The following is a 55,872-nucleotide window of genomic DNA, read 5'->3' on the forward strand; positions in this document are numbered from 1 at the left end:
GAGACCCCGCCCGCCCCCTCCGACGACGAGATCGTCGCCGCCGTCGGGCCACGGCTCCGGCGCCTGCGCACCCGCCGCGACCGCACGCTCGCGTCCCTCGCGGCCGAGACCGGCATCTCGGCGAGCACTCTCTCGCGCCTCGAGAGCGGCGGCCGCCGCGCAACGCTGGAGCTGCTCCTCCCGATCGCCCGCGCCCTCGGGGCGCCGCTCGACGAGCTCGTCGGCGCCGCGCCGGAGGATCCCCGCGTGCACGGGCGGCCGGTGCGCCGGAACGGCATGCTCATCCAGCCGCTCAGCCGCGACGCGGGCGCGCTCCAGGCGTTCAAGCACACGCTCCCGGCCGGGCCGGTGACGGAGCCGGCGGAGCAGCGCGCGCACGAGGGCTTCGAGTGGCTCTACGTGCTGAGCGGGCGGCTCCGCCTGCGGCTCGGCGAGCACGATCTGGTGCTGCCGGCCGGCGAGGCCGCCGAGTTCGACACCCGGGTGCCGCACTGGTTCGGCCGCGCCGACGAGCAGCAGGTCGAGTTCCTCAGCCTCTTCGGCCGCCAGGGCGAGCGGATGCACGTGCGAGCGTCCACGCGCCGCTGAGCGCGGTCACGCCTCGCCGAGCACCTCACGCGCGAAGCCCTCGGTGCGCGCCCGCAGAGTCGCGACCCGCTGCGCCCGCGCCGCCTCGAGGTCGAACCCGATGTAGGCCACCGACGGGCGCCGCCGCACGTTCACCGAGCACTCGAAGCGGGAGCAGACGAGCGTGCCGAGCGAGTCCCCCGCCCGCCCGGCCGCTCCGGCCTTCCGCGCCCCGAAGAAGACGACGTCGTTCGGGAGCTGCACGTCGCGGCACCACGAGCACTGCGCCCGCGAGCGCGGTAGGGCGTCGGCCTGGGTGAGCAGGACCCCGACGAGGCGCTCCTCCAGCGGCACGACGACGTAGGCGCGGCGGCCCATCCTCCGGTCGCGCCAGCCGAGGTGGTCGATGACCGACCAGTCCAGCGCGTCGAAGTCCTTCGGCAGCGCGAGATCGGCGACCTCCTTGCGGGAGGCGTTGACGAAGGACTCGCGGATCTCGGTCTCGGTCAGTGGCTGCATGGCGCTTCCGAGCCTAGGCCGGGATCAGCCCAGGTGGGCGACGGCCTCCTTCGGAGCCTGGGCGAGGAACTCCTCCTTCTTCACCCGGATCATCGCGACGGCGACGACGGAGGCGACGACCAGCCCGATCGCGGCCGCGACGAAGACCGCGGAGTAGCCGTCGACGAAGGCGACCGGCGACTGCTGCTCGCCCGCGACTCCCGCGTAGAGGGTCGTGAAGATCGACAGCCCGATCGAGCCGCCGATCTGCATGGCGGCGTTCGCGGTCGCTCCGGCGGCACCGGCGTCGTGGGCCGCGACTCCGGTGAGCGCGAGGTTCTGCAGCGGCACGAAGACCATCGCCATGCCGACGCCCAGGAGGATCAGCGCGGGCAGCACCTCGAGGGGGTAGCCGCCGTCGGGGGTGATGCGGCTCAGGTAGAGGAGCCCGGTTGCCGCGATCAGCGGGCCGACGATCATCAGCACGCGCGGGCCGGTGCGCGGCAGCAGCTTGGCGGCGACTCCGGCGACGATCATGATCGTCACCGTCATCGGCAGATTGGCCAGGCCCGCCTCGAGCGGCGGCAGGCCCAGGACCAGCTGCAGGTGCAGGGTCAGGTAGAGGGTGGAGCCGATCATCACGCTGCCGACGATCGCCTGGACCAGGAAGGCTCCGCCGCGGACGCGGTCGGCGACGATGCGCAGCGGCAGCGACGGGTGGTCCGAGCGGGCCTGGATCCGCACGAAGAGGGCCAGCAGCAGCACGCCGACGAGGAGGAAGCCGAGGGTGTCGACGCGGAGCCAGCCCTGCTCGGCGAGGGTGAAGCCGTAGACGACGCTCGCGAGCCCGAGCGCGACGGTGATCGTCCCGGCGACGTCGAAGCGGTTGCGCCCCTCCGCGCGGCTCTCGGTGACGAGCAGCTGGCCGGCGATCGCACCGACCACGACGACGGGGACGTTGACGAGGAGGCACCAGCGCCAGTCGGCGAACTCGGTGAGCAGCCCGCCCAGCACGAGGCCGACGGCGGCGCCCGCTCCGGCGACCGCTCCGAAGACGGCGAAGGCCGTGCCCCGCTCGCGGCCGGAGGGGAAGGAGACGGTGAGGAGGGCCAGAGCGGCCGGAGCGAGCAGCGCGGCGAAGGCGCCCTGCAGCCCGCGGGCGGCGATCAGCTCGGTGCCCGAGGTGGCGAGGCCGCCCCAGGCGGAGGCGGCGCCGAAGCCGATCATGCCGATCAGGTAGGTGCGCTTGCGGCCGGTGTAGTCGGCGATGCGGCCGCCCAGGAGCAGGAGCGCGCCGAACGCGAGGGCGTAGGCGGTGACGACCCACTGGCGCTCGACGTCGGTGAGGCCGAGGTCGGCCTGCGCGGCGGGGAGGGCGATCGTGACGATGGTGCCGTCGAGCACGACGACGAGCTGCGTGAGCGCGAGGATCACGAGCACCCACCAGCGGCGGGCGGAGGAGGGAGCGGACGGGGAGGGCATGGCGGCCTTTCACACGGAGCGGAGCGGGACCGGCGGGTCCGGATCCGAGCCGCGTCATCGGGGCCGAACTACCCCAACCAGTTGGTTGGGCGAAGAAGAGTGTATCGTTCGAGCGCCCGGAGGTGAACCATGGAGCCGACATCCGATGCGGCGCTGCCCGCGCGCGAGCGGATCCTCCGCGCGGCCTCCGTCGAGTTCGCCGCCCACGGCTTCGCGGGCGCCCGGGTCGACCGTGTGGCCGCGGCCGCGGGTCTGAACAAGGAGCGGCTCTACGCCTACTACGGCGGCAAGCGCGGCCTGTTCGTCGCGACCGTCGTCGAGGCGCTCGGCGCTCTCGACGAGACGCTCCTCGCCGAGGCGGCGGACCTCCCCGACCTCGCGGGCCGCATGTTCGACCATGTGTGGGAGCACCCGGAGTTCCTGCGCCTGCTCACGTGGGCGCGCCTGGAGGGAGCCGGCGTCTGGGAGGAGGCCGGCGAGCAGCTCGGCGGGGTCCCCGCCCCCGAGGCCCGGGTCCTCGAGTGGCAGCGCACCGGCGTCGTCAACGCGAGCTGGTCCGCCGACGACCTCTTCATCGCCCTCCTCGGCCTCTGCGAGATCTGGCACCTCACCCCCTTCGCCTCCCGGGGCGGGGAGGAGACGCGCGACCGCCGCCGCGCCTTCGTCGTGCACGTCGCGCAGCTGGTGGGCGCACCGCGCTGAGGCCGACCCCTCCCCCGGCAACGGAAGCGACGTCGGCATCTCCGATCCGGACGCGGTGGACGGGGCGGCTCATCCCTCCGAGCCGGAACCCGACGGATCGGAGGGGAGTGGGAGGTCCCACGGATCCGGCTTCGGGACGACCCCTTCATCACCCGGAAGGACCGCGCCCGCCGCGCGCTGAGCCTCGTCCTCGAGGAGGAGTGATTCGAAATCGCCGGGCGCGCACGGCATCTCCGCCCCGATCATGTACATCTCCTCGACGGCGCCGGTGACGAAGCTCGCCCGGAGCACCGGTCCGCCCTGCCCGTAGACCGTCGGGCGCGGAGTCGAATCGGTCACTCTCACCGTCATCCCCAGCGACTCCCAGTAGTCCGCGACCTTCCGCGCATCCCCCTCGACATCGGTGCCCGCCGGGGCCCACCAGTCGTAGCTGTAGCTCGCACCGCTCACCCGGTCGCCGGGGCCGCACACATCGGGCCTGGCCGCGCCACTCCGCGGCCACCACCCCTCCACATCGAGCCGCCCCGCGGAGTCCCGCACGAACCCCACCACCCGGTCCCGACCCTCCCGAGGACTCATCGTGCTCACCGGTCTCGCCTCCTTCTCCGTTGCACATGCGGTCATCGACATCACCAGCAGAGCCGCGACCGTCAGCGTGACGCCCGTCCGCTGAGGAGAGCCTCTACCCGCCATGGGAGGCTCCCACGACCGCCTTCTGGAAGGCGGTCGGTCCGAGCGGCCGGTTCTCGGTCAGCCGGTCGAGTCGCCGGGAGACGGCCCACGCCGCGTTCTGCAAGGACTCGGTGTTCTTGTCGAGATACCCCGCGAGATCGCCGTCGTCGCTCTTCAGTGAAGCGTGATCCGTCACGATCCTCCCGGCGTCGCCTCCGGTCTCCACACCGAAGACGCGCGCGCCGAAGTCCTCGTCAGCGGGATCCGTGTGGTGGTTCCAGCTGAAGGCGCGGCCCATCCACGCGGCCTCGTCGCCGCTCTCGGTCTCGCCGAGGTACTTGTCCCGCGCCTGCCCCGCGAAGACGGATTCCGCGTGCAGGTCGCTCGCCTCGTCGACGCTGTCCGGGAGGCCGGCCGAGCCCAGCGTCACGACGACCCCGAGCTCGACGTCCGAGCGCGAGGCGGCGACGGCCATGACGGTGCTGCCGTAGGAGTGGGCGACGACGTTCGGCTTCGGCAGGTCGTCGCCCCGGACCGCGGAGAGCCCCTGGACAGCCGAGGCGAGTGCGGCGCCGCCGGCGACCGCCTGGTTCGAGGTGAGGACGTCCATGCCGTTCCCGCCGAGCCGCGCCATCGGCGGGGTCTCGTAGCCGATCCAGGAGATGACGGCGCTGCCGGGCGGGAGGAGCGACTGCAGATTCTGCGACGCCTTCGTCCATCGGGTCATGCTCTCCGTCGTCTGTCCCATCCCGGGGACGGCGTAGGTGACGTTCGTGGCGGTGTCGGGATCGCCGATCGAGACGGCGGCGAGCGGAGGCTCGTCGGCGGTCAGGGAGATGAGGAAGCGCGGGTCCTGACCGAGACCGCGCCGGAGCGATGCCCGCACGTCCCTCAGCGCCACCAGCTGCGACTCCACCGCCGCGAGTCGCTCCCTGTCGCCCGCCTTCCCGCGCAGGCCCGCCGCCTCGCTCCTCAGCGCCGCGATCCGCGCCCTCAGCGCCCTCTCGTTCGCCCTCACCCGGGCGCGGTAGGGAACACCCTCCAGATTCCCGATCACCCCGGGCAGACCGGCGACCAGCGCCTCCTGCTGCGGCGAGAAGCGCGCGCCGTCCGTGGAGTCGAGGCTCCGCCACCAGTCGTTCACGAGGGTCGGAGCCAGTCGCCCGAGGCGGGCCGCGAGATCGGGCGACGCGGCGAGGAGTGTCGCGAGATCGTCGGACGAGAGCGCCGCGAGGGAGTCGAGCAGGCTCCGGCCGCCCCGGGGCCGCGCCAGGGTGCCGACGGCGTCGAGGACGGGAACGGAGAGCGCCGCTCCCCCGGCGGCGGTGAAGGCCAGGGAGATCTGCTCGACCCAGGTCGCGTCGGCCGCACCGATCGACAGCAGCTCGCGGAAGCCCCGGAGCACCGAGAAGGACTCGACCGGCGCCCACGAGCAGCGGTTGCCGAAGGCTCCCCAGGCGGCCATCAGATCCTGGAGCCGGGAGCGCATAGCCTCGTCCGCCTGCCGGGTCTGTGAGACGAAGACGTCGAGACGCTCGGGGTCGGCGGAGGTCGTGCCTCCCGCGGCGGAGCCGCCCGGGGACGTGCGGGGCACCGACCGGGGGGAGAACAGCGCACGGATCGGCGGAGGCACGACCGGCCGATCGGACGGCGGCCGGTCGACGACCTCGTCGACGCCCGCCGCGAGGGCCGCGACCGGATCGAGGCGGCGCTGCTGCTCGCGCTCGTCCGCCCGCCGCTCCCAGGCCGCGTACTCCTCCCGGCGCCGACGCTCCTCCTCGGCCTTCCGTGCCACGAGCCGAACCGTGTCGGCGAGCTCGTGCAGCTCGGCGCTCAGCCGACCGCGATTCTCCCTGTCGCAGACGCAGACCCGGCGGAACAGCTCGGCGTACGCGCCGCGGAACTCGCCCAGCGCGTACTCGGCAGCGACGGACCTCAGCAGCCCCTGGGAGGCGAGCGCCTCCGCCGCCTCGTCCGAGGCGCGGACCAGCTCCGCCGCTGCTGCATGGTTGAAAGAGAACAGGGTCATCGCCTCCTGAGTGAGAACATCTCAGGAAATGTAGAACGACCACGACGGCGTCGGCACCGGGTGGCGCGAGACGGCACGCGGTCAGCGCGCCCGCGCCGCGTCCGGCGGCACGCAGAAGTGGCGCGGACCCCGTCGGTCCGCGCCACTCGTTCAGATCACGCGGCTCACTCCGCCGCGGTCAGCCGCTCCAGATATCCCGCGAACGCGCGCAGGTCCTCCTCGGGCCAGGCGCTCAGCGCCTCCTGCATCCGCTGCCGCTGACGGCCGCCGAGGTCGCGCATCCGCTCGCATCCGGCCGAGCTGAGCGAGAGGAACCGCGCTCGGCCGTCGGCGGGATCGGAGGTCATCTCGACCAGGCCCAGCTCGGCGAGCTGGCGGGCCTGGCGGCTGATCGCGCTGCGGTCGACCCCGAGCCGCTCCGCCGCGGCTCCGGAGTGGACCGGACCGCAGCGCTCGAGGATCCGCAGCAGCCGCAGTCCGAAGGGCGGCAGCGCCGGGTCGATCGACGCCGCCGCGTCCCGGACGGCGAGGCGCACCTGGACGGCGAGCACGGTGATCTGCTCCTCGACCTCGTGCAGCGCCTCGGCCGAGGGCGCGGCGGCGGGCATCAGGAGCGCTCGATCACGTCGACCGAGCCGGTGGGAGCGGCGTGCCGGGCGTGCCCGACCGGCTCCTCCTGCCGCTCCTCGTCGGCGTGGCGGCCGTGTCCGGCGGGAGTGGCCTCGCGACCCTCCCGGGCGTGCGTCGCGTCGTCCGTCCGCCGGGCCTGGCCGACGGGGCGGAGCGCCGCCTGGCCGTCCGAGGCGGCGATGAGGGCGTCCTCCGCGGCCTGCAGCGGAGTGGTCGGCTCCGCCTTGAGCTGCACCGCGTTCTTCGAGCCGAGACTCACGTTGGGCAGGAGGACGACGGCGATCAGCGTGACCACGGCGAGCGGGATGCTGTAGAGGAACACGTCGCCCACGCCGATCCCGTAGGCGCTCTCGACCACGACGCGCACGGCGTCGGGCAGGGTCGCCGGCTGCGGGATCGTGCCGCTGCCCAGCGCCTGCGCGGCGAGAGCCTGGTCGGCGGGAGCGAGACCCGCGATGCCGGTCTTGATGCGGTCGGCGATCACGGTGCCGAGCATCGAGCCCAGGACCGAGACTCCGACGGTGCCGCCGAGGCTGCGGAAGAACGTGACCGCGCTGGTCGCGACGCCGAGGTTCTTCACCTCGATCGAGTTCTGCACCACCAGGACGAGGTTCTGCATCAGCATGCCCAGGCCGGCGCCGAGGACGGCCATGTAGATCCCGACGAGGACCAGGTCCGTGTCGTAGCGGAGGGTGCTGAGGAGGGAGGTTCCGATCACGGCGAGCACGCCGCCGCTGATCATGATCGCCTTCCACTTGCCGGTGCGGGAGATGATCCCGCCGAAGATCGTCGACGCGATCAGCAGGCCGGCCATCATCGGGATGGTGAGCAGGCCCGACTGGGTCGGCGTGGCTCCGCGGGCCAGCTGCATGTACTGCGCGAGGAAGACGGCGACGCCGAACATCGAGACGCCGACCGAGATGCTCGCCACGACGGCGAGGCTGAAGGTGCGGTTCTTGAACATCCCCATCGGGATGATCGGCTCAGCCACGGTGAGCTCGGTGATCACGGCGGCGATCAGCAGCACGACGGCACCGCCGACCATGACCGCGGTCTCCCACGAGGCCCAGTCGAAGTCCTTGCCGGCGAGGGAGACCCAGATCAGCAGGAGCGAGACTCCGCCCGCGATGAGCACGGCGCCGAGGTAGTCGATCCGCACCTTGCGCTTCGGGTGCGCGGGGAGGCGGAGGGTCATCTGGAGGAGGACGATCGCGACGATCGCGACGGGCATCGCGATGAAGAAGTTCCAGCGCCAGCCGAACGCGTCGGTCACGACGCCGCCCAGGAGCGGGCCGCCGACGGTGCCGATCGCCATCACGCCGCCGAAGAGGCCGGCGTACTTGCCGCGCTCACGGGGGCTGATGATGTCGGCCATGATGATCTGGCTCAGCGCGGCGAGTCCGCCGGCGCCCAGGCCCTGGAACACGCGGAAGACGATCAGCATGTTCGTGTCCTGCGAGAAGCCGGCCAGAGCGGAGCCGATGACGAACAGGCCGAGGGCGAGCTGGATCAGCAGCTTGCGGTTGAACAGGTCGGCGAACTTGCCCCAGAGCGGAGTGGAGACCGTGGTCGCGAGCAGGGTCGCGGTGACGACCCAGGTGTAGGCGTTCTGGTCGCCCTTGAGGTCGGAGATGATCCGGGGCAGCGAGGTCGACACGACCGTGCCCGCGAGGATCGAGACGAACATGCCCAGCAGCAGGCCGCTGAGCGATTCGAGCACCTGGCGGTGCGACATGGCGCCGTCCGGCCCGGCGGGGGCGTGCGGCGCGGTGGTTCCGCGCGATGCGGCGCGGTGTTCGGGGTGTGACATGGGCTCCTCTTCAGCACGGCGGCGGTTCTAGTTGACTGCGATCAACTATTGACCGAGAGCAACTATATAGCCGGGCGTCACGAATCTCCAGTGGCACTCTGCTGCCGTCCAGGCGCCGCTCCGGCCGCGCCTATCCTCGGAGCATGGACAACATCGATCGGAAGATCCTCGATCTGCTGCGCCAGAACTCCCGCGCGGGCTACGGCGACATCGGCGGCGTGGTCGGGCTCTCCGCCTCCGCGGTGAAGCGCCGCGTCGACCGCCTCGTGGCCGACGGCGTGATCCGCGGCTTCACGATCAAGGTCGACCCCGCGGTCGACGGCATGGCCACCGAGGCCTACGTCGAGCTCTTCTGCCGCGGCACCGTCGCTCCGGACGAGCTCCGCCGCATCCTCTCCGCGGTCCCCGAGGTCGTCGACGCGGGCACGGTCACCGGCTCCGCCGACGCGATCGTCCACATCCGCTCGCGCGACATCCCCAGCCTCGAGCTCGCCCTCGAGAAGGTCCGCATCGCGCCCAACGTCGACCACACGCGCTCCGCGATCGTCCTCTCCCGCCTCATCCAGCGCAGCGAGGCCTGACGGATCGCGCCACCTCCTCGACGAGCGTCGCGACCGCCTGGTACTTCATACCTGTATGGTGAATCCAGGAGGGCGAGCATGAGCGACAGGGAACAGGCCGGTACGGCGGCACGACGGAGACGGCGCATCTGGCTGATGCTGCCGGCTCTGTTCGTCGGCGTCCTGGCCGGGCACCTCGTCGCGACCGCGGTGGGCGCCGAGGATCCGTGGGACGTCGTGGTCACCGCCGCCGTCGCGGCAGCGGTGGCGTCCGTCGTCCTCGCCCTCGTCGACCGGCGGCGCTGAGCCCTCCCTCCTGGATCGGAATCCGAGGGAGGGAACGACGATGGAACGACAGAGGACGAGCACGGCACTGGTCGCGGCGGCGGCCGCTCTGCTGGCGGTGCCGCTGTTCACAGCGCAGGCCGCGCACGCCGAGCCGGCGAGGCAGGAGACGAGCAGCCGGGTGCACCTCGAGGCGCGGGGCGGATCGGCGTCGACGGTGACCTTCGACGTCACCGACGGCACGCGGATCGTCGAGCTGGCGGGCGGCGGGGTCGGCTTCACGGACGGCGCCGAGACGTCCGACGCACTCCCGGAGAGGATCGACGTCGGACGCGGCCGCACCGTGTCGGGCCACTGGTCGATCGACGACTCCGACACGCTCACCTTCCACTTCGCCCCGGACTCGGCGTCCCGCTCGGCGGCGGGCGGCCTGCACCTGAACAGCGACTGGAGCTCGCCCGAGTGGGGCCACTGCGTCGCCGGGAGCGGCGTCAGCGGTGCCGCGACCGGCGGGGTGATCGGCGCGATCTCCGGTCCCGGCGCGATCGCCTCCGCGACCGGCGGGCTGCTCGCGGGGATCATCGGCGGAGCGATCACCTGCTGAGCGCCGCCTCCTGAACGACCCGGATCAGGTGGGCGCGTCCGCTGCGGCGTGGACGCGCTCGCCGCCGATCCAGGTGCCCAGCACCCGGGTGTCCCCGATCGCGCCGGGGTCGCCGGCGAAGGGATCCCGGTCCAGCAGGGCGAAGTCCGCCGCGAGTCCCACGGCGATCGAGCCCGACTCGCCCTCCAGGCCGTTCACCCACGCCGAGCCGGCCGTGGAGGCGGAGAGGGCGGTGGCGAGGTCGAGGCGCTGCTCCGGGAGGAACACCTCCTCGCTCCACCCCGGCTCGCGCTCGCACGGCGCCGAGAGCCGGTTCACCGCGACGTGGATCGCGGCGAGCGGGTCGGGCGTCGACACCGGCCAGTCGCTCCCCGCGGCGAGCACCGCGCCCGAGCGGAGCAGGTCGCCGAACGGGTACTGCCACGAGCCGCGCCGCTCACCGAGGAACGGCAGCGTCAACTCCACCATCTGCGGCTCCAGCGAGGCCCACAGCATCTGCAGGTTGGCCGCGACGTCGAGCGCACGGAAGCGCGGCAGGTCGTCCGGATGCACGACCTGCAGGTGGGCGAGGTGGTGGCGGTTGCCGCGGCGCCCGTTCGCCTGGATCGCCCGCTCGACCGCGTCCAGGCACTCGCGTACGGCACGATCGCCGATCGCGTGGAAGTGCACCTGGAACCCGGCCGCGTCCAGGAGCGGCACGGCCTCGTTCAGGAGGCGCGGGTCGACCATCGAGAGGCCGTCGCCGTGACCGTGGCCGCCGTGCCCGTCGAGGTAGGGCTCGAGCATCGCCGCCGTGAAGTTCTCGGCGACCCCGTCCTGCATGATCTTGACGGTCGTCGGCGCGAAGCGGTCGGCGGCGAGCGCCGCGCGCCGCTCGACGAGCTCCGGGATCTGCTCGACGCCGCGGCCTCGGTCCCACCACAGCGCACCGCGGACGCGCCCGGTCAGCTCGCCGCTCAGCGCCGCGCGGCGGTACACCGGACCGGGGTCGCCCACATCGCCGTAGGAGCCGATGATCGCGTCCTGCCACGCCGTCACTCCGAACGAGTGCAGGGTCTCCTGCCCGAGGAGCAGCGCCCGGTGGAGCTCGTCCGCGCTCGCGGGCGGGAGGTGGCGGCGGACCGCGTCCATCGCCCCCTCGTGCAGGGTGCCGGAGGGGGTCCCGTCGGCCAGGCGCTCGATGCGGCCGTCGGCGGGGTCCGGCGTCGTGCGGTCGATCCCCGCGAGGCGCAGTGCGGCGGAGTTGACCCAGGCACCGTGCCCGTCGGCGTTGGTGAGGAAGGCGGGCCGGTCAGGGACGACCGTGTCGAGCTCGCGGGCGGTCGGGGTGCCTCCGGGGAAGTCGGGCAGGTTCCACCCGCCGCCGAGGATCCACTCCGCTCCGCTCTCCCGAGCCGCGTACTCGGCGACCGTCGCCAGGTGCTCGGCGGGCGACCCTCCCGCTCCGAGCCAGCAGCGCAGCAGCGCGGCGCCGCCCCAGACCGGGTGCACGTGGGCGTCCTGGAAGCCGGGGACGAGCATCCGGCCCTCGAGGTCGACCACCTCGGTGCGCGGCCCGATCAGGTCGGAGGCGTCGGCGCCGACCGCGACGATCCGCCCTCCGACGACAGCGACGCCGTGCGCTCGGGAGCGCACGGCGTCGGCGGTGAAGACGGCGCCGCCGGTCAGGACGAGATCGGCTGCGCGCACGGGTTCAGAAGCCCGCGGGAGCGAAGGCCTGCGTCATCAGGGAGAAGAGCGACACCGTCCAGCCGATCGCGATGAGGAACGACACGACCACGACGCCGAGGAAGACCCAGAGCGGGAGGAGTCCGCCGCCGGTCACGCGCTTCACGACCACGCTGCGGCCGATCACGTAGACGTAGGGAGCGGCGAGGAAGGCCCACGCCCAGTGGAACGGACGCTGCAGGCCGGCTCGCTTCAGCTGGCGCCAGTCGAGGAAGGCGAAGACGACCTCCGCCGCGTAGATCAGGAAGCCGACGACCTGGAGCACGCCGAGGCCGACGAGGTAGGCGGTCGACATCCCCATCGAGGAGCTCGGCCCGTAGGTCGAGGCCATCGACGAGTCGACGATCGCGCTCGGCGGGAGGAGGAAGATCGACAGCGCCGAGAGCAGCGGCAGGAGGACCACCACCCAGATCCACGGGGTGGACGTGACGATGCTCGTGTCGCGCTGCTGCACGGGTGCTCCGGGAGCCGCGGCGTAGGCCGGGTACTGCGGCTGCTGCTGGCCGTAAGGCTGTTGCTGCTGCTGGCCGTAGGGCTGCTGGCCGTACACCTGCTGGCCGTACTGCTGGGGAGCCTGCTGGCCGTAGCCCTGCTGCGGCTGCTGCTGGCCGGAGGGCTGCTGCGGCTGCGGCTGCTGACCGGCGCCCTGCTGGCCGTAGCCCTGCCCGTAGCTCTGCTGCGGGTCGGCGGACGACGGCTGCTGCGGATACCGACCCGAGGCCGACTGCCCGTAGCTCGTCGCCGCTCCGCTCGACGTCTCCCCGTAGGCGGGACGCTCGGCGGGCGGCGCGGGCGGAGTCGGTGCGGTCGGCGGAACGGGAGTCGCGACGGCCTGCGCCGACCCGCTCCCGGCCGGGGCGGTGGGAGTGGCCGCCGGCGCGTCGCGGAGCGACTCCGTCCAGCCGGTCCCGTCCCACCAGCGCTGACGGGACGAGCCCGCCGGGTCCGGGTACCACCCGGCGCGGGGTCCGGAGGCCTCGCCGCCCGTGCTCGCGCCCTGGTCCGTGCCGGTTCCGTTGTCGTCCGTCATGGCGTCCTCCACTCCCCTCCGGGCGTCTGCCCGCGATCTCGGACCACCGTAGCGCCGCGACACGATGCATGGCCTGAGGGCGGGCTGATCGCGCGCTGTCCGAGCGCTGTCCGCACCGGCAGGCGCCGGAGGCCGCCGACCGCCAGGATGGACGCATGCCCCACCTCCTCCGAGCCCGCGCCGCCCTCTTCGATATGGACGGGACGCTCGTCGACTCGACGGCCGTCGTGGAGACCATCTGGGGCGCCTTCGCCGAGCGCTTCGCTCTCGACCACGACGCGGTGCTCGGCGCCGTTCACGGTGTCCGCGCCGCCGACAGCGTCCGCCGCTTCGCTCCGGCCGGCAGCGACGTCGACGCGATCGTCGCGGAGCTCGACGCATACGAGCTCGAGCACACCGAGGGCACCGTCGAGATCCCCGGCGCGACGGCGTTCCTCGCCTCACTCCCCCGCGAGCGCGTCGCCCTGGTCACGTCCGCGAGCCCGGCACTGGCGGCCGCCCGTCTGGCCGCGGCGGGCGTCCCCTCCCCCGACACCGTCGTCACCGCCCACGACGTCGCGAACGGCAAGCCTGCTCCCGACGGCTACCTCGCCGCCGCGGCCCTGCTCGGCGTCTCCCCCGAGGACGCGCTGGTGTTCGAGGACGCCGAGGCCGGCATCCGGGCGGGTCTGGACGCCGGCATGCGCGTGATCGTCGTCGGGAGCCACGAGAGTGCGAGCACCCGGGGGCTGCCCCGGATCGCGCACTACTCCGACGCGCACGCCGCGCTCGAGGGCGACGAGCTCGTCGTCACCCTCGGCGGGCCTCAGTAGCGGATCGCGTCGATCACCTTCACCCGCACGGCGACGATCGCCGGCACCAGGCCCGCGAGCGCGCCGACGAGGGTCGCCGCCCCGAGCCCGAGCAGCGCCGCCTCGGCCGGGAAAGGCGGGATGTCGGCGATCCCGTTGTCCTGCACGAAGGCCACAGTCCAGGGGTTCGTGACGAGGATGACCGCGATCGTCACGCCGACCACTCCCGCGACGACGGTCGCCACGACGCTCTCCATCATGATCGAGAAGAAGATGCGGCCGGAGGAGGCGCCGAAGCTGCGCCGGATGCCGATCTCGCGGATCCGCTGCCGGACGGTGACCAGGGCGATGTTGAGCAGTCCGAGCGCGCCGAGCGCCAGCACCAGGCCCGCCACGCCGCCGATCACCCAGGTCAGCACGCCGAAGGGGTCGGAGTCGTAGACCAGGTAGTCCTGCCGGTCGACCGACACCTCGAAGTCGGATCCCAGGGCGCCGGCCACGTCGCGCTCCACCGCTGCGGCGAGGGGCTCGGCCAGGTCGAGCGGCACCCACATCTCGTAGTTCGGCACGCCCTGCCCGCCGAACTGCGGGTCGGCGTCGCGGGCGACCGCCGGGTAGGCGTCCGCGAGCATCATCATCGACGGATCCGTCTCGAACTGCGAGGAGGGAGTCACGCCGACCACCACGCCCGTGACGTCGCGCTCGGAGCCGAGCAGGGTGACCACCGGGTGGGTGCGCAGATCCGGGCTCCCGATCCGCTCCCAGAAGCGCTCGTTGACGACGAGTGCGGGAGCGAGGCGCTGGGAGTCGCGGGCGGTGAACCAGGAGCCGTCCACGATCTTCAGCCGGTGCATCTCGGCGAAGGGCTGGTCGACCGCCTGCACCGCGACGTCGACGGCGCCGTCGGCGAACTGGACGCGCGCGCTGCCGTAGGTCGAGCGGCTCGCGTAGGTGATGGAGTACCGCTCCAGCGCACCGGTCCACGCGGCCTGGAGTGCGTCGGCATCCACCTCGGCGGTGCCGGTGCCGGAGGTGTAGGCGGAGAGGAAGAGGCTCGCCGGGCGCCCGCTGGAGCGCTCGGCCTGCTCGATGCTGGCCTGGCGGGCGATGCCGCCGGCGGCGACGACCGCGGTCAGGGCGGCGACGGCCACCGCGACTCCGATCAGCGAGAGCAGCACGCGGCCGCGGTGGATCCGCAGCTCGGTCCACGCCTCGACGATCGCGCCGGCGATCCCGACGAGCACGCGCATCAGACGACCACCGCCTCGGCGACGGGGCCCGCATCCGCGGTCGAGCCCAGTCGGCCGTGGTCGAGCCGGTAGTGGCGCTCGGCCCGCGCCGCGATGGCCGGGTCGTGGGTGATGGTGACCAGCGCGGAGCCGGACTCGCGGGCGATCTCGTCGAGCAGGCCCATCACGCTCTCGCCGGTGTCGGTGTCGAGGGCTCCCGTCGGCTCGTCGGCGAGGATCAGCCGCGGTCGGCGCACCAGGGCGCGGGCGATCGCGATCCGCTGCTGCTCGCCGCCCGACATGCGCCCGGGCATCGAGTCCACGCGGTGCCCGAGGCCGACCCGCTCCAGCATCTCGGCCGCGAGGTCGCGGCGGCGCCAGAACTCCGATCCGGTCGCGTAGAGCAGCGGCGTCATCACGTTCTCGCGGGCGGTCCGCCCCTCCAGCAGGTTGAACTGCTGGAAGATGAAGCCGATGCTGCCGCCGCGGATGCGCGCGCGGGCCCGCGAGGACAGGGTCTCGGTGGGAGCACCCTCGAGCAGCATCCGCCCCTCGGTCGGCTCGTCGATGAGTCCGAGGATGTTGAGCAGCGTCGACTTGCCGGAGCCGCTGCGCCCCACGACCGAGACGTGGTCGCCCTCGCCCACCTCGAGATCGACGCCGTCGAGGATCGTCAGCGGCGGCGCATCGGGCAGCGGGACGACCTTGCGGATCCCCTCGAGCCGGAGGATCGTCACGAGCAGAAGACCGAGCCGTCGGGCTGCGCGATGCAGTCGCCGCCCAGCTGGACGTCGGGAGCAGCCTCCTCCGCGCCCGGCACGAACTGCAGGAGCTCGGCGCCCTCCTCCACTCCGCCGGTGATCTCGACGGAGCTGCCGTCGGTGAGTCCCAGCGTCACCGGGACCTCCTCGGTGCTGCCGTCGTCCGCCCGGCGGAACACGACGCCGGACTGGGCGGTGCCCTCGACCGCGGTGGTCGGCACGACGAGGACGTCCTCCGCCTTGCCTCCCGCGAGCGTCACCGAGGCGGCGAGCCCGGGGAACACGGTGACCTCCGTCGGCACCTGGCAGGTGAAGCTCGTGCCGGAGGCGCCGGTAGAGGTTCCACCGCCGCCGCCGTCCGTCGCTCCGCCGGTCGTGCCGCCCTCGCCGGCTCCGGCGAGAGGGGTGCTGATGGTGAGGTCGGTGCAGGTGAAGCCCGCGGGCCCGCCGGTGATCGCGACCTGCGCCTCCGTCGGCCGGTTCTGGATGCGGTAGAGCTGCTGCGCGTCGATCGTGCCGGTGACGGCGTAGCTCGGCGGCGCGACCTGTCCGGTCACCTCGCCGACCGTGACGGCCTGGTCGTGGATGACGCCGAGCGCGCTGAGGGTGCCGCCGGTCGCGGCGTAGACCCGCTCGAAGCGCACGGAGGGCTCCTGCTGGGTGAGGGTGACGGCGCCGTCCGGGCCGGTCGTCTCGACCGGGTCGCGCGGAGTCTCGACGCGGATATCGTAGATGAGATCGCCCGACGCGACGGCCGCGCCCTGCTGCACGTAGACGTCGTCGACCGTTCCGGCCGCCGTCGCCTTCAGCGGCACGGCGGGGTCGGCGGCGACGGTGCCCTGGAGGGTGAGGTCGTTGGTGACCGTGCCGCGGGCGACCGTGACGGTCGGCTCGGTGATCTCACCGGTCGGCTGCGTCGGATCGGCCTCGGCCGCGCCGTCCGGGAAGAACGCGATCTTCACCAGGGCGATGCTCGCCGCTCCGATGATGACCATCCACACGATCGGGAACACCCAACGCCGAACCGCACCCATCAAGTCCCCCGACTCCGCTTCCAGGGCGCTCCGCCGTGGGGCGCCGGAGGCAGCCTATCCGGCGGGGAGGTCGCGTCACGGACCGTGGCGCGCCCGTCAGCCGGCGAGCGCCGCGACGATCGAGGCGACGCGGCGCGCCCTCGTCTCGGCGGCCTTCGCGCCCTCGACCGACGTGACGTGGGCCTTCCGCGCGCTGGGCGAGAGCGCGGCGAAGCGCTCCGCAGCGCCCGCCGAGGCCAGCGCGGACGCCAGGTCCTCCGGCACGACGACCTCGCGCGGCGCGGTGTCGAGCTCGATCACGACGTCGATCGCGTCACCGCCGGCGAGCTGCGTCTCGCGGCGCTTCTCGGCCGAGAACGGGATGAGCGCGCGTCCGCCCATTGCTCCGACCGTGCTGGTGAAGCGGTAGCCGTTCACCGTCACCGCGACGGCGGGACGCTTGCCGCCGCCGAGTGCCTCGAGGACCTCGGGCGGCACCTCGATGCCGGTGTTGTTGCCGATCCGGAAGAGCGTCGTGGTGAACTGCACGAGGCGATGATGGCACGGACTCCCGCGTGTCGCGCGGCCGATCGCTGTACTGACGCGGAGGGCCGTCGACTCGATCCTCGTCGACGTCCCGTTCACGGATCCGGAGCGCTCGAGGGCGTTCTCCCCGGCGCTCGGCCGGACCCTGGATCCTCTGTTCAGCCCTGAGTCCGCTGTTCAGCGACGACGCCGCCAGCTCCGTCGCCTCCGAGCACGTGTCCGCGATGCTCCTCCCGCACCCCTCCTTCTCGACCTCCAGGTCGAAGGAGATCGTCGACGCGCGCTCCCGGGTGCAGGGCCTCTTCGCGGTGAGCGTCGGCAGCCGGGAGGAGGTGGGCGAGGTGCTCGGGAACGGGCCGGCCTCCGGCGGCGCCGAGCCGGTCGCGGTGCAGGACCTCGGCTCCCTGTGGGCGCGCGGCTTCGAGGACCCTGACGGGCCTGTCCGGGAGTTCCTGTGCACGGATCCGGCCGCGGCCGAGGCCGGTCCGCCCCGGGAGCGAGGGGTCGGTGCGCTCAGCAGGAGCGGGTGTCGGGGTCTCCGAGCGAGGAGCGCACGGCGTCGACCGTCATCCTGCCCTCGGGGTCGAGCCGGGCGAGCATGCGCGACATGATGTCGGCCAGCTGCGGGATCTGCTCGGCGTCGAGCGGATCGATGACGTCGGCCAGCACGGTCGCGACGTGACCGGGCGCCGTGTCGACGATCTTCTGGAGGCCGGCGTCGGTGAGTACCGCGTTCGTGGCGCGGCCGTCGGAGGCGCAGGGGCGGCGCTCGAGGTAGCCGCGGGCGACGAGGCGGGTCACCACGTGCGAGAGCCGGGGCAGGGTCGCGTTGGTGCGGGCGGCGAGCGTGGTCATCCGGAGGGCGCGGTCGGGCGCCTCGGACAGCATCGCCAGCGTCAGGTACTCGAAGTGCGTGAGCCCCGCGTCGCGCTGCAGCTGCGTGTCGAGGGCGCCCGGCAGCAGTTCCACGACCGCGATGAAGCGCAGCCAGGCGTCGAGCTGATCGGGCGTCAGCCAGCGTGTCTCGGGCGCACTCATCCCCCCACCCTACCCACTACTTGCCGCGACAAGTAAGTCCCCCGCGCCTCGTCGAGCCGCGTCCCGGGGCTCCGTCGGGAGGCCGACCCGCGCCAGCCTGATCCCACCATCGTCGCGAGCACCGCCCCCGAGGCGAACCAGCGATCCGCATGCGAGCGGATCGCTGCAGCCGTACGCACCCGCTCCTCAGACCGCACCCCGTCGCGAAGCCGACCGCGCCACACTCGATCCACACCATCCCCGCAAGCACCGCCCCCGAGGCGAACCAGCGATCCGCGTACCAGCGGATCGCTGTAGCCGAACGCCCCCCGCTCCTCAGAACGCCCCCCGTCGAGAAGCCGACCGCGCCACGCCCGTCAGGGACGGGCGTGGAATCGACTACAGCACGTCGTCGCTCAGATCGATCGGGTTGCCGAAGCGGTGGTTCGTGATCGAGATCGCCTGCTCGCGGAGGAAGGGCAGCAGTTCGACGCGGCCGGCGGGGGTGACCGGGTCGGCGTAGACGGCGGTGTCGAGGGCGCCGCCGAGGGCTTCGGCGAGGGCGGTCGCGAGGGGGACGCGGGATCCGTCGGCGCGGGTGAGCGGGACCGGCTTGCCTGTGCTGCCGCGGGTCATGCCGGCGACGACGTCGGTGAAGGAGCCGGTCGAGTCGGACGATCGGCGGACCACGGCCTGCTGTCCGTGCGTCGGGCTGCCGGGGGCCTGCGGGCCCGCGTAACCGTCGACGCGGTCGGAGACGATGTCGCCGATGATGCGGATGCGCGGGGCCGTGATGCGGCCGGCCGCGGCGCGCTCGAGCCACTGGGCGTCGGTCTCGACGACGATGCGTGGGACGAGGCCCGCCATCTCGGCGAGCTCGTCGCCGCCGAGCATCTCCTGAACCCGCGGCGGGAGCGGGAGGGACGTGGAGATGTCCATCCGGGAGCGGGTCAGCAGGCCGGCGGCGATGACGCGGAGGAGCTCTCCGAGGTCGCCGCCGTCGGCCAGGCGCAGCGCGATCGGCACGCGGAGGTAGCGGAACAGGTTGCGCTCGACGCCGACCTTCGAGATGTCGGTGACGACTCCGAACTCGGTCGCCCAGGCGAGCTGGTCGGAGAGTGCGGAGCGGCGGAGCAGGTCGAACTGCTCGAACCGGAGCGAGGACTGGGCCGCCTCGATGAACTGGCGCGCGCGGTCGTCGAGGCCGCGCAGGTGCAGCGTCGAGGAGGAGCGCGCGGGCGAGGGCTTCCAGGAGCCGAGGCCGATGAGGTGGTTGGGTCCGCCCGCCTTCGCGCCGCCGCCGACGGACGAGCGCTTCCATCCGCCGAAGGGCTGGCGCCGGACGATCGCTCCGGTGATGCCCCGGTTGACGTAGAGGTTGCCCGCCTCGACCGAGTCGATCCAGAGGGCGAGCTCGTCGGCGTGGAGGGAGTGGAGCCCGGCCGTGAGCCCGTACTCGGTGCCGTTCTGCATCCGGACGGCGTCCTCGAGGGTCGCCGCGTGCATGATCCCGAGCACCGGGCCGAAGAACTCGGTGAGGTGGACGTAGCTGTCCTCGGTGACGCCCTCGCGGATCCCGGGCGACCAGAGCGTGCCGCTCTCGTCGAGGCGCTGCGGCTCGACGAGCCACGACTCGCCTCCGCCCAGCGTGGTGAGCGCGTGCAGGAGCTTGCCGGTGGGCTCCTCGATGAGCGGCCCCATCACCGCCGACGGGTCGTCGGGCCGGCCGACGCGGAGCGACGTGACGGCGTCGACCAGCTGGGCGCGGAAGCGCTTGGAGCGGGCGACCGAGCCGACCAGGATCACCAGGGAGGCGGCGGAGCACTTCTGGCCGGCGTGCCCGAAGGCGCTGCGGACGATGTCGGCGACGGCGAGGTCGTAGTCGGCGTGGGGAGTGACGATGATCGCGTTCTTGCCGCTGGTCTCGGCCTGCAGTGCGAGGCCGGGCCGCCAGGAGCGGAAGAGGCGGGCGGTCTCGTAGGAGCCGGTGAGCAGCACGCGGTCCACGAGGGGGTCGGTGATCAGCGCCCGTCCCAGCTCCTCCTCGTCGAGGTCGACCAGGGCGAGGAGCTCCTGCGGGATGCCCGCGTCCCAGAGCGCCTCGACGAGCACAGCCGCCGAGCGGCGGGCCTGGGGCGCCGGCTTCACCACGACTCCGGAGCCGGCGGCGAGCGCCGCGAGGATCGATCCGGCCGGGATGGCGACCGGGAAGTTCCACGGCGGAGCGACGACGGTGACCCGCGCGGGGACGAAGGTGGCCCCGGTGACGGCGTCGAGCTCGCGGGCGCGGGTGGCGTAGTAGTGGGCGAAGTCGATGGCCTCGGAGACCTCGGGGTCGGCCTCGGCGATCGTCTTGCCGGTCTCGGAGGCCATCACCTCGATCAGGCGGTCGCGGTTCGCGGCGAGGACGAGGCCGGCGCGGTCGAGCACGGCCGCTCGGTCGTAGCCCAGGCGCTCGCCCCAGCGCTCCGCGCGGCGGGACACCGTGCGCAGCACCTCCTGGAGCTCCGCCTCGGTGCTCACGCGTGCGGCGTCGGCCGTGCCCGCTCCGATGGTCGACCCGGCGATGCGCTCGGTGATCAGGCGCGCCCAGCGTCGGTTGCCGGGGAGGGCGGGGTCGGTGTCGGGCTCGTTGTGGAAGCCCGCGGTCGCGGCGGCGGCACCGGAGCCGCGGCTGAGGCCGAGGACGGCCTGCGTCAGGCCCGCGGCGGCCGGGTCCTGCGCCCGCTCGCCGGCGCGGGCGTGCTCCTGCACGAGGCGGCGGCCGGAGCCGGAGGACCACTCCCGCAGGCGGTCCTGCGTGCGGTTCGGCGGCGGGACGGAGTCGTCGAGGGCCTCGAGCGAGGCGCGGAAGCGGCCGAGCTCCCGCTGCAGCACCTCCTCGTCGTCGAGGCGGAACGCGGCCGACAGGAAGTTCTCGGGGCTGCTGTTCTCCTCGAGCCGGCGGATGAGGTACGAGATGGCCACGTCGAACTCGTGCGGGTGCACGACGGGCGTGTAGAGGAGGAGGCGTCCCACGTCCTCGCGGACGGCGCGCGCCTGCCCGGTCGCCATCCCGAGCAGCATCTCGATCTCGACCGCGCCGGTCACCCCGCGCTCGGTCGCCGTGAGCCACGCCCAGGCGAGGTCGAAGAGGTTGTGCCCGGCGACGCCCACGCGCACCGCGTCGACGCGCTCCGGCCGCAGGGCCCGGTCGAACAGGCGCTTGTAGTTCGTGTCGGCCTCCACCTTGCTGCCGACGGTCGCGAGCGGCCAGTCGTGCAGGGCCGCATCGACCCGCTCCATCGCGAGGTTCGCGCCCTTCACGACGCGCACCTTGATCGGGGCTCCGCCGCGGGCCCGGCGCTCCTGCGCCCACTCGGTCAGCTCGTCGAGCACGCGGACGGAGTCGGGCAGGTAGGCCTGCAGGACGATGCCCGCCTCGAGGTCGAGCATGCCCGGCTGCTCGAGGAGGCGCCGGAACACGGCGACCGTCAGATCGAGGTCGCGGTACTCCTCCATGTCGAGGTTGATGAAGGTGGGGTCGGCTCCGGACGCGGCGGCCTGGTAGAGCGGGGTGAGACGCTCCACGACGCGGTCGACCTCCTCCTCGAAGGCCCACATCGACAGCTGGCTGATGACGCTCGAGACCTTGACGCTGACGTAGTCGACGTCCGGCCGCTCGAGCAGGCGGAGGGTCCCCTCGAGGCGGCGGCGGGCCTCGCGCTCGCCGAGCACGGCCTCGCCGAGGAGGTTGAGGTTGAGCCGGTCGCCGCCCTCGCGCAGCGCGGCGACGGCCGCGCCGAGACGCGCCTCCGAGGCGTCGACCACGAGGTGCCCGACGAGGCGGCGGAGGACCCGGCGGGCCGCGGGCACGACCACCCAGGGCAGCACGGGGCCGACGGCGCCGCCGGTGCTGATCGCGGCGCGCAGGTAGGAGGGGAGGAAGGCGGGCGTCTTCGCGGTCAGCGCCGCGAGGTTCTCGGCCGCGACCGAGAGGTCCTCGGGCCGGGCGACGCCGTCGACGAACCCGACGGTGAAGTCGAGTCCGTTCGGGTCCTGGAGCACGCCCGCGAGCCGCTGGGCGGCGGGCTCGACCGGGAACTCGCCGCTGCGCGCGATCCAGCGGCGGACCAGGGACTCGACGCGCTCGATCATCGGGCGGTCGTCGACCTCGGGCTCGGCGGCGGCGGGCGCGGCGTGCTCCGACTCCGACGCGGCGTCGGGCCCGCGCACGACCTCGTCCTCAGCGTCGCGCACGACCTCGTCCTCGTCCTGGATCTCGGACTCGCTCACGGCCTCGTCCTGAGCGTCGCGCACGACCTCGTCCTCGTCCTGAACACCGGACTCGCGCAGGTCCTCGTCCTCAGCGTCGGACTCCTGCTCGTCCTGAGGCTCGGCCACGTCCCCGCTCACGGAGTCGCGCGCCTCGCCGGCCTCGACCTCGTCGTCCGACTCCGTGCCGCCCTCCGGCGTCCGACCACCGACCGTCGCGTCGACGCCGCTCCGCACGGCCGCGTCGTCGGGCTCGCGCTCCGGGTCGCTGCCGGGCACACCTGGGGTCGTCGACTGCTGCATCCTCCGAGGCTAAGCCCGACCCGCCGCCCGGACGCGGCGTGACGCGGTGGTCGCGCCGACTCGCCCGCGAGCCGCCCCTGTGGAGGAGCGGATCAGTGCCGGCGGTGGTCCTGGATGGTCATCCGCGGGCCGTGCCGCGGCTTCCTCGCTCCGCTGCAGCCGATCAGCCGGATGACCCGCTGCCGGTGCCCGCGCCACGGCTCGAGGAGCTCGAGCATGCCGTCGTCGTCGACCCCGAGCCGGCCCGTGAGCGCGAAGCCGACGGCCGCGGCCAGGTGGTAGTCGCCCACGCTGACCGCGTCCGGATCGCCGTGGGCCCGCATCATCACCTCGGACGCCGTCCACGGCCCGATCCCCGGCACCGACTGCAGCCGGCGGGCGACCTCGTCGCCGCCCCGCCCGAGCGCGAGGGTCCGCTCGAGGCCGGAGGCGACGAGCGCGGCGGTGAGGACGGTCCGCGAGCGCCGCGGATCCACTCCCGCGCGGTGCCAGTCCCACGAGGGCACGCGCCGCCACTGCTGCGCGCTCGGAGCCACGTGCAGAGCGACCGGCCCCGGGGCGGGCTCCCCGTGGAGGCGCACCAGCACCCGGTAGGCGCGCCACGCCTCCGTGCTCGTGACCTTCTGCTCGAGGACCGACGGCACGAGCATCTCGAACACCAGGTTCGTGCGCGTGAGGCGCAGGCCCGCCGAGCGGCGGAGCACCTCGGCGAGCGGCGCGTGGGCCGACAGGTCGAGCCCGCTCCAGTCGTCGCCGTGGCCGAGGAGCTCGGGGACCGCGTCGATCAGCCACTCCGCTCCCCCGCCCCAGGCGCTCGCGTGGACCGCGCCGTCCGCCGCCTGCCGCAGATGCAGCGTGCCCGGGCCGAGCGGCGTGCGGAACGCCCGCCAGAAGCCGGACGCGTCGAGGAGCATGGTCGGGTCGCCCGAGCCCCGCAGCAGCGTGCGGAGGGTGAGCGCGATGCTCACCGGCTCCGACGGCGCGTAGACCGTCGCCCAGGAGGGCTCGGGAGCGGGGGCGGGGATCGACACGCAGTGATGCTAACCGGCGGCTCCGACACCGGATCGGACGCTCCTCCGCAGAACCCCCATCCACGACGTGTTCGGAGCGACACGCCCGGCGGATTGGTTCAGACGGCGTGAACACATGCGCGGATCCGATCGCCCGTTTCCACTGGTCAGCAGGTCGATCCCGGGCGTAGCTTCGCGCTGTCGCGGCGGCGCTCCAGCCGCCCGGCACCCGCCTATCACTGGAGATGCGCACATGTTCGACACGACCTTCATCCGCAACGCGATCGTCAAGAGCTCTGAGACCGCTCTCGACCGTCGCCGCTTCTTCGAGGCCACCGGCGTCGCCGGCCTCGGCATCGGAGCCGCGGCCCTCGCCGCGCCCACCGCCTCCGCCGAGGAGGTCGCTGCCAGCGGCCCCAGCGACGCCTCGATCCTCAACTTCGCCCTCAACCTCGAGTACCTCGAGGCCGAGTTCTACCTCCGCGCCGTCTACGGCACCGGCCTCGGCGGCTCGGACGTGACCGGCAAGGGCACGCCCGGCGGCGTCATCGGCGGCCGCCCCGTCGACTTCAAGACCCCGTGGCTGAAGAGCTTCGCCACCGAGGTCGCGAACGACGAGAAGGCCCACGTGCAGTTCCTGCGGGCCGCGCTGGGCACCGCGAAGGTGGCCCGCCCGGCGATCAACCTGAAGGACAGCTTCAACTCCGCCGCCGTTGCGGCGGGGCTGATCAAGGCCGGTCAGTCGTTCGACCCGTTCGCGAGCGAGTCGAACTTCCTGCTCGGCGCCTTCGTCTTCGAGGACGTGGGAGTGACCGCCTACAAGGGCGCCGCCCCGCTCATCCAGTCGAAGACCTACCTCGACGCGGCCGCCGGCATCCTCGCGGTGGAGGCGTACCACGCGGGCGCGATCCGCTCGGCGATCTACGCCGCCGACCTGTCCGACTCGGCGAACAAGCTCTCCGACGCGCGCGACAGCCTCGACGGCAAGACCGACCTCGACCAGGGCGTCAAGGTCAACGGCCAGGCGAACATCGTCCCGACCGACGGCAGCTCCATCGCGTTCAGCCGCACCCCGGGCCAGGTCCTCAACATCGTGTACCTGAACCCCGCGGCCGGCACGCGCACCGGCGGATTCTTCCCCCGCGGCGTCAACGGCGAGCTCGTCACGACCTAGTCCCACCAGCACCGAGCACGACGACGGGCCCTTCCTCGAGGCGGCGAGGAGGGGCCCGTCGTCGTCCGCGTGCACATCCGTTCACCGGGTCCTCTAACCTGAGCGGGTGAAGATCGGGATCCTGACCTCCGGTGGCGACTGCCCCGGCCTCAACGCCGTCATCCGCGGTGCCGTCTACAAGGGCATCAAGGTCTACGACCAGGAGTTCGTGGGCTTCCGGAACGGCTGGCGCGGAGTGGTCGACGGCGACCTCCTGCCCCTGGGCCGCCCCGAGATCCAGGGCATCGCCAAGCAGGGCGGCACGATCATCGGCACCAGCCGGACGAACCCCTTCGAGGGCGAGAACGGCGGCCCCGAGAAGATCGCCGAGATGATGGACCGCAACGGCATCGACTCGATCATCGCGATCGGCGGCGAGGGCACCCTGGCCGCGGCTAAGCGCCTCACGGACGCGGGCCTCAAGATCGTCGGCGTCCCGAAGACCATCGACAACGACCTCGGCGCCACCGACTACACCTTCGGCTTCGACACCGCCGTCGGCATCGCGACCGACGCGATGGACCGCCTCCGCACCACCGGCGACTCGCACGGCCGCTGCATGGTCGCCGAGGTCATGGGCCGCCACGTCGGCTGGATCGCCCTGCACTCCGGCATGGCCGCGGGCGCCCACGTCATCCTCATCCCGGAGAAGCGCACCTCCCTCGACAAGATCGTCGAGTGGGTGCAGAGCGCGCAGGACCGCGGGCGCGCACCGCTCGTCGTGGTCGCCGAGGGCTTCTCGCTCGACACGATGGACGACGCCCACTCCGAGCGCGGCCTCGACGCCTTCGGCCGGCCCCGCCTCGGCGGCATCGGCGAGCTGCTGGCTCCGCTCATCGAGGAGCGCACCGGCATCGAGACCCGCGCCACGACGCTCGGCCACATCCAGCGCGGAGGCACGCCCACCGCGTTCGACCGCGTCCTCGCGACCCGCCTGGGCATGGCCGCCATCGACTCCGTCGTCGCCGAGCACTGGGGCCGCATGGTCGCCCTGCGCGGCACCGACATCTACCACGTGGACTTCGCCGAGGCGCTCGGCACCCTCAAGACGGTCCCGGACGCCCGCTACGAGGAGGCGCGCACCCTCTTCGGGTAGCGCGCGCTCCCCGCGGAGCGGGTCAGCCCTTCGCGCCGTCCGGCGTCGCCGTGGCGACGATCTGCGCCCGCGCAAGGGTGTGGAAGTGCGCGTTGAAGCCGAGGATCGCCGGCGTCGACTCCGGGTCGAGGTCGAGCGACTCGACGTCGAGGGCGTGCACCACGAAGAAGTAGCGGTGCTCGCGGTCCGGCGGCGCCGCTCCGACGAACTGGCGCAGCCGCATCTCGTTGGGCAGCGTCTGCGCGCCCGCCGGGAGCAGCTCGAAGCCGGCGGCTCCGGCTCCCGTGGGGAGCTCCGTGGTGTCGGCCGGGAGGTTGTAGACGGCCCAGTGCCAGAAGCCGGAGCCGGTGGGCGCGTCGGGGTCGAACACCGTCACGGCGAAGCTCTTCGTCTCGGCGGGGGCTCCCGACCAGCGCAGGTGCGGCGAGACGTCCTCCCCGCCGGAGCCCTCGCCGTAGTGGCGGGCGGACAGGGGCGCACCGTCGGCGATGTCGTCGCTCTCGAGCGCGAAGGTCGGCACCTCGCCGAGGCGGGCGTAGGGGTCGTAGGTCCAGTCGGACATCCGGTTTCTCCGTTCGGGAAGGGCGGGCGGGGGCCCGCGCCCTCAGCCTAGGAACCCGGCGGTGCGCGCCGAAGGGCTTGCGGAGGGGGTCAGGACCCGAGATAGCGCCCGGGCCGGTGGTTGAACGCCAGGACCAGGTTGAGCACCACCACTCCCGCCGCCGAGATCAGCACGTTCAGCGGAGGCACCACCAGCAGCGCGGCCGCGACCACGCACGCGTCGAGCGCCATCATCACGTAGCCCGCCCGCCAGCCGAGCCGCTCCTGCGCGATCAGGGCGACGATGCTGAACCCGCCCAGGCTCGACCCGTGCCGGAAGAGGATGAGGAGGCCGATCCCCGCGAGCACGTCCCCCGTGAGGACGCCGTAGACGGGCTCGATCCGCAGCTCGCCGAACGCCAGCGGGTGCAGCCCCGCCAGGACCGAGACCAGCACGATCGAGAACATGGTCCGCAGCGTGAACCGCCAGCCCTTCTTCCACAGCGAGAGGGCGAGGAACGGCACGTTGACCGTGACGAGGATGACGCCGAACGGGATGTCGAGCGGGTACCCCAGCAGCAGCGCGAGACCCGCGGTGCCGCCCGTGACCGCCTGGCTCGCGCGCAGCAGGTAGAGGCCGAGCGACACGACGAACGCACCGGTGACGAGACCGAAGACGTCCTCGAGGCGGGAGTGCGGCACGGGGGCGGAGGCGTCGGGCACCCGACGATGCTGCCACACGCCGCGCCCCGGTCCGGACGTCCTCGTAGGATGTGCCGGTGCTGCCGAAGATCCTGCTGTTCTACCGCTTCGTGCCGCTGGCCGACCCCGAGTCCGTGCGGCTGTGGCAGCGCGAGCTGTGCGAGTCGCTGGGCCTGCGCGGGCGCCTGCTGATCTCGGAGCACGGGGTGAACGGCACGCTGGGCGGCGGGATGGACGCCCTGAAGCGCTACGTCCGCCGCACCCGTGAGCACTCGGCCTTCCACGGGCTCGAGGTGAAGTGGAGCGACGGCTCCGGCCTCGACGACGACGGCCGCAGCCTCGACTTCCCCGGTCTCTCGGTGAAGGTGCGCGACGAGATCGTCTCGTTCGGCGCGCCCGACGAGCTGCGGGTCGACGCCGACGGGGTCGTCGGGACGGCGCCGCGGCTCGACCCGGACCAGCTGGACTCCCTGGTCGCCGAGCGCGACGACGTGGTGCTCTTCGACGGCCGCAACGCCTTCGAAGCCGAGATCGGCCGGTTCGAGGGGGCGATCGTGCCGGGGGTCTCCAGCACCCGCGAGTTCGTCGAGCAGCTCGACGCCGGCGTCTACGACCACCTCAAGGGCCGGCCCGTCGTCACGTACTGCACCGGCGGCATCCGCTGCGAGGTGCTGTCGAGCCTGATGACGGCGCGCGGCTTCGGCGAGGTGTACCAGCTCGACGGCGGCGTCGTCCGCTACGCCGAGGCGCGGCGCGACCGCGGGCTGTGGAAGGGGGCCCTGTACGTCTTCGACGGCCGCGGCTCCGTCTCCTTCTCCCCCGACGCCGAGGTGCTGGGCCGCTGCACCTCGTGCGCCGCGCCGACCAGCCGGATGCGCAACTGCACCGACCTCTCCTGCCGCGCCCAGCTCGTCGTGTGCGCGGACTGCGATGCGGCGGCCTGCGCCGCGCACGCGGGCCCTACGCTCGTGCCATGAGCATCGAAGCGCGCGGGCGCACCCTCGTCGACCTCCACACCGCCCCCGAGCTGCTGCAGGTGGTGAACGTCTGGGACGTGATCAGCGCGACCACGATCGCCGCGCTCCCGGAGACCCGGGCGCTCGCGACCGCCAGCCACTCCATCGCGGCGGCGTTCGGCTACGAGGACGGCGAGCGGATCCCGCTGGAGCTGCACCTCGGCATGATCGAGCGCATCGTCGCCGCCGTCGAGGTCCCGGTCTCGGCCGACCTCGAGGCGGGCTACGGCGACGCGGGCGAGACGGTCCGGCGCGCGATCGGGATCGGCGTCGTGGGCGCGAACCTCGAGGACCAGGCGAAGCCGCTCCCGGAGGCGCTGCGGGCGGTCGAGAAGGCCGTCGCCGCGGCCGAGGAGGAGGCGGTGCCCTTCGCGCTCAACGCCCGCACGGACGTGTTCCTCCGCGCCGGCGACCGCGACCGCGGCGAGGTCCTGGCCGACGCGATCGAGCGCGGCCGCGCGTACCTCGACGCCGGCGCTACCTGCTTCTTCGTCCCCGGGCTGCTCCAGGACGCCGAGCTGGAGTCCCTCGTCGCCGCCCTCGGGCGGCAGCGGGTCAGCGTCATCGGCGTCCCCGGATCGCAGTCCCCCGCCCGCTTCGAGGAGCTCGGGCTGGCCCGCGTCTCCTACGGTCCGTGGACGCAGCGCGTCGCCCTGACGGCGCTCCAGGACGCGGCCTCCGCCCTCTACTCCGGCGGATCGCTCCCCGAGGGCACCCGGCCCCTGAACTGACCGCCCGGCCGCGGGCCCGCGGGCGTAGCGTGGGCCCATGTACCGAGCCATCGTCGTCGAGCGGCACTCCGACTCCGACACCGAGACCCCCAACCGAGTCCGCCTCCTCGAGCGCGACGATCCCGACCGCTCGCACGGCGACGTGTCGATCGCCGTCGAGTACTCGAGCGTCAACTACAAGGACGCCCTGGCGCTGGCGGGGCGGCCCGGGATCGTGCGCCGCACCCCGCTCGTCGCCGGCATCGACCTGGTCGGCACCGTGGAGTACGCGGACGGCGAGGCGGGCGAGCGCTTCGACTCCGGCGACCGGGTGGTGCTCAACGGCGCCGGCCTTGGCGAGCGCCACGACGGCGGGCTCGCCGAGCGGGCGCGTGTCGACTCCGCGTCGCTGCTCCGGCTGCCCGGCGCCATCTCGGCGGCACGGGCCGGAGCGATCGGCACCGCCGGCTTCACGGCGATGCTGGCCGTGCTGGCGCTCGAGCGGCACGGCGTGCGGCCGGGCAGCGGTCCCGTCCTGGTGACGGGGGCCTCGGGAGGCGTGGGGTCGCTCGCCGTCGCGCTCCTGGCGCGCCTGGGCCACGAGGTCGTCGCCTCGACCGGCCGGCTCGGCGAGCACGGCGCTCTGCTCCAGCGCTTGGGCGCCTCCGACGTCATCGACCGCGCCGAGCTGCAGGAGGGCGGGAAGCCGCTGCAGTCCGAGCGCTGGGCGGGAGCGGTGGACTCCGCCGGCTCGCACACGCTCGCGAACGCCCTCGCGCAGACGCGGTGGGGCGGCACCGTGGCGGCGTGCGGTCTCGCGCAGGGCCCGGACCTGCCGGTGAGCGTGATGCCGTTCATCCTGCGCGGAGTGACGCTGGCCGGCATCAACTCGGTGGAGGCGCCGCGCAAGCTCCGCGAGGAGGCCTGGCGCCGCCTCGCCCACGACCTCGACCTGGAGCTGCTCGACGAGCTGACGACGACGGTGCCGCTCGGCGGGGCGGTCGACGCGGCCGAGGACGTGCTCGCCGGCCGCTCGCACGGTCGGACGCTGGTGGACGTCCGCGCCTGAGGGCACGGCGTCGGCAGAGGGCGTCCGCCCGCCTCGAGCGTGGAGGAGGGGGCGCCCCGGCCGGCGCTGCGGGGCGGCTGCTCGTGCGGCGGTGCGCTACTCCGCAGCCTCGGTGGCGCCGCTCGGCTCGGCCGACGCGTGACCGACGGAGGAGTCGGGGCGCGCGGCGCGGGGCTTCGCCGGCGTGCGGGGCTTCGGCGCGGGCTTCGCGGCCGGAGCCGGCTTCGCGGGGGCGGGGTCGGCGGACTCGGATCCGGCGGGCTTCGGCTCGGCGGGCTTCGATCCCGCGGCCTTTTTCTCGGCGGGCTTCGGCTCCGCGGGCTTCACCGGAGCTGCGGAGTCGATCGGCTCGGAGCCGATGACGTCCACGGGCGCGGAAGCCCCGGACTCGGCCGGCGTGCTCGCGGCGGTCCGAGCACTCGTTTTCGGAGCGCCCTTCGGCGTGGCCTTCGGGCTCTTCGGAGCGGCCCCCGCTGCTGACTCCGTCGGCGCCGCGACGTCCTCCGCGGCCCGGTCAGCCGCCGGAGCCGCGGTCGCCGCCGCCGCCGCGCTCCCGCCGCTCGCCGCCTCCTGACCCTCGACCACCGTCGCCGGACCCGCCGCCTCCGCGGCCACGGCCGCGGCCTCCGCCGCCTTCGCCCTCTTCTTCGCGCGCTTCTCCGCGGCGGCCGCCTGGGCCCGCTCCGCCTGCTCGGCGACCTCGGGGACGATCACGAGGTCGTCGGTCTCGATCACGGGGATCGCCGCGGTCGTCGTCCCCAGCTGGAGGGCCGCGATCAGCTCGGGAGCGTGCTTGGTGCTCACGATCAGGCGGGAGTAGTCCTCGTCGACCAGGTCGATCACGACGGCCGAGGCGGTGCGCTTGATCAGCAGGAAGTCCTTGCCGCCGTGGAACTTCCACGTGCCGGCCGCGAGCGTGAGCGGCACCGCGGTGCCCGGCGCGCGGATGCCCCGCACCCAGATCCAGGGGTCCTCGGTGACCGTCGCCGAGCGGATGCTCGACCGGTCGACGACGACGTCGCTGCGGTGGAACGCGAGCAGTCGCTCGGCCGCGGTGAGGCGGAGTTCGAGGCGGTCGGGGAGCACGGTCACGACGGGCATGCCTCTAGTCTGCCCCGCCGCCCGCCGCCGGGTCAGCGCCGGATCGCACAACGATGCCCCGCCGCTCGCGTGGGTGGCAGCATGGTCGGATGCCGATGGATCCGGACGAGGCGCGCCTCCTCGACGCGCTGCTGGCCGAGCGGCAGGCCGAGACGCGCGACGAGGCGGCCCGGCTCGAGGCCTCGCTGGCCGAGCTCCTGCGCGACCGTGCCGACGGCACCGCCGATGACGAGCACGACCCGGAGGGCACGCCGCTCTCGGCCGAGTGGTCGCGGGTGGCCGGAGTCCGCGACGCTCTCGCCCGCACGGCGCGCGAGCTCGACGCCGCTCGCACCCGCCTCGGCACCGGCGGCTACGGGGACTGCGCCTCGTGCGGCCGCCCGATCGGAGCCGCCCGCCTCGCCGCCCGGCCCACGGCCGAGCTCTGCATCGACTGCGCCCGGCTAGCGGAGTCGCGCATCCGCTGACGCCCCGCGAGGCGAGCCTGCGGCATGCCCTCCGCCTGAAGGCCCCCACAGATCCCGGCGTGCGGAAACCCGGTTTCTCCTGCGAGCATTCACACCCGGTCGCGTCCCTCGAACAGGTCTGACGGACCACCCCCTCCCCCCCTGCTCGAAAGGCACTCCTGCGATGACCGAGACGTCGACCGCCCGATCGACCGGCGCCCCTCCCGCCCCCGACAAGCGCGCCTGGCGCTCGCTGATCGTCCTGCTCGCGGGCATGTTCATCGCCCTGCTCGACACGACCATCGTGAACGTGGCGCTGCCCACCATCCGCACCACGCTCGACGCCTCCGAGTCGACGCTCTCCTGGATCATCTCCGGCTACGCCCTCGCGTTCGGCCTCGCCCTCATCCCCGCCGGCCGCCTCGGCGACCGCTTCGGGCACAAGTGGGTCTTCGTCAGCGGCATCGCCCTCTTCACCGTCGCCAGCTTCGCGTGCGGACTGGCCGCGGACGACACCCAGCTCGTCATCGCCCGCATCGTGCAGGGCCTGGCGGGCGGCGTCTTCGTCCCGGCGGTCAACGCCTACATCCAGCTCCTCTTCCGCGGTCCCTCGCGCGGCAAGGCCTTCGCGGTGATGGGCGCGGTCCTCGGCGTCTCGTCGGCGCTCGGCCCGATCATCGGCGGCCTGATCATCCAGGCCTTCGGCGACGAGAACGGCTGGCGCCTGGTCTTCTGGGTGAACCTGCCCATCGGCGTCGCGACCCTGATCGCCGCCGCGGTCCTCCTCCCCGCCCGCCGCGACCTCGAGGCCGGCGACCGCGCCCCGAGCGGAGGCGTCGACTGGCTCGGCCTCGTGCTCGTCTCCGGCGGCCTGGTCGCCCTGCTCGTCCCGCTCATCCAGGGCGAGGACGAGGGCTGGCCGCTGTGGACCTTCCTCTCGATCGCCGGCGGAGTCCTGCTCCTCGCCGCGTTCGGCGCCTGGGAGGTCCTCCACGTCCGCCGCGGCCGCGCTCCCCTGGTGCCGCCGTCGCTGTTCCGCCACCCGGCCTTCACCGGAGGCGTGATCCTCGCGCTGGTCTACTTCGCGGCCTTCACGAGCATCTTCTTCACCATCTCGCTGCTCTGGCAGTCGGGCCTCGGCCACACCGCGCTCGAGTCGGGCCTGGTCTCGATCCCCTTCGCGATCGGCAGCATCATCAGCTCCTCGCAGAGCAACCGGATGACCGCGCGCCTGGGGCGCAACGTCCTGGTGATGGGCAGCGGGCTCCTCGCCATCGGGCTCGGCTGGGTCTGGCTGGTGCTGCTGACCGCGACCCCGGACTCGATCAGCAACTGGCAGCTCCTGCCGCCGCTGCTGATCGCGGGCCTCGGCAACGGCTTCTTCATCGCCCCGAACGTGCAGTTCATCGTCTCGACCGTCGACCCGCAGGACGCGGGCGCGGCGAGCGGCGTGATCTCGGCGATCCAGCGCATCGGCTCGGCCGTGGGCATCGCGGTCATCGGCAGCGTGCTGTTCGGGAGCCTCGTCATCACGGGTCCGGACACGGTCGCCTCGGGCTTCCTCGACGCCGCGGCTCCCGCGATGCTCCTCAGCACCCTGATGGCGGTCGCCGCTTTCGCGCTGGTGTTCGTGCTGCCGAAGTCGGTCTCGCGCCGGGGCTGAGGGCCCCTGCCCGGTCGCCGCACGCCGGCGGTCGGGCGCGCGGGACGTCCGCCGCCCGGAGATCCGGTGCGGCGGGCCCCCCGTCTGATCCGCGGGTGGCCCGGGAGCCTACGCCCGAGCGGCCGCCGCGGCCTTCGCCGCCGCCGGCAGCGCGTCCACGATGCGCCCGATCGCCGCGTCATCGTGCGCGGCCGAGACGAACCAGGCCTCGTACACCGACGGCGGCAGCGAGACGCCCGCGTCGAGCATCGCGTGGAAGAACGCCGGGTAGCGGAACGACTCCTGCGCCTGGACCTCGGCGTAGTCCCGCACCGGCCGGCCCAGGTCCGTGAACATGAAGCTGAAGAGGCTCCCGGCCGTCTGCACCGTGTGCGCGACGCCCTCGGCCGTCAGCGCCGCCGACACCTCGCGCTGGAGCGTCAGCGCCGTGGCGTCCAGCGAGGCGTAGACCGCGTCGTTGGCCAGCTGCAACGTCCGGATGCCCGCGGCCACCGCGACCGGGTTCCCGGAGAGGGTGCCCGCCTGGTACACCGGCCCGAGCGGCGCCAGGTGGTCCATGACGTCCGCACGGCCGCCGAGAGCCGCGACCGGCATCCCTCCGCCGATGACCTTGCCGAAGGTGTAGAGGTCGGCCCGGTACGGAGCCTCGGCGCCGCGGTTCTCGAGCCCCCACCAGCCGCCGGCGCTCACGCGGAAGCCGGTGAGCACCTCGTCCATGATCAGCAGCGAGCCGTTCGCGTGCACGAGGTCGGCGAGGGCCGCGTTGAAGCCCGGGTCCGGAGCGACGACGCCCATGTTGGCGGCCGCGGCCTCGGTGATGACCGCCGCGATGTCGGCGCCGCGCTCGGCCAGGACCGCGCGCACCGCCTCGAGGTCGTTGTACGGCAGCACGATCGTCTGGGCCGCGGTCGCGGCCGTGACGCCGGCGGAGGCGGGCAGCGAGAGGGTCGCGAGACCGGAGCCGGCATCGGCGAGCAGTCCGTCGGAGTGGCCGTGGTAGTGGCCGGAGAACTTGATCAGCAGGTCGCGGCCGGTGACGCCGCGGGCGAGGCGGATCGCCGTCATCGTCGCCTCGGTGCCGGTGGAGACCAGGCGGAGCTTCTCGATCGGCGAGACTCCCCCGGCCGTGATCCGCGCCTCGACCAGCTCGGCGAGATCCGTCTCGGCGGGAGTGGACGCGCCGAACGAGAGACCGCGGGCGGCCGCCTCCTGCACCGCCGCGACGACCTCGGGGTGCGCGTGCCCGAGGACGGCGGGGCCCCAGGAGCAGACGAGGTCGACGTACTCGCGCCCGTCCGCGTCCGTGATGAACGGGCCGGCGGCCGAGACCATGAAGCGCGGGGTCCCGCCGACCGAGCGGAACGCTCTGACGGGCGAGTTGACGCCTCCGGGGATCGCGTGTCGGGCACGCTCGTACAGGGTGTCGTTAGCCGAGGTGGTCACCCCTCCAGGGTACGCGCGCCGCCCGGCGCCCTCGCGCCGGAGGAGCGCTTTCGGACGAGATGCCGAGTCTCGCTCCCGGGAGGAGGAGCGGCTACTTCAGCAGGTCGCGAGCGATCTCGACGGCCCAGTAGGTGAGAACCGCGTCGGCCCCCGCGCGAAGGATCCCCGTGACCGACTCCAGGATCGCCGGCTCGCGCGAGATCCAGCCGTTCGCGGCGGCGGCCTCGATCATCGCGTACTCCCCCGACACCTGGTACGCCCAGACCGGCACGTCCGAGACGGAGGCGACGTCCGAGAGCACGTCGAGATAGCTCATGGCGGGCTTCACCATCACCACGTCGGCACCCTCGGCGAGGTCGAGGGTCGCCTCGCGCAGGCCCTCGCGGCGGTTCGCCGGGTCCTGCTGGTAGGTGCGGCGATCGCCCTCGAGCGTGGACTGCACGGCCTCGCGGAACGGACCGTAGAAGCTGGAGGCGTACTTCGCCGAGTACGCGAGGATCGCGGTGTCGAGGTGCCCGGCGCCGTCGAGAGCGGCGCGGATCGCTCCGACCTGGCCGTCCATCATCCCCGAGAGCCCGAGCAGGTGGGAGCCGGCCTCGGCCTGGGCGAGCGCCATCTCCTCGTAGCGGAGGAGCGTGGCGTCGTTGTCGACGCGCCCGCGGTCGTCGAGCACGCCGCAGTGGCCGTGGTCGGTGAACTCGTCCAGGCACAGGTCGGTCTGCACGACCAGCGCGTCGCCGACCTCCTCCACGACGACCCGCGTCGCGGCGTTGAGCACGCCGTCGGGGTCGGTCGCACCGGAGCCGACCGCGTCGCGCGTGGTGGGCACGCCGAACAGCATCACGCCACCGATCCCCGCCTCGGCCGCCTCTGTCACCGCTCCGCGGACGCTGTCCAGCGAGTGGTGCATCACCCCCGGCATCGACCCGATCGGCCGGGCCTCGGTGATCCCCTCGGCCACGAAGAGGGGCAGGATCAGCTGCGCCGGGTGGATGCGCGTCTCCTGGACGAGACGGCGGAGTGCGGGGGTCGTGCGGAGGCGGCGCGGGCGGATGGCAGTCATGTCCTCCAGCGTAATCCCGCCCCGCCGAGCACCTCCCGGGAGCGCGGACGCCCCACCCCGTGGAGGTGCTCCGGACGCACCACGTCTGCCGAGAGGCGGGTCGCTGCCCTGTGGGGCGAGGCCCGCCCCTCCCGGCCGACATCGCGCCGGAGAGGCGGCTCAGCGGGGAGCGCGCTCCGTGGCGACGGCGGCGACCGCGTCGATGAGGGAGGAGGCCGAGCGCTCGTCGGCGACGACGTCGACGCGCAGGCCGAAGGCGCGGGCGTCCTTCGCGGTCTGCGGGCCGATCGCGGCGACGAGGATCGACTCGGGCACCGGGCCGAGCTGCTTCTGGACCTGCTCCGCGACGCTGCCCGAGGTGACGAGGATCGCGTGCACGGCTCCGCCGGCGACATCCGCCACGACGCGCTCCTCCACCGGGACGCCGACCGTGCGGTAGGCGACCACGGAGCGCACGTCGTGCCCGATGCGGGTGAGGCCCTCGGTGAGCAGCGGCTTGGCGATCTCGGACCGCAGCGTCAGCACGCGCAGGGGGTGCCGGCCGCCGGTGGCCTCCTCCCACTCGGCCAGGAGGCCGCGGGCGGAGTTGTCCTCGGAGGGGACGAGGTCGACGGAGTAGCCGGCGGCGACGAGCGCGGCCGCCGTGGTCTCGCCGACCGCCGCCACCTTGGTGCTCGCGGGCACGGTGGTGCGCAGGAGGGACAGGACGTCGACCGTGGTGGCGCTCGTGACGGTCATCCAGTCGAAGGCGCCGGCCTCGAGGTCGGCGAGGGCCTGCTCGAGCGCCGGGAAGTCGTCGGTCGGCGCGAAGTTGATCATCGGAGCGACGACGGGCGAGGCTCCCTTGGCACGGAGAGCGGCGGCGACACCGTCCCCCCACGGGCCTCCGCGGGGGACGAGGATGCGCCACCCCTGCAACGGCTTCTCCCACTGGGAGTAGGCGGCGGGGACGATCACGAAGGGGCTCCCAGGGGTGCGAGTTCGGCGGCACCCGCACCGAGAAGCGCGTCAGCGAGCAGAGAGCCGCAACGGAACGCGGCTTCGACGACGGGCAGTTCGCGACCACCATACTGCGGATCCGCCCGGTGTCGACCACCGCCGACCGAACCGTTATCGACCGGCTCCGCGACCTCCCGTGCGAGGGACGCCGTGCCGTCGACGGCGAAGACCACGCCGTGCAGGACCACGCGGTCCTCCTCGACGACTGCGGAGGCTCCGATCGGAGCGGCGCACCCGGCCTCGAGGGAGGCGAGGAGCGACCGCTCGGCCGTGATCGCCGCGCGGGTCGGCACGTGCTCGACCGCCGCGAGAGCGGCACGCAGCTCCTCCGACGGCTCCTCGTCGCGCACCTCGATGGCCAGCGCTCCCTGACCGGGGGCGTGCGGGGAGACGTCGAAGCCGAGCACCTCGGTGATCGCGTCGACACGGCCGAGGCGGCGCAGGCCGGACAGGGCGAGCACGATCGCGTCCAGCGGCGAGTCGCTGCCGGGCAGCACCCTCCGGAGCCTGGTGTCGATGTTGCCGCGGATGTCCACGATCCCGAGGTCCGGACGGGCGGCCAGCAGCGCCGCGCGCCGACGGGGCGAGCCCGTGCCCACGCGGGCTCCGACCGGCAGGGTCGCCAGGGTGAGCCCGTCGCGGGCGCAGAGCGCGTCGCGCGGGTCCTCCCGCTCGGGGACCGCTCCGAGCAGCAGGCCCTCCACCGGAGCGGTGGGCAGGTCCTTCAGCGAGTGCACGATCGCATCGCAGCGCCCGGCGAGCAGCGCGTCGCGCAGGGCGCTGACGAACACGCCGGTGCCGCCGAGGGAGGCGAGCGAGCCGCGCATGCGGTCGCCGTCCGACTCGATGCGCACCAGCTCCACGGGGACCCCCGCGGCGGCCGACATCAGATCGGCCGTCATCCGGGTCTGCGCCACCGCGAGCGCGCTCGCGCGGGTGCCGACTCTGATGCTCACGACAGACGACTCCTCATCACGGTGCGACTCCCGCCAGGGCGGGCTTGAACCCCGCTCGCACGTTCTCGCAGCAGCCGGGGCGGCAGACGTCGTACCAGGGGCCGAGCGCCGTCATCGAGGGCCGGTCCTCGGTCGGCACGCCGTTGACGCGCTCGAGGACCAGGTCGATCAGGCCGGAGACGTAGACCGGGTCCGTGCCGGGGGTCGCGACGCGGAGCGCGACGAGTCCTTGCTCCTCCGAGGTCTCGAGGGCCTCGTTGTCGAGGTCCCACATGACCTCCATGTGGTCGGACACGAAGCCGAGCGGGACGATCAGCAGCGCGCGGCGGCCGCGGGCCGGCAGCTCCGCGATGGCGTCGTTGATGTCCGGCTCGAGCCAGGGCTGGGTGGGCGGGCCGGAGCGCGACTGGTAGACCAGCTGCCAGGGCACGTCCTCGTCCGTGGCGGCGGCCATGACGACCTCGGCGACGGCGAGGTGCTGCGCCTCGTAGGCGCCGCCCGGTCCGAACTCGTGCACGTCGACGACGGTGCCGTCGTCGTGGCGCTCGTGGGGTCCGCTGCGCTCGGCGTCGGCCATGGGGATCGAGTGCGTCGAGAACAGCACCTCCACCTCGGACGTGACATCGAGGTCGGGCATCCGCTCGCGCAGCTCGTCGAGCCCGTCGTGGACGGCCTTGACGAACGGCATGACGAAGCCGGGGTGGTCGAAGAACTGGCGCACCTTGTCGATCCGCAGCTCGCCCTCGAGGCCGGTCGCTTCGAGCGCCGCCGCGTAGTCCTCGCGGTACTGCCTGCAGGACGAGAAAGAGGAGTACGCGCTGGTGGCGATGGCGAGCAGGTTGGTGAACCCGCGCTCCTTCGCCTCGGCGACGGCCTCGCTCATGTAGGGCGCCCAGTTGCGGTTGCCCCAGAGCACGGGGAGGTCGATGCCGCGGTTCGCGAGCTCGGCCTCGAGCGCCTTCTTCAGCGCACGGTTCTGCGCGTTGATCGGGCTGACGCCGCCGAAGTGGCGGTAGTGGTGGGCGACCTCCTCGAGGCGCTCCTCCGGGATGCCGCGGCCGCGGGTGACGTTGCGGAGGAACGGGATGACGTCGTCCTGACCCTCGGGCCCGCCGAAGCCGGCGAGGAGGATCGCGTCGTAGGCCACGGGGACCTCGACGTGCTCGGGGCCGGACGCCGCCGCAGGGGTGGCCCCGCGGACGAGGATCGGCTCGCTGGTCGTGTCGCTCATCGGAGCACCTCGGCGATCTGGTCGGCGTCGATGCGCCGTCCTGTGTAGAAGGGGACTTCCTCGCGCACGTGGCGGCGGGCCTCCGTGGCGCGCAGGTCGCGCATGAGGTCGACGAGGTTGACGAGCTCCTCGTCCTCGAGGGCGAGGATCCACTCGTAGTCGCCGAGCGAGAACGAGGCGACCGTGTTGGTCAGGACGGAGCGGAACCGCGAGCCCTGGCGCCCGTGCTGGGCGAGCATCGCGCGGCGCTCCTCCTCGGGGAGGATGTACCACTCGTAGGAGCGGACGAAGGGGTAGACCGTGAGCCAGCGGGCCGGCGCCTTCCCGCGCATGTAGGCGGGGAGGTGATTCGAGCTGAACTCGGCGTCGCGGTGCACGCCCATCGCGTTCCACGTCGGCAGGAGGCCGACCAGCAGCTCCGTGCGCCGCAGCTCGCGGTAGGCCCGCTGCAGCTCCTCGGGCGCCGGGCCCGTGAACCACAGCATGATGTCGGCGTCGGCGCGCAGGGCCGAGACGTCGTAGGTGCCGCGGACGGTCACGCCCTCGCCCTCGAGCTGGGCGACGAGGTGCTCGTACTGCTTCACCGCGGGATCCACGGCGTCGCTGGAGAGGGTGAACGGACGTGCGGGATCCCTGCGGAGAACCGCCCAGAGCGTGTATCCCAGGGCCTGATCGGAGTGATCCTGATCGGCGGGGGGCTGCGGCGCCGGAGCGGCGGCGCTCGTGTCGGGGGCGGACTGAACGGGACCCGCCGTGCCGGCGGTCTGATCGGTCATTGATCCATCATCCCTCCGCTCGTGCCGATGCACAAAAGCGGCGGGGGCTCTGGCGCCGGAGGGCCCGGGACGCTAGCGCCCCGGGCCCTCCAGCGCTCAGTCCTCGATGATCTGCTTCGCGACGCCCCAGACGACGAGGCCCACGGCGGCGGCGGCGCCGACCGCTCCGGCGATCAGCGCGGAGGGGTTCTGGCGGCGCACCACCTGGAGCTTGCGCTCGATCGTCCGCTGGGCGGTACGCACCTTGCGCGGCACGTTGACCTTGTACTCGATCGCGTCGAGGGTCGCGGCGAGCTCGGAGCGAGCGCGCTCGATGTCGGCCTTCAGCTGGCCGGGCTTCAGCTCCGCCGGGTCGACGAAGCGGGGCGTGGTGCTGCTGACGGATCGCTCAGTTGTCATAGCTGCCCACTCCCTTGAACGCCTGGACGTCCTTCTTGATGCTGTCGATCGAGTCCTGCGGCACCGGCGGCACGGCCTTCTTGATGGTGCGCACGCCGACGAGGGCGAGGATCACGGCCACCAGGAGGAAGAAGACCGTCACGATCAGCGCCGACAGCCAGGCCGGAAGCCAGGAGGCGATGCCGATGATCGCGAAGGCGACCAGCGTCGCCCACGCGGTCAGGAGGAGGAAGGCCGCGACCGCGAACAGGCCGACGGCCAGACCCGCGCTCTTCGCCTTGCCCGCCAGCTCGTTCTTCAGCGAGGCGACCTCGGCCTTGACGAGCTCGATCACGAGGCCGGGCAGGTCGCTGACCAGCTCTCCCAGTGATCGGGCGTTCTTGGGATTGCGTTCGTTCACCACGGGAGCTCCTCGAGGGTGGGACGTGCCGGCCGGCGCGCGCCTGGCACGGCCGGAGGGATGAGCACTAGGCCCTGCTGGTGGAGGTGGACGTCGTCGACCCGCCGGAGCCGGCCGACGCCGCGGCCTCGTCGACCTTCGAGGCCGCCTTGCGGGCGGCCGCCGACGCCTCCGCGTCGCTCGCTCCCTGGGCCTTCCTGCCGCCGGACACGGCCTTGACGACCACCGAGCGCACGACCTCGTACGCCTTGTCCGAGACGCTGCTCAGCTGGGTCTTCGCGGCACCGCCGACGGCGCCCGCGACGTCCTGCACCGGCTGGGTCCGCCAGAAGCGGCCTGCCGCCGAGGCGATCTGCTCGTACCGCTTGCGGCCGGCGCGTGCTCCCAGCACGTACCCGGCTGCGGCTCCTGCCACGAAAAGAATCTTGCCCTTCACGCCTACTCCTCGTCCTGGGTCGCTCTCGCGATCGTCCACGCGGTCGGTGACCACTCGTGCCGGGGCACGCCGCGCGCTCGCGCGGATGCCTGGGCCTAAGAGTAGCCGTCGGCGTCGTGGGCGTCGCTCGGCAGCCCGACTCCTTGACGCACCAGTCGGCGCCGGATAAGGGCGGCCGTCTCGGCGGCGTGCGGGAGCACCGAGGCGAGGCCCGTGCCCGCGATCCAGGTGCCGGTCACGGCGACTCCCTCGATCGGGAGGAGCGCCTCGCGGAACGCCTCCAGGTGCGCGCGGCGGCCGAGCGCCGCGGCGGGCCGGACGTTGGCCCAGCGCACCCGGGCGGAGTCGACGAGCGAGGCCGGATCGAGGGCGAGTCCGAGCAGCGTCGAGGCGTCGAGCAGGGCGATCGCCGCCGCCTCGGCATCGGTGCGCCCCTCGAGCGGCGGGCGCTCGCCCGGGCGCCCGTAGGAGAGGCGCAGCACGTGGCGCCCGGGAGGGAGGGAGGCGGCCAGCCAGTCCCACTTCGCGGTCGCGTGCGTGATCGCCTTGGCCGTGACGTCGGTGGCGGTGGGCGCCACGAGCACACCGGAGCCGCGGGGGGCTGCGTCCAGGCGGGCGTCGTCGAGGACGAGGGTCACCAGCTCGACGGAGTCGTGGGGCGCCTCGTCGGCGCGCTCCGCGACGGCGGGGGCGAGGCCGGCCAGCAGCGCCCGGGCGTCGCGCTCCGGCGTCGAGACGATCACCGCTCGGGCGCTCAGAGTGCCGTCGGCGAGGGTCAGGACGAAGTCCCCGTCGGAGCCCTCGAGCCGCTGCACGGAGGCGCCGGTGCGGATCTCGCCGGAGAGGTAGTCGATCCGCTGGACCAGCGCGGCGACCAGGCGGTGCATCCCGCCCTCGAGCCCGCGGACCGCGACTCCGGCCGGGAGGTTCGCGCGGAGGGCGGCCACTGCCCGGGCGAGGGAGCCCGCGCGGGTGAGCGCGCCGTTCAGTCCGGGTGCGGCCAGGTCGACGTCGATGTCGTCCGGCCGGCTCGAGTAGACGCCGGAGACGACCGGCGCGACCAGGTCCTCGAGCACGCGCTCGCCCATCCGGGTGCGCACCAGCTCGGCGAGGGAGTGCGCGCGGCCGATGCGCAGCACCGGCATCAGGGTGTCGAGCCAGGCGCGCCACGCGCCGCGGCGGCCGATCGCCCGCACGACGTCGGGGGCGAGCGGCGTGCCGGGGATGCCGAGAATGCCGGCCCGGGGCGACGGCACGGAGCGGCCGCCCGAGAGGTGCAGCCACGAGCCGTGCGTCCGCGGCTCGACGATCGACTCGGCGAGCGGGACGCCGTCGAGGGTCAGCGCGGCGAGCGCCCGCTCGACGTGGCCGCCCCGGGTGGCGAAGCTCTCGGCGCCCGCGTCGAGCGCGGCTCCGGCCAGGGCGAGCGGAGAGACGGAGCCGCCGACCCGCTCCCCCGCCTCGAGCACCACGACGCGCAGGCCGATGCGCAGGCACTCCGCGGCGGCGGCGAGCCCCGCCACTCCGCCGCCGACGACCGCGACGTCGTACGACGCGGCGTCGCGGGGGCGCTCCTCGCTCACGGCCGCCAGGCGTGCACGAACGCGACGAGGCGCGTGAGCACGTCGGGGTCGGTCTCGGGCGGTACGCCGTGGCCGAGGTTGAGCACGTGCGCGGGGGCGCTCAGGCCCCGGCGGAGCACGTCGTCGACGTGGGCCTCGAGGACCTCCCACGGCGCGGTCAGCAGCGCCGGGTCGACGTTGCCCTGCACCGGCACGAAGCCGCCGAGGCGGTGGTTGGCCTCGTCGAGCGGGATCCGGTAGTCGACGCCCACCACGTCGGCGCCGATGCCGTGCATCGCTCCGAGCAGCTCGCCGGTGCCGACGCCGAAGTGCACGATCGGGACGTTGCGGCGCGTCTCCCCGTGGTCGAACGCGAGGTCGCGCACGTGGACGAGGGCGCGCGCGGAGGCGGGAGCGACGTGGGTCGTGTAGTCCGAGAGCGAGAGCGCCCCGGCCCAGGAGTCGAAGAGCTGCGCGGCGCTGGCCCCGGCGAGCACCTGCGCCCGGAGGAAGCGGCCGGTGACCTCGGCGGTCCACTCCATCAGCTGAGCCCAGGCGGCGGGGTCGGCGTGCATCATCGTCCGCGCGCGCAGGTGGTCCTTGGACGGGCCGCCCTCCACCAGGTAGGCGGCCAGGGTGAAGGGAGCGCCGGCGAAGCCGATGAGCGGTGTGTCGCCGAGGCCCGCGACGGTGCGGCGCACGCCCTCGCGGATGGGCTCGAGCGTCTCGTCGAGCACGGACGGGTCGATCGAGGCGAGCTCGGCGACGTCGGCGGCCGTGCGCACCGGCTTCTCGAGCACCGGACCGCGCCCGGGGACGATGTCGACGCCGACGCCCGCGAGCCGCAGCGGGATCACGATGTCGCTGAAGAAGATGGCCGCGTCCACTCCGTGGCGCCGCACCGGCTGCAGAGTGATCTCGCTCGCCAGCGCCGGGTCGAGGCAGGCGTCGAGCATCTTCGTGTCGGTGCGCAGGGCCCGGTACTCCGGGAGGCTGCGGCCGGCCTGGCGCATGAACCAGACGGGCGTCCTCTCGCCCCGCTCGGAGCGGTAGGCGCGCAGGAGCAGCGAGTCGGCCGTGCGGCCGGCGGAGAGGGGGTGCAGCGGATCGAGCAGGCCGTCGGTGGGGGAGGTCACCGCGGCATTATTCCAGGCGCATCCGTGCATTCCTCCCCAGTCCGGGGACCCCGCCCCGCAGAGCGCGCGTAGACTGACGTGGTGCTTCTGTGTCTGACGGCGTCGCACAAGAACGCCAGCTTCGATCTCCTCGAGAAGCTCTCCGTCGACTCCTCCGCCGTGACCGCGGCCCTCTCCGAGGGGATCGACTTCGTCTCCGGAGCCGTCGTCGTCGCGACCTGCAACCGCTTCGAGGCCTACCTCGACATCGAGGAGCCGCTGACCGCCGCGCAGGCCGTCGCCGTCGAGGCCGCCACCGCCGCCGTCAGCGCCGCGACCGGCGTCGAGCAGGACGAGCTGCGCGGGAGCGTCGACGTCGTCTCGGGCGACCGGGTGGCCGAGCACCTCTTCGCCGTCTCCAGCGGGCTCGAGTCCGTCGTGGTCGGCGAGGGCGAGATCGCGGGCCAGGTCCGCCGCTCCCTCGAGGAGGCGCGCCGCCTCGGCACCACCTCCTCCGAGCTCGAGCGGCTGTTCCAGCGCGCCTCGCAGACCTCGCGCGGCATCAAGAACCGCACCGGCCTCGGCAGCGCCGGCCGCTCGATCGTGCGCCTCGCGCTCGACCTGGCCGCGAGCCGCGTCACCGACTGGCGGGCCGCCCGCGTCCTCCTCGTCGGCACCGGCAGCTACGCGCGGGCGACCGTCGCGGCCCTGCGCGACCGCGGAGTGGTGGACATCGCCGTGCACTCCCCCTCCGGCCGTGCCGAGGGCTTCGCCGCCCGCCGCTCGCTCCGGCCCATCGCCGCCTCCGATCTCCCGCTCGAGGCGGTCTCGGCCGACATCGTCATCACCTGCACCACGACCCAGGAGCCGGTGCTCGACGCCGCTCTGCTCGCCGCCGGGCGCCTCCAGGGCTTCTCCCGCGAGCGCCAGCTCGTGATCGACCTGGGGTTGCCGCGCAACGTCGCCTCCGACGTCACCTCGGTCGCCGGCGTCGAGCTCCTCGACCTCGAGACGATCAGCCTGCACGCGCCTCTCGACGTGCTCGACGCGTCGCAGCAGGCGCGCGCGCTCGTCGACAAGGCGGCCCGGAAGTTCTCGGACGTCGCCGACGAGAAGAGCCTCACTCCGGCCGTCGTCGCCCTGCGCGCCCACGTGTTCGACGCGCTCGACGCCGAGATCGAGCGGGCCCGCTCGCGCGGCGACGAGGACGGCCGCACCGAGCAGGCGCTCCGCCACCTCGCCGGCGTCCTGCTGCACACCCCGAGCGTCCGCGCCCGCGACTACGCGCGCGCCGGAGCGCAGGAGGCGTACCTCACCGGGCTCGAGGCGCTCTTCGGCATCGAGGTCCCGGCCGAGCCCGCCGCCGCGCGCCCCGACTCTGACGCCGCCACCGCGTGAGCCTCCGGCTCCCCTTCGACGCGGAACCGCTGCGCTCCGCGCCGCTGCTCACCGAGCGCCTGCTCCTGCGTCCCCTCGGACCGGAGGACGCCGAGGACCACGCGCGCTACCAGGGCGACGCCGACGCCGTCCGGTTCCTCCGCTGGCCGGTGCGCACCCCCGAGGAGTCGCGGGCGCACCTGCAGCGCCGCCTCCCCTCGACACGGCTCGCCGCCGACGGCGACGTGGCCGTGCTGGCGATCGTCCCCCGGGAGGGCGTCCTCGCCGGGCGGATGATCGGCGACCTCACGCTCATCGCGACGTCCGTCGAGCAGGAGGCGGTCGAGATCGGCTGGGTGCTGCACCCGGAGGCGCAGGGGCGCGGCTACGCGACCGAGGCCGCCCGGGCGCTGCTCGACCTCGCGTTCGACACCCTCGGCGCCCACCGCGTGATCGCGCAGCTCGACGCTCGGAACACCGCCTCCGCCCGCCTCTGCGAGCGGCTCGGGATGCGCCTCGAGGCGAACCACCGGGAGGACGAGTTCTGCAAGGGCGAGTGGACCTCGACCCTCGTCTTCGCCCTGCTCGCCCGCGAGCGCTGACCGCAGGGCCGGCTGGTCCGCGCCCTCCGGGACGCCGCCGGCCCGTCCGGTCGGCGGCGTCCCGGGAGGAGCGTCAGGCCCCGCGGAGCCCGGTGAAGAGGTACGACTCGAGCTGCTCGAGCGGGATGCGCTCCTGCTTCATCGTGTCGCGGTCGCGGACGGTCACGGCGTCGTCCTCGAGCGAGTCGAAGTCGACGGTCACGCAGTACGGGGTGCCGATCTCGTCCTGGCGGCGGTAGCGGCGGCCGATCGCTCCGGAGTCGTCGAAGTCGACGTTCCAGAGCTGGCGCAGCTGGTCGGCGACGCGGCGCGCGAGCGGCGAGAGGGCCTCGTTGCGCGAGAGCGGCAGCACGGCCACCTTCACCGGCGCCAGGCGCGGGTCGAGGTGCAGCACGGTCCGCGTCTCGACCTTGCCCTTGGCGTTCGGCGGCAGCTCCTGCTCCTCGTAGGCGTCGACGAGGAACGCCATGAGCGCGCGGGTGAGACCGAACGACGGCTCGATCACGAACGGCACGTAGCGCTCGTTCTTGTTCTGGTCGAAGAACGAGAGGTCCTTGCCCGAGTGCTCGATGTGCGTCTTGAGGTCGTAGTCGGTGCGGTTCGCGACTCCCATCAGCTCGCCCCACTCGCCCGAGGCGAAGCTGAAGCGGTACTCGATGTCGACGGTGCGCTTCGAGTAGTGGGAGAGCTTGTCCTTCGGGTGCTCGTACTGCCGGATGTTCTCGGGGTTCATCCCGAGCCCGACGAACCAGTCCCAGGCGAGCTGCATCCAGGTCTCCTGCCACTCCTCGTCCGTGCCGGGCTCGACGAAGAACTCGAGCTCCATCTGCTCGAACTCGCGGGTGCGGAAGATGAAGTTGCCGGGGGTGATCTCGTTGCGGAACGCCTTGCCGATCTGGCCGATGCCGAAGGGCGGCTTGCGACGGGCGCTCTGCAGCACGTTCGCGAAGTTGGTGAAGATGCCCTGGGCGGTCTCGGGACGCAGGTAGTGCAGCCCCGACTCGTCGTCGACGACGCCGAGGTAGGTCTTCATCAGGCCCGAGAACTGCTTGATCTCGGTCCACTGGCCGACCTTGTCGGGGTGCTCCGGGTCCGGGATGTCGGCGAGGCCGTTCACGGGCGGGTGGCCGTTGACCTCCTCGTACTTCTCGAAGAGGTGGTCGGCGCGGTAGCGCTTGTGGGTGATCAGCGACTCGGTCAGCGGGTCCGAGAAGACGCCGACGTGTCCCGAGGCGTGCCAGATCGCCGTGGGCAGGATGACCGCGGAGTCCAGGCCGACGACGTCGCCCCGGCCCTGCACGAAGGTCTTCCACCACTGGCGCTTGATGTTCTCCTTGAACTCCACGCCGAGCGGCCCGTAGTCCCACGCGGAGCGGGTGCCCCCGTAGATCTCACCCGAGGGGAAGACGAATCCCCTGTGCTGCGCGAGGGTGATGACTTTGTCGAGGGTGGTGGGTTCTGCCACGGGTTGCTCCTCAGCTGTTCGGGCGCACGGGGCCCCGGCGCGCGCCGGCTGCGCGCGTCCTTCTGGTGTGCCCCCATGGTAGCCGCGGGGGCGCCGCGACGGTCCGCCCGCGGCGGGCATGATGAGCGGATGAGCACCCTCCCGCCGATCGTCGTGTCCGCCGTCGCCGTCCTCCGCGACCGGCGCGTCCTGATGGTCACGGCGCGGGGCCGCGACGTCCTCTACCTCCCCGGCGGCAAGGTCGACGAGGGCGAGAGCGGGATCGAGGCGGCGGCCCGCGAGGCCCGCGAGGAGCTCGGCGCCGTCGCGCTCGGCCTCGAGCCCCTGTTCACCGTCCGCACCCAGGCGCACGGCGAGCCGGAGGGGCGGGAGGTCCACATGAGCGTCTTCGCCGCCGAGCTCGACCGGGAGGCGCGCCCGAGCGGCGAGGTCGACTCGCTGCACTGGGTCGACGGCTCCGATGCGGGCCGCTGCCCGCCCGCCGGGGTCGAGACCCTCCGGCTGCTGCGCGGTCTCGATCTCGTCGACTGACCCTCCGGCTCCGGGCCGACCGCGGGGCGGCTAGCCTCGTGGCGTGGAGACGAGACGGCGTGCACGGGACCGGTCGAGCGCGGAGGAGCCGGACCGGCTCGAGCCGGTCCGGCTGGAGGCGGCCGTGCCCATCCTGCGGATCTTCTCGGTCGCCAAGGCGGGCGAGTTCTACGTCGACTACCTCGGCTTCGAGGTGGACTGGGAGCACCGCGCCGCGCTCGACGCCCCCCTCTACCTGCAGGTGTCGCGCTCGGGGCTCCGCCTGCACCTCAGCGAGCACCACCGCGACGGCAGTCCCGGCGCCGCCGTGCACGTCGCCCTCCGCGGAGTCCGCGAGCTGCACGCCGAGCTCGACGCGAAGGCGTACCCCTACCTCAACCCGCGGATCACCCGCACGCCGTTCGGCTTCGCGCTCGACGTGATCGATCCGTTCGGCAACCAGCTGCGCTTCGCGGAGCCGGCCCCGGTGCCGCGCCTGCCCTGATCGGTGCGCGTGCGGGTGCTTGTACAACCTGAGCGCCGACTGATCAACCGTTCACCGGCCGTCCATGCACTTCGGAGTCCCATCCTTTAGCGTGGCTCCGATGGCTTCACGGGGGACGATCGAGCGGCCGGACACGGCCCGGGCAACGGGACGGCAGCGCCGGCCGCGGCTCCGCTTCATGGAGGCCGCACCGCTGGCGACGGGCCTGCTGGGCTCGATCGCGATCCTCCTCGGCTCGCTCGGCGTGGGCTACCTGCCCGCCGGCTCGCCCATCCGCGACTGGCCTCTCGTCGCCTCGATCCGCGCCACGGGCTGGCTCACCGAGTCCAGCGGCGCCCTCGTCGTGGGCGGCGGGATGCTGCTGCTGATCGCGTGGCTCCGCCTGCGCACGGTCGCGCTCGCGGCGGGCCCCGGCTCCGTCCGCACCATCGTGGTGGCGGCCCTCGCCTGGACCGCTCCGCTCCTCGTGACGGTGCCGCTGTTCAGCCACGACATGTTCTCCTACGTGGCGCAGGGTCGCCTGATGACCCAGGGCATCGACCCCTACACCCACGGCGTCGCGACGCTCCCGGGCTGGTTCGACCTCGGCGTCGACCCGCTCTGGGCCGACACCCCCACGCCCTACGGGCCCCTCTACCTCCTGATCGAGCGCACCGCCGTGCAGTTCGCGGGCTACGGCGCACCGGAGCTCTCGATCGCGATGCTCCGCGCCGTGTCGGTCGCGGGCGTGGCCGTCATGGCCGTCTACGCGCTCCGCCTGGCGCGCCTGCGCGGCCTCTCGGTCCCGCTCACCGCCTGGACGATCGTCGCCAACCCGCTGACCCTCGTGCTCTTCGTCGTCGCCGGCCACAACGACTCCGTGATGCTGGCGCTCATCCTCGCGTCGCTCTACTACGCCCAGACCGACCGGCGCATCGCCGCCGTCGTGCTGATGGCCGGAGCGATCGCGATCAAGCCGATCGCCGTGATCGCGCTCCCCGTGCTCGCGCTCCTGTGGCTGCGCCACGACGCGACGTGGCGCGAGCGCACCCGCGGCTGGCTCTGGACGGGCGCCGGAGCGCTCGGCCTCGTGGTCGCCGTCGGGCTGCTCGCGGGCGTCGGGGTCGGCTGGGTCGCGGCGATGGTCGTGCCCGGCTCGATCCTGCACTGGTACGCGCCGATGTCGTTCGTCACGGTCTCGGTCTCCCGCGCCGTCGAGTTCACCGGTCACGACCCCGCCGCGGCGATCGCCGTGGTCAAGATCCTCGCGCTCGGGCTCGCCGGCCTGATCGCTGCGCGCCTCATGCTGTCGCGGCGCTCCATCGATCCGCTCGCCCGCCTGTCCGGTGCGCTGCTCGCGTTCGTGACGGCGTCGACCGCCATCCACCCCTGGTACGCCCTCTGGATCCTGCCGATCGCCGCGCTCGCGCGCCCGTGGAGCCGCTCCCACGTGCACCTGGCGGTCTACGCGTCGATCTTCCTCATGTGCGTCACGCTCGCCGAGCCGATCGACGGCGGAGGCGGCACGATGGACCAGATCCCGGCGCGGGTCGCGACGATCGCCGCGATCGCCGTGGTCGGGATGTACGTCCTCCTCGGCTACACGGACGAGGAACGGGTCGAGGGCCTGCCCCTCGTGCGCGCGCTGCCGTTCGGCTCCGTGATCCTCGCCCGCCTCAGCGGCGGCCGCCTGGTCGACGCCCGGATGGCCGCGACGCGCCTGCGCGACTAGCCGGAGCCGCGGCTCAGGAGTCGGACTCGTCGCTCCGACGGCGGGTGCGGCGGTCGAGCGCGGCCTGCGCCGTCTCGGCGGCCGAGTCCGGGGAGCCGACCGGCCCGGTGGGACCGGCGAGGGTGCTCGAGAGCGACGACAGCCAGCCGGAGTCGTCGCGGCCGGCGTTCAGCGCATCCGAGAAGAGGGGGAGGTCGCTGCGGGTGGCGTGGATCGCGTAGGACTCGCGGGAGAAGCCGTTGTCGGGGACGACCGGCGTCCGGCGGGACGCGCGCGTGGAGTCCGACGCCTGCTCCTGGGCGGCCTGCTCCCGGCGGGCGTCGCGCTCGTCGCGCGGGGTGCTGCTGTCGTGGTCCACGGCGGTCCTCCTGCTCTCCGCCCCGAGCGGAGGGGCAGGCGCCGCGATGACGGGGCGGCGCCCGGTCAGGCTACCCCTCGTTCAGGGTGTGGCGTCGTCGGCGGCCCCTGATCGTGGCGCGGGGCGCCAGACGACCAGCTCGGTCCGGCGCTGCGCGCGCGTGCCGTGGCGCAGAGTGACCACGTCCCCCTCGAGTCCGGCGGCGAACACGCGGCGGCCCGGCCGGTTCAGGAGCTCGTCGGCGAGGGCCGACTCCAGCTCGCGCACCCGCTGCGAGAGCGACTGCACCTGGTTCTCGAGCTGCAGGATGCGCGCGATGCCCTCGAGAGAGACGCCCTCGGAGGAGAGCCGCGCGACCTCGCGCAGCTGCACCACGTCGCGCATCGAGTAGCGGCGCGACTTGCCCGCGGTGCGGGTCGGGCTCACGAGCCCGAGCCGGTCGTACTGCCGCAGGGTCTGCGGGTGCATCCCCGCCAGATCGGCGGCGACGGCGATCGCGAAGACGGGCGTGTTCTCGTCCATGTCTCCTCCTCAGACCGGTCGCGCCGATCCGGTGCTAGTAGCGGGCCTTCTCCAGGATGTCCTCGCGCGGGTCCTCGTCCGGCTCGGCGGCGGCGTAGGCCTCGAGGGCCTCACGGGCGGCGGCGGACAGGTGGCTCGGGACGGCGACCTGCAGGACGGCGAGCAGGTCGCCCGTGCCCTTGGGGGTCGTGACGCCGCGGCCCTTGACGCGCAGGACGCGGCCGCTCGGGGTGCCTGCGGCGACCCGGAGCTTGACGGGCTCGCCGCCGAGGGTCGGCACCTCGATCGTCGCGCCGAAGACGGCCTCGACGAAGGTCACGGGGACCGTCACGCGCAGGTTCAGCCCGTCGCGCTCGAACACCGGATGCTTGCGCACCGAGACGGTGAGCACCAGGTCGCCGGGATCGCCGCCGTCCGGGCTGGGGCGGCCCTTGCCGCGGACGCGGATCTTCTGGTCGTCGGCCACGCCGGCGGGGATGCGCACCGAGAGGGTGCGCCCGTCGCCGGTCTGCAGCTGGACGGTGTCACCCCGGGTCGCGGTGCGGAAGTCGATGGTGGTGCTGGCGGTGACGTCGGCGCCCTTCTGCGGGCCGCCGAAGCCGCGGTAGCCGCCGCTGGGCTGGCCGAAGCGGCTGCCTCCGCCGCCGAACATGCCGCCGAGGATGTCCTCGAAGCCGGGCGGCGGGCCCTGCTGGGTGCTGTAGGAGGTGCGCCCGCCCTGGCCGAACATGCCGCCGAAGACGTCGTCGAACCCTCCGGGCTGGCCGCCCGCGGTGAAGCGCGCTCCGCCGCCCATGGCGCGGATCTGGTCGTACTCCTTGCGCTGCTCGGCGTCCGAGAGCACGGTGTACGCCTCGCTGATCTCCTTGAAGCGCGCCTCGGCCTTCGCGTCCCCCGGGTTGGAGTCGGGGTGGAACTGGCGGGCGAGCTTGCGGTAGGTCTTCTTCAGATCCGCGGCGGAGACGTCCTTGGACACGCCGAGGACCTTGTAGAAGTCCTTGTCGAACCAATCCTGGCTGGCCATGTGCCTCTTCCTGTGTCGAATGCGGCGAGGGACCCCGCCCCGGTCCGGCAGCGTGCTGCCGAGCGGGGCGGGGTCCTCCGCGGTGGTCGTGCCGGTGGCGGGGTCAGTCGGCGGGGACTGCCACGACCACCTTGGCGGCCCGCAGCAGCGAGCCTCCGAGGTAGTAGCCCGCCTCGACGACGTCCGCGACCGTGGAGGTCTCGGCGCCGGGGGTGGGCTGCTGGAAGATCGCCTCGTGGATGTTCGGGTCGAACAGGTCGCCCACGGCGCCGGTCTTCACCAGGCCGAGCTTCTCCACTCCGCCGCGCAGTTTCTGCGCGATGGCCGTGAAGGGCCCGCCCTCGGCGAGGTCGCCGTGCTTCTCGGCGCGGTCGAGGTCGTCGAGCACGGGGAGGATGACCTTCACCGCGTCGCCGATCGCCCGCTCCTTGTCGACCTGGCGGTTGGCCTCGGTGCGCTTGCGGTAGTTCGCGTACTCCGCGGTCACCCGCTGGAGATCGGCGAGGTGCTCGGCCGCGAGCGTCTCGGCGCTGGACTGTCCCGAGAGGAACGAGAGGTCGGCGTCCGAGAGGCTGGTCTCGACGTCGGGCCCCTCGGCCTCGATGAGGCCCTCCTGGTCCTGGGCGTCCTGCGCCGCCTCGGCTCCCGCCTCGCCGCCGGTGGCCGGCTGCTCCTCGGGGAGGTCCTGGGGCTCGTTCTCGGCTGCCATGGCTACTTCGTGTCCTTCGGCTCGTCCTCGTCGATGACCTCGGCGTCGACGATGTCCTCGTCGTCCTTCTTGTCACCGTCGGCCGGAGCGTCCGCGGGGGCGCTCTGCGCGGCCTGGTCCTGGGAGTAGATCGCCTGGCCGATCTTGGTCTGCGAGGCGTTGAGGGCGTCGAACGCGGTCTTGACGGCCGCGTCGTCGTCGCCGGCGAGCGCGGTCTTCAGCGCGTCGACGTCTCCCTGCACCTCGGACTTGACGTCCTCGGGCAGCTTGTCCTCGTTGTCCTTGATCAGCTTGTCGATCGAGTACGCCAGGGTCTCGGCGTTGTTGCGGATCTCGGCGGCCTCGCGGCGGGCCTTGTCCTCGGCGGCGTGCTCCTCGGCCTCGCGGACCATGCGGTCGATGTCGTCCTTGGGCAGCGACGAGCCGCCCGTGATCGTCATCGACTGCTCCTTGCCGGTGCCCTTGTCCTTCGCGGACACGTGGACGATGCCGTTGGCGTCGATGTCGAAGGTGACCTCGACCTGCGGGATGCCGCGCGGGGCCGGCGCGATGCCGGTCAGCTCGAACGTGCCCAGGTTCTTGTTGTCGCGGGTGAACTCGCGCTCGCCCTGGAAGACCTGGATCGCGACGGACGGCTGGTTGTCGTCGGCCGTGGTGAAGGTCTCGGACCTCTTGGTCGGGATCGCGGTGTTGCGCTCGATGAGTTTCGTCATGATCCCGCCCTTGGTCTCGATGCCCAGCGAGAGCGGGGTCACGTCGATCAGGAGGACGTCCTTGCGCTCGCCCTTGAGGACGCCGGCCTGCAGCGCGGCGCCGACGGCGACGACCTCGTCCGGGTTGACGCCCTTGTTGGGCTCCTTGCCGCCGGTGAGCTTCTTGACGAGCTCGGCCACCGCCGGCATGCGGGTCGAGCCGCCGACGAGGACCACGTGAGCGATGTCCTCGACCTTGACGCCCGCCTCGGCGATGACGTCGGTGAAGGGCTTGCGGGTGCGCTCGATCAGGTCGCTGGTGAGCTCCTCGAACTTGGCGCGGGTGAGCGTCTCGTCGAGGTTCGCCGGGCCGTTCTCGGTGAGCGAGAGGTAGGGCAGCTGGATGCTGGTCGAGGTGCTCGAGGAGAGCTCCTTCTTCGCCTGCTCCGCGGCCTCCTTGAGGCGCTGGCGAGCGATCTTGTCCTTCGAGACGTCGACGCCGGTCGAGTCCTTGAAGCGCTTGACCAGGTGGTCGACGACGCGCTGGTCCCAGTCGTCGCCGCCGAGGCGGTTGTCGCCCGAGGTCGCGCGGACCTGGATGGTCGAGAAGTCGTCGTCCTTGCCCACCTCGAGGAGGGAGACGTCGAACGTTCCGCCGCCGAGGTCGAAGACGAGGATGAGCTCGTCCTCCTTGCCCTTGTCGAGGCCGTAGGCCAGCGCGGCCGCGGTGGGCTCGTTGATGATGCGCAGGACGTTGAGTCCGGCGATCTCGCCGGCGTCCTTGGTCGCCTGGCGCTCGGCGTCGTTGAAGTAGGCCGGGACGGTGATGACCGCGTCGGTCACCTTGTCGCCCAGGTACTGCTCCGCGTCGCGCTTGAGCTTGCCCAGGATGCGGGCCGAGATCTCCTGCGGGGTGTACTTCTTGTCCTCGACGCCGAAGGTCCAGTCGGTGCCCATGTGGCGCTTGACCGACGCGATGGTGCGGTCGACGTTGGTGACGGCCTGGCGCTTCGCGGTCTCGCCGACGAGCACCTCCCCGTCCTTGGTGAACGCCACGACGGACGGCGTGGTGCGGAAGCCCTCGGCGTTGGCGATGACGGTGGGCTCGCCTCCCTCGAGGACGGCCACGACAGAGTTGGTGGTTCCCAGGTCGATGCCTACGGCACGGGACATATGCGTTGTTCTCCTTCGCGATCGGCGTCGCGCGGGCGGCTGCCGGTCAGTTGACGGGTGGTGCGGAATCCTCTGCGGGAGTTGAGCCCCGCACGCTCAAGTTTACGCATCCGTCGTCTCGCGTCAAGTCCGGAGGCGAGAAGTTGAGTCGCATCGGCTCAACTCTCAGACTCGTGGGTCCCGCGGCTTCCGGCCGTTCACCTCCTCCCCCTACGGTGGGCCCATGACGACGCGCACCGGCCGCTGGCCCGTCCTCGCCTGGGGCCTGTGGGACTGGGGCGGATCGGCCTTCAACGCGGTGGTGACCACCTTCGTCTTCACCGTCTACCTGACCACCGACGGGCTCTTCGGCACCTCGAGCGGAGTCTCGGCCGCGCTCGGCTGGTCCCTCGCCGGCGCCGGCGTGGTCGTCGCCGTGATCGCGCCGATCACCGGCCGCCGGGCCGACCTCGGCGGGCGCCGCCGGCTCTGGCTGGGGATCCACTCCGCCGTCGTCGTCCTCTGCATCCTGCTGATGTTCCTCGTGCGCCCCGACCCGGCCCTCCTCTGGCTGGGACTCGGACTGCTCGCGGTCGGCACGGTCTTCTTCGAGTTCGCGAGCGTCAACTACAACGCGATGCTCCTCCAGGTCTCGACCCGGGCGACCATCGGCCGCGTCTCCGGCTTCGGCTGGGGCATGGGCTACGTGGGCGGGATCGTCCTGCTGCTGATCGTGTACTTCGGCTTCATCTCGCCCGAGGTCGGGCTCTTCGGAGTGACGGGGGACGACGGCCTCGACGTGCGCGTCTCGATCCTGGTCGCCGGCGTGTGGTTCGCCGTCTTCGCCCTTCCGGTGCTGGTCGCGGTGCCGGAGACGCCGGCGCGCGCGAGCCGGGCGGAGCGCGTCGGGGTGATCGCCTCCTACCGCGCGCTCTTCGCGCAGGTCGCCGCCCTCTGGCGCGAGAGCCGCAGCACCGTGGCCTTCCTCATCGCCAGCGCGGTGTTCCGCGACGGGCTCACCGGGGTCTTCACCTTCGGCGGCGTGCTGGCGCAGGGCACCTTCGGCTTCGACGCCGGCGAGGTGATCCTGTTCGCCATCGCCGCGAACGTCGTGGCCGGAGTGGCGACCATCTCGGTCGGCGCGCTCGACGACCGCATCGGCCCCAAGGCCGTGATCGTCGCCTCGCTCATCGGCCTGGTCGTCTGCGGCACCGCCGTCTTCGTCCTGCACGACGGGGGGAGAACGGTGTTCTGGATCTTCGGCCTGCTGCTGTGCCTGTTCGTCGGCCCGGCGCAGTCGGCGAGCCGCAGCTACCTGGCCCGCCTCATCCCGGAGGGACGCGAGGGCGAGATCTTCGGCCTCTACGCGACCACCGGGCGGGCGGCCTCGTTCCTCGCGCCCGCCGCCTTCGCGGCCGCCGTCTCGATCGCCGCGGCCGTCTCGGGCAGCGGCGAGGCGAACGTGCAGTACTGGGGCATCCTCGGGCTCGTCCTCGTCCTCGCCGTGGGGCTGGTGCTGCTCCTGCCGGTGCGCCGCCCGCCGGCCACCGCCCCCGTCGTGCCGGAGCCGCGGCTCGCTCCGCCCGCCCGCCGGGACTGACGAGGCCCGGCCCGCGGAGACGCGGGCGAGGCCCCTCCCCGCGCGCCATGGCCGCGGATCAGACCGTGGCGATCCAGAACACGATCAGCAGGAGCGTGACGAGGAAGCCGGTCAGGAAGTTCAGCGCGAGGAAGCGCTTCCAGCCCGCGTTCGCCCGCTCCGCCTCGGCGTCCTCGAGCGATCGGTAC

55 protein-coding genes (1 of these 55 only partly in view) are annotated in these 55,872 nt (G+C 73.2%); 19 read left to right on the forward strand and 36 right to left on the reverse strand.

Features of this window, described 5'->3' with window-relative positions:
* Positions 1–30: 30 nt before the first annotated feature.
* Complete coding sequence (locus C5B92_RS11855) at positions 31–588, forward strand: helix-turn-helix domain-containing protein (RefSeq protein ID WP_104340722.1); 558 nt, start codon at positions 31–33, stop codon at positions 586–588.
* Positions 589–594: 6 nt separating this feature from the next.
* Here C5B92_RS11855 and C5B92_RS11860 read toward each other — a convergent pair whose 3' ends face one another.
* Positions 595–1,086 (reverse strand): FBP domain-containing protein, encoded by a 492-nt coding sequence (locus C5B92_RS11860; RefSeq protein WP_104255323.1) that lies wholly within the window; start codon positions 1,084–1,086, stop codon positions 595–597.
* A gap of 24 nt (positions 1,087–1,110) precedes the next feature.
* Positions 1,111–2,547 carry an MFS transporter gene (locus C5B92_RS11865; protein ID WP_104350426.1) on the reverse strand — a complete coding sequence of 479 codons (1,437 nt, stop codon included), beginning with the start codon at positions 2,545–2,547 and terminating at the stop codon, positions 1,111–1,113.
* 129 nt (positions 2,548–2,676) lie between these two features.
* Here C5B92_RS11865 and C5B92_RS11870 point away from each other — a divergent pair, with 129 nt between their 5' ends.
* Positions 2,677–3,249: a TetR family transcriptional regulator gene (locus C5B92_RS11870; RefSeq protein WP_104255325.1), complete on the forward strand. Its 573-nt coding sequence runs from the start codon at positions 2,677–2,679 to the stop codon at positions 3,247–3,249.
* 69 nt (positions 3,250–3,318) lie between these two features.
* Here C5B92_RS11870 and C5B92_RS11875 read toward each other — a convergent pair whose 3' ends face one another.
* The 4 genes from C5B92_RS11875 to C5B92_RS11890 form a co-directional block, all read right to left on the reverse strand.
* Positions 3,319–3,837, reverse strand: coding sequence for a hypothetical protein (locus tag C5B92_RS11875; RefSeq protein ID WP_104255326.1), 519 nt, complete (start codon positions 3,835–3,837; stop codon positions 3,319–3,321).
* Between the two features lie 94 nt (positions 3,838–3,931).
* Positions 3,932–5,950, reverse strand: a complete 2,019-nt coding sequence (locus C5B92_RS11880; RefSeq protein ID WP_104326911.1) for an alpha/beta hydrolase — start codon at positions 5,948–5,950, stop codon at positions 3,932–3,934.
* Between the two features lie 164 nt (positions 5,951–6,114).
* Positions 6,115–6,558, reverse strand: coding sequence for a MarR family winged helix-turn-helix transcriptional regulator (locus tag C5B92_RS11885; RefSeq protein WP_104237641.1), 444 nt, complete (start codon positions 6,556–6,558; stop codon positions 6,115–6,117).
* A complete protein-coding gene (locus tag C5B92_RS11890) occupies positions 6,558–8,315 on the reverse strand; it encodes an MDR family MFS transporter (protein ID WP_104255328.1) in 1,758 nt (585 codons plus the stop codon). The genes C5B92_RS11885 and C5B92_RS11890 overlap by 1 nt, the downstream gene beginning before the upstream one ends.
* Positions 8,316–8,533: 218 nt before the next feature.
* On the opposite strand from C5B92_RS11890, the gene C5B92_RS11895 reads away from it, so the two are divergent.
* The 3 genes from C5B92_RS11895 to C5B92_RS11900 all read left to right on the forward strand — a co-directional run bounded on the left by C5B92_RS11895 (position 8,534) and on the right by C5B92_RS11900 (position 9,839).
* A complete protein-coding gene (locus tag C5B92_RS11895; RefSeq protein ID WP_104222855.1) occupies positions 8,534–8,971 on the forward strand; it encodes an Lrp/AsnC family transcriptional regulator in 438 nt (145 codons plus the stop codon).
* Positions 8,972–9,049: 78 nt separating this feature from the next.
* The gene (locus tag C5B92_RS16935) at positions 9,050–9,256 is read left to right on the forward strand and encodes a hypothetical protein (protein ID WP_146076614.1); all 207 of its coding nucleotides are present in this window, start codon (positions 9,050–9,052) and stop codon (positions 9,254–9,256) included.
* 40 nt (positions 9,257–9,296) lie between these two features.
* Positions 9,297–9,839 (forward strand): hypothetical protein, encoded by a 543-nt coding sequence (locus tag C5B92_RS11900; RefSeq protein WP_104222856.1) that lies wholly within the window; start codon positions 9,297–9,299, stop codon positions 9,837–9,839.
* A gap of 24 nt (positions 9,840–9,863) precedes the next feature.
* On the opposite strand, the gene C5B92_RS11905 is transcribed toward C5B92_RS11900, so the two are convergent.
* Both C5B92_RS11905 and C5B92_RS17540 read right to left on the reverse strand, forming a co-directional pair.
* Positions 9,864–11,528: an amidohydrolase gene (locus C5B92_RS11905; RefSeq protein WP_104255329.1), complete on the reverse strand. Its 1,665-nt coding sequence runs from the start codon at positions 11,526–11,528 to the stop codon at positions 9,864–9,866.
* 4 nt (positions 11,529–11,532) lie between these two features.
* Positions 11,533–12,597, reverse strand: a complete 1,065-nt coding sequence (locus tag C5B92_RS17540) for a DUF2510 domain-containing protein (RefSeq protein WP_219814350.1) — start codon at positions 12,595–12,597, stop codon at positions 11,533–11,535.
* Positions 12,598–12,752: 155 nt separating this feature from the next.
* Between C5B92_RS17540 and C5B92_RS11915 the strand changes: the two genes are divergently transcribed.
* Positions 12,753–13,409: an HAD-IA family hydrolase gene (locus C5B92_RS11915; RefSeq protein WP_104226157.1), complete on the forward strand. Its 657-nt coding sequence runs from the start codon at positions 12,753–12,755 to the stop codon at positions 13,407–13,409.
* Here C5B92_RS11915 and C5B92_RS11920 read toward each other — a convergent pair.
* From C5B92_RS11920 to C5B92_RS11950, 7 genes are all read right to left on the reverse strand, one after another.
* On the reverse strand, positions 13,403–14,638 hold the full coding sequence (locus C5B92_RS11920; protein ID WP_104255330.1) for an ABC transporter permease: 1,236 nt from the start codon (positions 14,636–14,638) through the stop codon (positions 13,403–13,405). The two genes, C5B92_RS11915 and C5B92_RS11920, sit on opposite strands and share 7 nt — an antisense overlap.
* On the reverse strand, positions 14,638–15,354 hold the full coding sequence (locus C5B92_RS11925) for an ABC transporter ATP-binding protein (protein WP_104249893.1): 717 nt from the start codon (positions 15,352–15,354) through the stop codon (positions 14,638–14,640). The genes C5B92_RS11920 and C5B92_RS11925 overlap by 1 nt, the downstream gene beginning before the upstream one ends.
* Positions 15,351–16,373: an efflux RND transporter periplasmic adaptor subunit gene (locus tag C5B92_RS11930; protein ID WP_146079306.1), complete on the reverse strand. Its 1,023-nt coding sequence runs from the start codon at positions 16,371–16,373 to the stop codon at positions 15,351–15,353. The genes C5B92_RS11925 and C5B92_RS11930 overlap by 4 nt, the downstream gene beginning before the upstream one ends.
* A 135-nt stretch (positions 16,374–16,508) precedes the next feature.
* On the reverse strand, positions 16,509–16,940 hold the full coding sequence (locus C5B92_RS11935; protein WP_104350427.1) for a YdeI/OmpD-associated family protein: 432 nt from the start codon (positions 16,938–16,940) through the stop codon (positions 16,509–16,511).
* Between the two features lie 510 nt (positions 16,941–17,450).
* On the reverse strand, positions 17,451–17,975 hold the full coding sequence (locus tag C5B92_RS11940; protein WP_104233099.1) for a MarR family winged helix-turn-helix transcriptional regulator: 525 nt from the start codon (positions 17,973–17,975) through the stop codon (positions 17,451–17,453).
* A gap of 378 nt (positions 17,976–18,353) precedes the next feature.
* Entirely contained in the window at positions 18,354–22,091 is a 3,738-nt protein-coding gene (locus tag C5B92_RS11945) for a proline dehydrogenase family protein (protein ID WP_104326922.1), read from the reverse strand.
* 512 nt (positions 22,092–22,603) lie between these two features.
* Positions 22,604–23,542 (reverse strand): DNA-3-methyladenine glycosylase, encoded by a 939-nt coding sequence (locus C5B92_RS11950; RefSeq protein WP_258061387.1) that lies wholly within the window; start codon positions 23,540–23,542, stop codon positions 22,604–22,606.
* 232 nt (positions 23,543–23,774) lie between these two features.
* Between C5B92_RS11950 and C5B92_RS11955 the strand changes: the two genes are divergently transcribed.
* Both C5B92_RS11955 and C5B92_RS11960 read left to right on the forward strand, forming a co-directional pair.
* Positions 23,775–24,695: a ferritin-like domain-containing protein gene (locus C5B92_RS11955; RefSeq protein ID WP_104222865.1), complete on the forward strand. Its 921-nt coding sequence runs from the start codon at positions 23,775–23,777 to the stop codon at positions 24,693–24,695.
* A gap of 106 nt (positions 24,696–24,801) precedes the next feature.
* Positions 24,802–25,830, forward strand: a complete 1,029-nt coding sequence (locus C5B92_RS11960; RefSeq protein WP_104255334.1) for a 6-phosphofructokinase — start codon at positions 24,802–24,804, stop codon at positions 25,828–25,830.
* A gap of 22 nt (positions 25,831–25,852) precedes the next feature.
* Here the strand turns inward: C5B92_RS11960 and C5B92_RS11965 are convergent, their stop codons facing one another.
* Positions 25,853–26,392 carry a YbhB/YbcL family Raf kinase inhibitor-like protein gene (locus C5B92_RS11965; RefSeq protein WP_104222867.1) on the reverse strand — a complete coding sequence of 180 codons (540 nt, stop codon included), beginning with the start codon at positions 26,390–26,392 and terminating at the stop codon, positions 25,853–25,855.
* 89 nt (positions 26,393–26,481) lie between these two features.
* Positions 26,482–27,093, reverse strand: a complete 612-nt coding sequence (locus C5B92_RS11970) for a YitT family protein (RefSeq protein ID WP_244230588.1) — start codon at positions 27,091–27,093, stop codon at positions 26,482–26,484.
* A 56-nt stretch (positions 27,094–27,149) separates the two neighbouring features.
* Here C5B92_RS11970 and C5B92_RS11975 point away from each other — a divergent pair, with 56 nt between their 5' ends.
* From C5B92_RS11975 to C5B92_RS11985, 3 genes are read left to right on the forward strand one after another with little or no spacing between them, the layout of a single operon-like run.
* Entirely contained in the window at positions 27,150–28,049 is a 900-nt protein-coding gene (locus C5B92_RS11975) for a rhodanese-related sulfurtransferase (RefSeq protein ID WP_104326912.1), read from the forward strand.
* Positions 28,046–28,819 carry an isocitrate lyase/phosphoenolpyruvate mutase family protein gene (locus C5B92_RS11980; protein ID WP_104326913.1) on the forward strand — a complete coding sequence of 258 codons (774 nt, stop codon included), beginning with the start codon at positions 28,046–28,048 and terminating at the stop codon, positions 28,817–28,819. The genes C5B92_RS11975 and C5B92_RS11980 overlap by 4 nt, the downstream gene beginning before the upstream one ends.
* Before the next feature lie 37 nt (positions 28,820–28,856).
* A complete protein-coding gene (locus tag C5B92_RS11985; protein ID WP_104326914.1) occupies positions 28,857–29,867 on the forward strand; it encodes an MDR family oxidoreductase in 1,011 nt (336 codons plus the stop codon).
* A gap of 96 nt (positions 29,868–29,963) precedes the next feature.
* On the opposite strand, the gene C5B92_RS17695 is transcribed toward C5B92_RS11985, so the two are convergent.
* Positions 29,964–30,968, reverse strand: a complete 1,005-nt coding sequence (locus C5B92_RS17695; protein ID WP_258061389.1) for a hypothetical protein — start codon at positions 30,966–30,968, stop codon at positions 29,964–29,966.
* Between the two features lie 89 nt (positions 30,969–31,057).
* On the opposite strand from C5B92_RS17695, the gene C5B92_RS11995 reads away from it, so the two are divergent.
* Entirely contained in the window at positions 31,058–31,435 is a 378-nt protein-coding gene (locus C5B92_RS11995; protein WP_258061390.1) for a TraR/DksA family transcriptional regulator, read from the forward strand.
* Between the two features lie 163 nt (positions 31,436–31,598).
* Positions 31,599–33,077 carry an MFS transporter gene (locus C5B92_RS12000; protein ID WP_104233092.1) on the forward strand — a complete coding sequence of 493 codons (1,479 nt, stop codon included), beginning with the start codon at positions 31,599–31,601 and terminating at the stop codon, positions 33,075–33,077.
* Between the two features lie 108 nt (positions 33,078–33,185).
* On the opposite strand, the gene hemL is transcribed toward C5B92_RS12000, so the two are convergent.
* From hemL to hemE, 11 genes are all read right to left on the reverse strand, one after another.
* Positions 33,186–34,520, reverse strand: coding sequence for a glutamate-1-semialdehyde 2,1-aminomutase (hemL, locus tag C5B92_RS12005; RefSeq protein WP_104326915.1), 1,335 nt, complete (start codon positions 34,518–34,520; stop codon positions 33,186–33,188).
* A gap of 91 nt (positions 34,521–34,611) precedes the next feature.
* The gene (gene hemB / locus C5B92_RS12010; protein ID WP_104249902.1) at positions 34,612–35,583 is read right to left on the reverse strand and encodes a porphobilinogen synthase; all 972 of its coding nucleotides are present in this window, start codon (positions 35,581–35,583) and stop codon (positions 34,612–34,614) included.
* Positions 35,584–35,742: 159 nt separating this feature from the next.
* Positions 35,743–36,537, reverse strand: coding sequence for a uroporphyrinogen-III synthase (locus C5B92_RS12015; protein WP_104222950.1), 795 nt, complete (start codon positions 36,535–36,537; stop codon positions 35,743–35,745).
* On the reverse strand, positions 36,537–37,538 hold the full coding sequence (gene hemC / locus C5B92_RS12020) for a hydroxymethylbilane synthase (RefSeq protein WP_104255338.1): 1,002 nt from the start codon (positions 37,536–37,538) through the stop codon (positions 36,537–36,539). The genes C5B92_RS12015 and hemC overlap by 1 nt, the downstream gene beginning before the upstream one ends.
* 16 nt (positions 37,539–37,554) lie before the next feature.
* Complete coding sequence (locus tag C5B92_RS12025) at positions 37,555–38,769, reverse strand: ferrochelatase (RefSeq protein ID WP_104255339.1); 1,215 nt, start codon at positions 38,767–38,769, stop codon at positions 37,555–37,557.
* A complete protein-coding gene (hemQ, locus tag C5B92_RS12030) occupies positions 38,766–39,545 on the reverse strand; it encodes a hydrogen peroxide-dependent heme synthase (RefSeq protein WP_104350428.1) in 780 nt (259 codons plus the stop codon). Before hemQ ends, C5B92_RS12025 begins: the two co-directional genes overlap by 4 nt.
* 96 nt (positions 39,546–39,641) lie before the next feature.
* Positions 39,642–39,944, reverse strand: a complete 303-nt coding sequence (locus C5B92_RS12035; RefSeq protein ID WP_104222879.1) for a DUF3618 domain-containing protein — start codon at positions 39,942–39,944, stop codon at positions 39,642–39,644.
* Positions 39,934–40,344 (reverse strand): phage holin family protein, encoded by a 411-nt coding sequence (locus C5B92_RS12040; RefSeq protein ID WP_244229489.1) that lies wholly within the window; start codon positions 40,342–40,344, stop codon positions 39,934–39,936. Before C5B92_RS12040 ends, C5B92_RS12035 begins: the two co-directional genes overlap by 11 nt.
* A 67-nt stretch (positions 40,345–40,411) precedes the next feature.
* The gene (locus C5B92_RS12045) at positions 40,412–40,759 is read right to left on the reverse strand and encodes a YtxH domain-containing protein (protein ID WP_146076886.1); all 348 of its coding nucleotides are present in this window, start codon (positions 40,757–40,759) and stop codon (positions 40,412–40,414) included.
* A gap of 116 nt (positions 40,760–40,875) precedes the next feature.
* Positions 40,876–42,363, reverse strand: a complete 1,488-nt coding sequence (locus tag C5B92_RS12050) for an NAD(P)/FAD-dependent oxidoreductase (protein WP_258061392.1) — start codon at positions 42,361–42,363, stop codon at positions 40,876–40,878.
* Positions 42,360–43,508, reverse strand: a complete 1,149-nt coding sequence (gene hemE, locus C5B92_RS12055) for a uroporphyrinogen decarboxylase (RefSeq protein WP_104255341.1) — start codon at positions 43,506–43,508, stop codon at positions 42,360–42,362. Before hemE ends, C5B92_RS12050 begins: the two co-directional genes overlap by 4 nt.
* Positions 43,509–43,559: 51 nt before the next feature.
* Here hemE and C5B92_RS12060 point away from each other — a divergent pair, with 51 nt between their 5' ends.
* On the forward strand, positions 43,560–44,855 hold the full coding sequence (locus C5B92_RS12060; protein ID WP_104350433.1) for a glutamyl-tRNA reductase: 1,296 nt from the start codon (positions 43,560–43,562) through the stop codon (positions 44,853–44,855).
* On the forward strand, positions 44,852–45,436 hold the full coding sequence (locus C5B92_RS12065) for a GNAT family N-acetyltransferase (RefSeq protein WP_258061393.1): 585 nt from the start codon (positions 44,852–44,854) through the stop codon (positions 45,434–45,436). The genes C5B92_RS12060 and C5B92_RS12065 overlap by 4 nt, the downstream gene beginning before the upstream one ends.
* 73 nt (positions 45,437–45,509) lie before the next feature.
* Here C5B92_RS12065 and C5B92_RS12070 read toward each other — a convergent pair whose 3' ends face one another.
* Entirely contained in the window at positions 45,510–46,901 is a 1,392-nt protein-coding gene (locus tag C5B92_RS12070; RefSeq protein WP_104226140.1) for a glycine--tRNA ligase, read from the reverse strand.
* A gap of 129 nt (positions 46,902–47,030) precedes the next feature.
* Between C5B92_RS12070 and C5B92_RS12075 the strand changes: the two genes are divergently transcribed.
* The 3 genes from C5B92_RS12075 to mptB all read left to right on the forward strand — a co-directional run bounded on the left by C5B92_RS12075 (position 47,031) and on the right by mptB (position 49,627).
* Complete coding sequence (locus tag C5B92_RS12075; RefSeq protein ID WP_104350429.1) at positions 47,031–47,432, forward strand: NUDIX domain-containing protein; 402 nt, start codon at positions 47,031–47,033, stop codon at positions 47,430–47,432.
* A gap of 43 nt (positions 47,433–47,475) precedes the next feature.
* Positions 47,476–47,916: a glyoxalase superfamily protein gene (locus tag C5B92_RS12080; RefSeq protein ID WP_208543318.1), complete on the forward strand. Its 441-nt coding sequence runs from the start codon at positions 47,476–47,478 to the stop codon at positions 47,914–47,916.
* Between the two features lie 100 nt (positions 47,917–48,016).
* Complete coding sequence (gene mptB / locus C5B92_RS12085) at positions 48,017–49,627, forward strand: polyprenol phosphomannose-dependent alpha 1,6 mannosyltransferase MptB (RefSeq protein WP_146078786.1); 1,611 nt, start codon at positions 48,017–48,019, stop codon at positions 49,625–49,627.
* Between the two features lie 13 nt (positions 49,628–49,640).
* Here mptB and C5B92_RS12090 read toward each other — a convergent pair whose 3' ends face one another.
* The 5 genes from C5B92_RS12090 to dnaK all read right to left on the reverse strand — a co-directional run bounded on the left by C5B92_RS12090 (position 49,641) and on the right by dnaK (position 54,105).
* Positions 49,641–49,985, reverse strand: coding sequence for a hypothetical protein (locus C5B92_RS12090; RefSeq protein ID WP_104350430.1), 345 nt, complete (start codon positions 49,983–49,985; stop codon positions 49,641–49,643).
* An 81-nt stretch (positions 49,986–50,066) separates the two neighbouring features.
* Entirely contained in the window at positions 50,067–50,507 is a 441-nt protein-coding gene (locus tag C5B92_RS12095; RefSeq protein WP_104345617.1) for a heat shock protein transcriptional repressor HspR, read from the reverse strand.
* Positions 50,508–50,541: 34 nt separating this feature from the next.
* A complete protein-coding gene (locus C5B92_RS12100) occupies positions 50,542–51,531 on the reverse strand; it encodes a DnaJ C-terminal domain-containing protein (protein WP_104222888.1) in 990 nt (329 codons plus the stop codon).
* A 103-nt stretch (positions 51,532–51,634) separates the two neighbouring features.
* Complete coding sequence (locus tag C5B92_RS12105) at positions 51,635–52,240, reverse strand: nucleotide exchange factor GrpE (protein ID WP_104222889.1); 606 nt, start codon at positions 52,238–52,240, stop codon at positions 51,635–51,637.
* Positions 52,241–52,242: 2 nt separating this feature from the next.
* Entirely contained in the window at positions 52,243–54,105 is a 1,863-nt protein-coding gene (dnaK, locus tag C5B92_RS12110) for a molecular chaperone DnaK (protein WP_104222890.1), read from the reverse strand.
* A gap of 223 nt (positions 54,106–54,328) precedes the next feature.
* Here dnaK and C5B92_RS12115 point away from each other — a divergent pair, with 223 nt between their 5' ends.
* Positions 54,329–55,684, forward strand: coding sequence for an MFS transporter (locus C5B92_RS12115; protein WP_104350431.1), 1,356 nt, complete (start codon positions 54,329–54,331; stop codon positions 55,682–55,684).
* 58 nt (positions 55,685–55,742) lie between these two features.
* On the opposite strand, the gene C5B92_RS12120 is transcribed toward C5B92_RS12115, so the two are convergent.
* Positions 55,743–55,872: the 3' end of a prenyltransferase gene (locus C5B92_RS12120; RefSeq protein WP_104222892.1), read on the reverse strand. Its footprint extends 737 nt past the window's final position; 130 of the gene's 867 nt are visible here — the last part of the coding sequence; the start codon falls outside the window, past its right edge — the gene reads right to left on this strand; the stop codon is at positions 55,743–55,745.

Origin of the sequence: Rathayibacter sp. AY1A4 (assembly GCF_002930955.1) — a bacterium.
Lineage (GTDB): Bacteria > Actinomycetota > Actinomycetes > Actinomycetales > Microbacteriaceae > Rathayibacter.

Coding starts and splice junctions, on each gene's coding strand:
- C5B92_RS11860 (WP_104255323.1), bottom strand. CDS start 1,086: ATGCAGCCACTGACCGAGACCGAGATCCGCGAGTCCTTCGTCAACGCC.
- C5B92_RS11865 (WP_104350426.1), bottom strand. CDS start 2,547: ATGCCCTCCCCGTCCGCTCCCTCCTCCGCCCGCCGCTGGTGGGTGCTC.
- C5B92_RS11870 (WP_104255325.1), top strand. CDS start 2,677: ATGGAGCCGACATCCGATGCGGCGCTGCCCGCGCGCGAGCGGATCCTC.
- C5B92_RS11880 (WP_104326911.1), bottom strand. CDS start 5,950: ATGACCCTGTTCTCTTTCAACCATGCAGCAGCGGCGGAGCTGGTCCGC.
- C5B92_RS11885 (WP_104237641.1), bottom strand. CDS start 6,558: ATGCCCGCCGCCGCGCCCTCGGCCGAGGCGCTGCACGAGGTCGAGGAG.
- C5B92_RS11890 (WP_104255328.1), bottom strand. CDS start 8,315: ATGTCGCACCGCCAGGTGCTCGAATCGCTCAGCGGCCTGCTGCTGGGC.
- C5B92_RS11895 (WP_104222855.1), top strand. CDS start 8,534: ATGGACAACATCGATCGGAAGATCCTCGATCTGCTGCGCCAGAACTCC.
- C5B92_RS16935 (WP_146076614.1), top strand. CDS start 9,050: ATGAGCGACAGGGAACAGGCCGGTACGGCGGCACGACGGAGACGGCGC.
- C5B92_RS11900 (WP_104222856.1), top strand. CDS start 9,297: ATGGAACGACAGAGGACGAGCACGGCACTGGTCGCGGCGGCGGCCGCT.
- C5B92_RS17540 (WP_219814350.1), bottom strand. CDS start 12,597: ATGACGGACGACAACGGAACCGGCACGGACCAGGGCGCGAGCACGGGC.
- C5B92_RS11915 (WP_104226157.1), top strand. CDS start 12,753: ATGCCCCACCTCCTCCGAGCCCGCGCCGCCCTCTTCGATATGGACGGG.
- C5B92_RS11920 (WP_104255330.1), bottom strand. CDS start 14,638: ATGCGCGTGCTCGTCGGGATCGCCGGCGCGATCGTCGAGGCGTGGACC.
- C5B92_RS11930 (WP_146079306.1), bottom strand. CDS start 16,373: ATGGTCATCATCGGAGCGGCGAGCATCGCCCTGGTGAAGATCGCGTTC.
- C5B92_RS11940 (WP_104233099.1), bottom strand. CDS start 17,975: ATGAGTGCGCCCGAGACACGCTGGCTGACGCCCGATCAGCTCGACGCC.
- C5B92_RS11945 (WP_104326922.1), bottom strand. CDS start 22,091: ATGATCGAGCGCGTCGAGTCCCTGGTCCGCCGCTGGATCGCGCGCAGC.
- C5B92_RS11955 (WP_104222865.1), top strand. CDS start 23,775: ATGTTCGACACGACCTTCATCCGCAACGCGATCGTCAAGAGCTCTGAG.
- C5B92_RS11965 (WP_104222867.1), bottom strand. CDS start 26,392: ATGTCCGACTGGACCTACGACCCCTACGCCCGCCTCGGCGAGGTGCCG.
- C5B92_RS11980 (WP_104326913.1), top strand. CDS start 28,046: ATGAGCATCGAAGCGCGCGGGCGCACCCTCGTCGACCTCCACACCGCC.
- C5B92_RS11985 (WP_104326914.1), top strand. CDS start 28,857: ATGTACCGAGCCATCGTCGTCGAGCGGCACTCCGACTCCGACACCGAG.
- C5B92_RS17695 (WP_258061389.1), bottom strand. CDS start 30,968: ATGCCCGTCGTGACCGTGCTCCCCGACCGCCTCGAACTCCGCCTCACC.
- C5B92_RS11995 (WP_258061390.1), top strand. CDS start 31,058: ATGCCGATGGATCCGGACGAGGCGCGCCTCCTCGACGCGCTGCTGGCC.
- C5B92_RS12000 (WP_104233092.1), top strand. CDS start 31,599: ATGACCGAGACGTCGACCGCCCGATCGACCGGCGCCCCTCCCGCCCCC.
- hemB (WP_104249902.1), bottom strand. CDS start 35,583: ATGACTGCCATCCGCCCGCGCCGCCTCCGCACGACCCCCGCACTCCGC.
- C5B92_RS12025 (WP_104255339.1), bottom strand. CDS start 38,769: ATGAGCGACACGACCAGCGAGCCGATCCTCGTCCGCGGGGCCACCCCT.
- hemQ (WP_104350428.1), bottom strand. CDS start 39,545: ATGACCGATCAGACCGCCGGCACGGCGGGTCCCGTTCAGTCCGCCCCC.
- C5B92_RS12035 (WP_104222879.1), bottom strand. CDS start 39,944: ATGACAACTGAGCGATCCGTCAGCAGCACCACGCCCCGCTTCGTCGAC.
- hemE (WP_104255341.1), bottom strand. CDS start 43,508: ATGCACGGATGCGCCTGGAATAATGCCGCGGTGACCTCCCCCACCGAC.
- C5B92_RS12075 (WP_104350429.1), top strand. CDS start 47,031: ATGAGCACCCTCCCGCCGATCGTCGTGTCCGCCGTCGCCGTCCTCCGC.
- mptB (WP_146078786.1), top strand. CDS start 48,017: ATGGCTTCACGGGGGACGATCGAGCGGCCGGACACGGCCCGGGCAACG.
- C5B92_RS12095 (WP_104345617.1), bottom strand. CDS start 50,507: ATGGACGAGAACACGCCCGTCTTCGCGATCGCCGTCGCCGCCGATCTG.
- C5B92_RS12100 (WP_104222888.1), bottom strand. CDS start 51,531: ATGGCCAGCCAGGATTGGTTCGACAAGGACTTCTACAAGGTCCTCGGC.
- C5B92_RS12105 (WP_104222889.1), bottom strand. CDS start 52,240: ATGGCAGCCGAGAACGAGCCCCAGGACCTCCCCGAGGAGCAGCCGGCC.
- dnaK (WP_104222890.1), bottom strand. CDS start 54,105: ATGTCCCGTGCCGTAGGCATCGACCTGGGAACCACCAACTCTGTCGTG.
- C5B92_RS12115 (WP_104350431.1), top strand. CDS start 54,329: ATGACGACGCGCACCGGCCGCTGGCCCGTCCTCGCCTGGGGCCTGTGG.